The sequence below is a fragment of the Gordonia effusa NBRC 100432 genome (genome assembly GCF_000241305.1).
Lineage (GTDB): Bacteria > Actinomycetota > Actinomycetes > Mycobacteriales > Mycobacteriaceae > Gordonia > Gordonia effusa.
Window position 1 is genome coordinate 1 of record NZ_BAEH01000009.1, and the last position, 57,671, is coordinate 57,671.

At 62.9% G+C, this 57,671-nt stretch carries 53 protein-coding genes and 1 riboswitch (1 of these 54 running past the window's edge); of the genes, 31 read left to right on the forward strand and 22 right to left on the reverse strand.

The window, feature by feature from the left end:
- The 3 genes from GOEFS_RS00885 to GOEFS_RS00895 all read left to right on the forward strand — a co-directional run.
- Positions 1-1,483 (forward strand): bifunctional [glutamine synthetase] adenylyltransferase/[glutamine synthetase]-adenylyl-L-tyrosine phosphorylase (locus GOEFS_RS00885; RefSeq protein WP_007315972.1); only part of this gene is annotated, 1,483 nt, incomplete at its 5' end.
- Positions 1,484-1,514: 31 nt separating this feature from the next.
- Positions 1,515-2,462 carry an endonuclease/exonuclease/phosphatase family protein gene (locus GOEFS_RS00890; RefSeq protein ID WP_007315973.1) on the forward strand — a complete coding sequence of 316 codons (948 nt, stop codon included), beginning with the start codon at positions 1,515-1,517 and terminating at the stop codon, positions 2,460-2,462.
- Positions 2,459-3,079, forward strand: a complete 621-nt coding sequence (locus GOEFS_RS00895; protein ID WP_007315974.1) for a biliverdin-producing heme oxygenase — start codon at positions 2,459-2,461, stop codon at positions 3,077-3,079. The genes GOEFS_RS00890 and GOEFS_RS00895 overlap by 4 nt, the downstream gene beginning before the upstream one ends.
- Positions 3,080-3,316: 237 nt before the next feature.
- Here GOEFS_RS00895 and GOEFS_RS00900 read toward each other — a convergent pair whose 3' ends face one another.
- A complete protein-coding gene (locus GOEFS_RS00900) occupies positions 3,317-4,057 on the reverse strand; it encodes a TetR/AcrR family transcriptional regulator (protein WP_007315975.1) in 741 nt (246 codons plus the stop codon).
- A 101-nt stretch (positions 4,058-4,158) separates the two neighbouring features.
- Between GOEFS_RS00900 and GOEFS_RS00905 the strand changes: the two genes are divergently transcribed.
- Genes GOEFS_RS00905 through GOEFS_RS00915 form a run of 3 tightly spaced genes read left to right on the forward strand, consistent with a single transcriptional unit; the run spans position 4,159 to position 8,384 of the window.
- On the forward strand, positions 4,159-5,730 hold the full coding sequence (locus GOEFS_RS00905; RefSeq protein ID WP_007315976.1) for an MFS transporter: 1,572 nt from the start codon (positions 4,159-4,161) through the stop codon (positions 5,728-5,730).
- 27 nt (positions 5,731-5,757) lie between these two features.
- Positions 5,758-6,714, forward strand: a complete 957-nt coding sequence (locus GOEFS_RS00910) for a cyclase family protein (protein WP_007315977.1) — start codon at positions 5,758-5,760, stop codon at positions 6,712-6,714.
- A complete protein-coding gene (locus GOEFS_RS00915; protein WP_007315978.1) occupies positions 6,711-8,384 on the forward strand; it encodes a class I adenylate-forming enzyme family protein in 1,674 nt (557 codons plus the stop codon). The genes GOEFS_RS00910 and GOEFS_RS00915 overlap by 4 nt, the downstream gene beginning before the upstream one ends.
- Before the next feature lie 57 nt (positions 8,385-8,441).
- On the opposite strand, the gene GOEFS_RS00920 is transcribed toward GOEFS_RS00915, so the two are convergent.
- Entirely contained in the window at positions 8,442-9,323 is an 882-nt protein-coding gene (locus GOEFS_RS00920) for a TetR family transcriptional regulator (RefSeq protein WP_007315979.1), read from the reverse strand.
- Positions 9,324-9,452: 129 nt separating this feature from the next.
- Between GOEFS_RS00920 and GOEFS_RS00925 the strand changes: the two genes are divergently transcribed.
- Positions 9,453-11,051 (forward strand): class I adenylate-forming enzyme family protein, encoded by a 1,599-nt coding sequence (locus tag GOEFS_RS00925; RefSeq protein ID WP_040524206.1) that lies wholly within the window; start codon positions 9,453-9,455, stop codon positions 11,049-11,051.
- A 123-nt stretch (positions 11,052-11,174) separates the two neighbouring features.
- On the opposite strand, the gene GOEFS_RS00930 is transcribed toward GOEFS_RS00925, so the two are convergent.
- On the reverse strand, positions 11,175-11,732 hold the full coding sequence (locus GOEFS_RS00930; protein WP_170323117.1) for an FKBP-type peptidyl-prolyl cis-trans isomerase: 558 nt from the start codon (positions 11,730-11,732) through the stop codon (positions 11,175-11,177).
- A 212-nt stretch (positions 11,733-11,944) separates the two neighbouring features.
- Positions 11,945-13,378, reverse strand: a complete 1,434-nt coding sequence (gene glnA, locus GOEFS_RS00935) for a type I glutamate--ammonia ligase (protein WP_007315982.1) — start codon at positions 13,376-13,378, stop codon at positions 11,945-11,947.
- 319 nt (positions 13,379-13,697) lie between these two features.
- Between glnA and GOEFS_RS00940 the strand changes: the two genes are divergently transcribed.
- The gene (locus GOEFS_RS00940) at positions 13,698-14,207 is read left to right on the forward strand and encodes an RDD family protein (protein ID WP_007315983.1); all 510 of its coding nucleotides are present in this window, start codon (positions 13,698-13,700) and stop codon (positions 14,205-14,207) included.
- Between the two features lie 10 nt (positions 14,208-14,217).
- On the opposite strand, the gene GOEFS_RS00945 is transcribed toward GOEFS_RS00940, so the two are convergent.
- Positions 14,218-14,889, reverse strand: a complete 672-nt coding sequence (locus GOEFS_RS00945; RefSeq protein ID WP_007315984.1) for a TetR/AcrR family transcriptional regulator — start codon at positions 14,887-14,889, stop codon at positions 14,218-14,220.
- Between the two features lie 118 nt (positions 14,890-15,007).
- On the opposite strand from GOEFS_RS00945, the gene GOEFS_RS00950 reads away from it, so the two are divergent.
- The 5 genes from GOEFS_RS00950 to GOEFS_RS00970 all read left to right on the forward strand — a co-directional run bounded on the left by GOEFS_RS00950 (position 15,008) and on the right by GOEFS_RS00970 (position 19,548).
- The gene (locus GOEFS_RS00950) at positions 15,008-15,928 is read left to right on the forward strand and encodes an SDR family oxidoreductase (protein ID WP_007315985.1); all 921 of its coding nucleotides are present in this window, start codon (positions 15,008-15,010) and stop codon (positions 15,926-15,928) included.
- Positions 15,925-16,863, forward strand: coding sequence for a patatin-like phospholipase family protein (locus GOEFS_RS00955; protein ID WP_007315986.1), 939 nt, complete (start codon positions 15,925-15,927; stop codon positions 16,861-16,863). The genes GOEFS_RS00950 and GOEFS_RS00955 overlap by 4 nt, the downstream gene beginning before the upstream one ends.
- A complete protein-coding gene (locus GOEFS_RS00960; protein ID WP_007315987.1) occupies positions 16,860-18,374 on the forward strand; it encodes a flavin-containing monooxygenase in 1,515 nt (504 codons plus the stop codon). Before GOEFS_RS00955 ends, GOEFS_RS00960 begins: the two co-directional genes overlap by 4 nt.
- 66 nt (positions 18,375-18,440) lie before the next feature.
- Positions 18,441-18,791: a hypothetical protein gene (locus tag GOEFS_RS00965; protein WP_138917829.1), complete on the forward strand. Its 351-nt coding sequence runs from the start codon at positions 18,441-18,443 to the stop codon at positions 18,789-18,791.
- Between the two features lie 76 nt (positions 18,792-18,867).
- Positions 18,868-19,548, forward strand: coding sequence for a DNA alkylation repair protein (locus GOEFS_RS00970; RefSeq protein WP_040524190.1), 681 nt, complete (start codon positions 18,868-18,870; stop codon positions 19,546-19,548).
- A gap of 89 nt (positions 19,549-19,637) precedes the next feature.
- Here the strand turns inward: GOEFS_RS00970 and eccA are convergent, their stop codons facing one another.
- From eccA to GOEFS_RS01005, 7 genes are all read right to left on the reverse strand, one after another.
- Positions 19,638-21,356, reverse strand: coding sequence for a type VII secretion AAA-ATPase EccA (gene eccA / locus GOEFS_RS00975; protein WP_007315990.1), 1,719 nt, complete (start codon positions 21,354-21,356; stop codon positions 19,638-19,640).
- A gap of 211 nt (positions 21,357-21,567) precedes the next feature.
- Positions 21,568-22,311 (reverse strand): DUF4191 domain-containing protein, encoded by a 744-nt coding sequence (locus GOEFS_RS00980; RefSeq protein ID WP_007315991.1) that lies wholly within the window; start codon positions 22,309-22,311, stop codon positions 21,568-21,570.
- A gap of 63 nt (positions 22,312-22,374) precedes the next feature.
- Positions 22,375-23,355, reverse strand: coding sequence for a lipoyl synthase (gene lipA / locus GOEFS_RS00985; protein ID WP_085949499.1), 981 nt, complete (start codon positions 23,353-23,355; stop codon positions 22,375-22,377).
- A 92-nt stretch (positions 23,356-23,447) separates the two neighbouring features.
- Positions 23,448-24,182: a lipoyl(octanoyl) transferase LipB gene (gene lipB, locus GOEFS_RS00990; RefSeq protein ID WP_007315993.1), complete on the reverse strand. Its 735-nt coding sequence runs from the start codon at positions 24,180-24,182 to the stop codon at positions 23,448-23,450.
- On the reverse strand, positions 24,175-25,062 hold the full coding sequence (locus GOEFS_RS00995) for a TIGR01777 family oxidoreductase (RefSeq protein ID WP_007315994.1): 888 nt from the start codon (positions 25,060-25,062) through the stop codon (positions 24,175-24,177). Before GOEFS_RS00995 ends, lipB begins: the two co-directional genes overlap by 8 nt.
- A 5-nt stretch (positions 25,063-25,067) precedes the next feature.
- Positions 25,068-26,810: a 2-oxoglutarate dehydrogenase, E2 component, dihydrolipoamide succinyltransferase gene (gene sucB, locus GOEFS_RS01000; RefSeq protein ID WP_007315995.1), complete on the reverse strand. Its 1,743-nt coding sequence runs from the start codon at positions 26,808-26,810 to the stop codon at positions 25,068-25,070.
- Between the two features lie 328 nt (positions 26,811-27,138).
- On the reverse strand, positions 27,139-28,701 hold the full coding sequence (locus GOEFS_RS01005; protein WP_007315996.1) for a leucyl aminopeptidase: 1,563 nt from the start codon (positions 28,699-28,701) through the stop codon (positions 27,139-27,141).
- Between the two features lie 33 nt (positions 28,702-28,734).
- Between GOEFS_RS01005 and GOEFS_RS01010 the strand changes: the two genes are divergently transcribed.
- The 3 genes from GOEFS_RS01010 to GOEFS_RS01020 are packed head-to-tail and all read left to right on the forward strand — an operon-like array spanning position 28,735 to position 31,630.
- On the forward strand, positions 28,735-29,343 hold the full coding sequence (locus GOEFS_RS01010) for a CHAP domain-containing protein (protein WP_245549744.1): 609 nt from the start codon (positions 28,735-28,737) through the stop codon (positions 29,341-29,343).
- A gap of 31 nt (positions 29,344-29,374) precedes the next feature.
- On the forward strand, positions 29,375-30,487 hold the full coding sequence (gene gcvT / locus GOEFS_RS01015; RefSeq protein WP_040524191.1) for a glycine cleavage system aminomethyltransferase GcvT: 1,113 nt from the start codon (positions 29,375-29,377) through the stop codon (positions 30,485-30,487).
- A 42-nt stretch (positions 30,488-30,529) separates the two neighbouring features.
- Entirely contained in the window at positions 30,530-31,630 is a 1,101-nt protein-coding gene (locus tag GOEFS_RS01020) for a branched-chain amino acid aminotransferase (RefSeq protein WP_007315999.1), read from the forward strand.
- 18 nt (positions 31,631-31,648) lie between these two features.
- Here the strand turns inward: GOEFS_RS01020 and GOEFS_RS01025 are convergent, their stop codons facing one another.
- From GOEFS_RS01025 to GOEFS_RS01035, 3 genes are read right to left on the reverse strand one after another with little or no spacing between them, the layout of a single operon-like run.
- Positions 31,649-32,398 carry an adenosylcobinamide-GDP ribazoletransferase gene (locus GOEFS_RS01025; protein WP_007316000.1) on the reverse strand — a complete coding sequence of 250 codons (750 nt, stop codon included), beginning with the start codon at positions 32,396-32,398 and terminating at the stop codon, positions 31,649-31,651.
- Entirely contained in the window at positions 32,388-34,085 is a 1,698-nt protein-coding gene (gene cobT / locus GOEFS_RS01030; RefSeq protein ID WP_007316001.1) for a nicotinate-nucleotide--dimethylbenzimidazole phosphoribosyltransferase, read from the reverse strand. Before cobT ends, GOEFS_RS01025 begins: the two co-directional genes overlap by 11 nt.
- Before the next feature lie 5 nt (positions 34,086-34,090).
- On the reverse strand, positions 34,091-34,771 hold the full coding sequence (locus GOEFS_RS01035) for a DUF3043 domain-containing protein (RefSeq protein WP_007316002.1): 681 nt from the start codon (positions 34,769-34,771) through the stop codon (positions 34,091-34,093).
- Positions 34,772-35,008: 237 nt separating this feature from the next.
- On the opposite strand from GOEFS_RS01035, the gene GOEFS_RS01040 reads away from it, so the two are divergent.
- The 6 genes from GOEFS_RS01040 to GOEFS_RS01065 all read left to right on the forward strand — a co-directional run bounded on the left by GOEFS_RS01040 (position 35,009) and on the right by GOEFS_RS01065 (position 40,622).
- Positions 35,009-35,368, forward strand: a complete 360-nt coding sequence (locus GOEFS_RS01040; protein ID WP_007316003.1) for a HesB/IscA family protein — start codon at positions 35,009-35,011, stop codon at positions 35,366-35,368.
- Positions 35,369-35,508: 140 nt separating this feature from the next.
- Entirely contained in the window at positions 35,509-36,480 is a 972-nt protein-coding gene (locus GOEFS_RS01045; protein ID WP_211600633.1) for a carbohydrate kinase family protein, read from the forward strand.
- 137 nt (positions 36,481-36,617) lie between these two features.
- Positions 36,618-37,649 carry a FecCD family ABC transporter permease gene (locus GOEFS_RS01050; protein ID WP_007316005.1) on the forward strand — a complete coding sequence of 344 codons (1,032 nt, stop codon included), beginning with the start codon at positions 36,618-36,620 and terminating at the stop codon, positions 37,647-37,649.
- A complete protein-coding gene (locus GOEFS_RS01055) occupies positions 37,646-38,737 on the forward strand; it encodes a FecCD family ABC transporter permease (protein ID WP_007316006.1) in 1,092 nt (363 codons plus the stop codon). Before GOEFS_RS01050 ends, GOEFS_RS01055 begins: the two co-directional genes overlap by 4 nt.
- Entirely contained in the window at positions 38,734-39,588 is an 855-nt protein-coding gene (locus GOEFS_RS01060) for an ABC transporter ATP-binding protein (protein WP_007316007.1), read from the forward strand. Before GOEFS_RS01055 ends, GOEFS_RS01060 begins: the two co-directional genes overlap by 4 nt.
- Positions 39,589-39,623: 35 nt before the next feature.
- The gene (locus GOEFS_RS01065; protein ID WP_007316008.1) at positions 39,624-40,622 is read left to right on the forward strand and encodes an ABC transporter substrate-binding protein; all 999 of its coding nucleotides are present in this window, start codon (positions 39,624-39,626) and stop codon (positions 40,620-40,622) included.
- 172 nt (positions 40,623-40,794) lie between these two features.
- On the opposite strand, the gene asnB is transcribed toward GOEFS_RS01065, so the two are convergent.
- Positions 40,795-42,720, reverse strand: a complete 1,926-nt coding sequence (gene asnB / locus GOEFS_RS01070; protein WP_007316009.1) for an asparagine synthase (glutamine-hydrolyzing) — start codon at positions 42,718-42,720, stop codon at positions 40,795-40,797.
- A gap of 223 nt (positions 42,721-42,943) precedes the next feature.
- Between asnB and ctaC the strand changes: the two genes are divergently transcribed.
- The 3 genes from ctaC (at position 42,944) to GOEFS_RS01085 (ending at position 45,115) form a co-directional block, all read left to right on the forward strand.
- On the forward strand, positions 42,944-44,092 hold the full coding sequence (ctaC, locus tag GOEFS_RS01075; RefSeq protein WP_007316010.1) for an aa3-type cytochrome oxidase subunit II: 1,149 nt from the start codon (positions 42,944-42,946) through the stop codon (positions 44,090-44,092).
- Between the two features lie 3 nt (positions 44,093-44,095).
- Entirely contained in the window at positions 44,096-44,512 is a 417-nt protein-coding gene (locus GOEFS_RS01080) for a cytochrome c oxidase subunit 4 (protein WP_007316011.1), read from the forward strand.
- Between the two features lie 102 nt (positions 44,513-44,614).
- Positions 44,615-45,115 carry a GNAT family N-acetyltransferase gene (locus tag GOEFS_RS01085; protein WP_007316012.1) on the forward strand — a complete coding sequence of 167 codons (501 nt, stop codon included), beginning with the start codon at positions 44,615-44,617 and terminating at the stop codon, positions 45,113-45,115.
- Positions 45,116-45,200: 85 nt separating this feature from the next.
- Here the strand turns inward: GOEFS_RS01085 and qcrB are convergent, their stop codons facing one another.
- The 4 genes from qcrB to ctaE are packed head-to-tail and all read right to left on the reverse strand — an operon-like array spanning position 45,201 to position 49,538.
- Positions 45,201-46,814: a cytochrome bc1 complex cytochrome b subunit gene (gene qcrB, locus GOEFS_RS01090; RefSeq protein WP_007316013.1), complete on the reverse strand. Its 1,614-nt coding sequence runs from the start codon at positions 46,812-46,814 to the stop codon at positions 45,201-45,203.
- The gene (qcrA, locus tag GOEFS_RS01095; RefSeq protein WP_007316014.1) at positions 46,811-47,968 is read right to left on the reverse strand and encodes a cytochrome bc1 complex Rieske iron-sulfur subunit; all 1,158 of its coding nucleotides are present in this window, start codon (positions 47,966-47,968) and stop codon (positions 46,811-46,813) included. Before qcrA ends, qcrB begins: the two co-directional genes overlap by 4 nt.
- Positions 47,965-48,867, reverse strand: a complete 903-nt coding sequence (gene qcrC / locus GOEFS_RS01100; RefSeq protein WP_007316015.1) for a cytochrome bc1 complex diheme cytochrome c subunit — start codon at positions 48,865-48,867, stop codon at positions 47,965-47,967. Before qcrC ends, qcrA begins: the two co-directional genes overlap by 4 nt.
- A gap of 59 nt (positions 48,868-48,926) precedes the next feature.
- Positions 48,927-49,538: an aa3-type cytochrome oxidase subunit III gene (gene ctaE / locus GOEFS_RS01105; protein WP_083837196.1), complete on the reverse strand. Its 612-nt coding sequence runs from the start codon at positions 49,536-49,538 to the stop codon at positions 48,927-48,929.
- Positions 49,539-49,669: 131 nt separating this feature from the next.
- Between ctaE and trpD the strand changes: the two genes are divergently transcribed.
- Positions 49,670-50,728: an anthranilate phosphoribosyltransferase gene (gene trpD / locus GOEFS_RS01110; RefSeq protein ID WP_007316017.1), complete on the forward strand. Its 1,059-nt coding sequence runs from the start codon at positions 49,670-49,672 to the stop codon at positions 50,726-50,728.
- A 14-nt stretch (positions 50,729-50,742) separates the two neighbouring features.
- On the opposite strand, the gene GOEFS_RS01115 is transcribed toward trpD, so the two are convergent.
- Positions 50,743-51,018: an Lrp/AsnC family transcriptional regulator gene (locus tag GOEFS_RS01115; protein ID WP_007316018.1), complete on the reverse strand. Its 276-nt coding sequence runs from the start codon at positions 51,016-51,018 to the stop codon at positions 50,743-50,745.
- A gap of 5 nt (positions 51,019-51,023) precedes the next feature.
- On the reverse strand, positions 51,024-52,742 hold the full coding sequence (locus tag GOEFS_RS01120; protein WP_050949724.1) for a DEDD exonuclease domain-containing protein: 1,719 nt from the start codon (positions 52,740-52,742) through the stop codon (positions 51,024-51,026).
- Positions 52,743-53,107: 365 nt separating this feature from the next.
- Between GOEFS_RS01120 and GOEFS_RS23100 the strand changes: the two genes are divergently transcribed.
- The 5 genes from GOEFS_RS23100 to GOEFS_RS01145 form a co-directional block, all read left to right on the forward strand.
- The gene (locus GOEFS_RS23100; protein ID WP_138917831.1) at positions 53,108-53,392 is read left to right on the forward strand and encodes a hypothetical protein; all 285 of its coding nucleotides are present in this window, start codon (positions 53,108-53,110) and stop codon (positions 53,390-53,392) included.
- A 109-nt stretch (positions 53,393-53,501) separates the two neighbouring features.
- Positions 53,502-53,668: riboswitch (cyclic di-AMP (ydaO/yuaA leader) on the forward strand.
- Between the two features lie 13 nt (positions 53,669-53,681).
- Positions 53,682-54,362: a C40 family peptidase gene (locus tag GOEFS_RS01130; RefSeq protein ID WP_007316020.1), complete on the forward strand. Its 681-nt coding sequence runs from the start codon at positions 53,682-53,684 to the stop codon at positions 54,360-54,362.
- Positions 54,363-54,436: 74 nt separating this feature from the next.
- A complete protein-coding gene (locus GOEFS_RS01135; RefSeq protein ID WP_007316021.1) occupies positions 54,437-55,504 on the forward strand; it encodes a C40 family peptidase in 1,068 nt (355 codons plus the stop codon).
- An 81-nt stretch (positions 55,505-55,585) separates the two neighbouring features.
- The gene (locus GOEFS_RS01140; protein ID WP_040524198.1) at positions 55,586-56,944 is read left to right on the forward strand and encodes a hypothetical protein; all 1,359 of its coding nucleotides are present in this window, start codon (positions 55,586-55,588) and stop codon (positions 56,942-56,944) included.
- Between the two features lie 20 nt (positions 56,945-56,964).
- Positions 56,965-57,671, forward strand: partial view of a glycosyltransferase family 4 protein gene (locus GOEFS_RS01145; RefSeq protein ID WP_040524200.1) — the 5' portion only. It continues 418 nt past the right edge of the window; only the first 707 of its 1,125 coding nucleotides appear in the window; it begins with the start codon at positions 56,965-56,967; its stop codon lies beyond the right edge, outside the window.

A 57,671-nucleotide genomic window follows, 5' to 3' on the forward strand; every position in this document is an offset into this window, starting at 1 on the left:
GTCCGATGAGTCGGCCGAGCGACGACTGTCAGCACTCGGGTATGGGCAACCGCAACGGGCGCTGAGTCATATCCGCGCGCTCGCAAGTGCGCCGGGACGGCGGGGGCAGATCCAGTTACTGATCCTGCCGTCGCTGCTGGAATGGATCGGACGAACCCCCGACCCCGACGCTGGACTCCTCAACTACCGCAGGCTGTGTGACGAGCTGGTCGGCGCCGAATGGTTCCTGCGTCTGCTGCGTGACGACGGGGTAGTGGCCGAGCGGCTGATGAAAGTCCTTGGTACGTCTGCCTATATCGCGGAATTGCTGATGCGGTCGCCCGAGGCGATCCAGTTGTATTCGGACGGGTCGGATGGACCGAAACTCGTTTCCGTCGACATCAACGACGTGGCCAGCGGTCTTGTCGCATCGACGGTTCGCAGGCAGGATCTCAAACAGGCTGTGGCCGTTGCGCGTTCGCACCGTCGGGCGGAGCTGGCGCGGATCGCATCGGCGGATGTACTTGGCATGATGGATGTGCCGCAGGTGTGCGCGGCATTGTCGAGTGTGTGGGCCGCGGTCCTCAATGCCGCACTGACCGTTGTCATTTCCGAATCCGAACGGGAACGCGGTACTGCGGCACCCGCCCGCATCGCGGTTATCGGGATGGGGCGACTCGGCGGCGGTGAACTCGGATACGGCTCCGACGCCGACGTGCTCTTCGTCTGTGATCCAGTCGAGGGTGCCGACGAGGCCGACGCCGTCAAATGGTCTCAGGTCATCGCCGAACGCGTACGGACCATGCTCGGCTCGCCCAGTACTGACCCGCCGCTCGAGGTTGACACCGGCCTTCGCCCGGAAGGCCGCAACGGTCCAGTCGTGCGCACCCTCGCGGCCTACGCGGCCTACTACGACCAGTGGGCACAACCGTGGGAGATTCAAGCGCTCCTGCGTGCCCATCAAGTCGCCGGTGACAACGACCTGGGCATCGAATTTCTTCTGATGGCCGACCGCATTCGATATCCGAAGGGTGGCGTATCGAATGACGCGGTGAAGGAGATTCGTCGGATTAAGGCCCGCGTCGACGCTGAACGACTTCCGCGAGGCGCGGACCCCGCGTTGCACACCAAACTTGGGCGCGGTGGGCTTGCCGACGTCGAATGGACCGTCCAGCTCGTGCAATTGCGCTACGCGCACGAGTATCAGTCATTGCACAATACGTCGACGCTGCAGTCACTCGATGCCATCGCGGCCGAGGGGTTGTTGGCCGTCGACGATGTAGCCCTCCTCAAGGAAGCGTGGCTGACCGCGACTCAGGCCCGCAACGCGTTGGTTCTGGTGCGCGGCAAGCCGATTGACGAATTACCCGGACCGGGTGGCGCGCTGCGTCCGGTCGCGTATGCTGCGGGTTGGCCAGACGATGAGGCCGCGGAGTTCTTGGAGAATTATCTACGTGTCACCCGACGCGCCAAGGCCGTCGTCACCAAAGTATTCGGAGCGTAATTCCAGGCGCGTGGTGCGAGGAACGACACATATGCCTAAAGTGCTGCGTCTTGCGGCGATTCTCTGCGGGTGGGCGCTGGTTGCGGCGATGCTCGTTGCGATCTGGCTCCACTATTACCCGTCGCGTGGTGATCTGACGTTGTACCTGACCAGCTCGGTGCCGTTCATGGTGCTGCTGGGCGTGGTGGCGGTCGTCCTCTTCTGCTCGACGCGGGCTTGGCTCGCGCTTATCCCGACGGTCGCGGTGATCGGCGGACTGCTGTGGACGCAGCTTCCTCTGTGGCGAGCGCAGACCGCACCCACCGCGCACGAATTCACGGTAGCGTCGGCAAATCTACTGTTCGGGCAGGCGGATGTCGGCGACGTGCTGGAACAGGTGCGATCGCGTGACGTTGATCTGTTGAGCGTGCAGGAGATGACCCCGGAGTCGTTGCAGAGATTGCGGAGCGGTGGCATCGAAAAGGAGTTGCCGCATAGTTATGTGATGGCCGGGCCGGTTGCGGCAGGAACGGGCATTTTCAGTCGTCACCCGTTGAGTGAGATGCGCAAGGTCGATACCATGATTCTAGGCAATTTGATTGCGCGCGTTGAACTTCCAGGCGTCGGTCCGACATGGTTCGCGGCCGTGCACCCGGTTGCGCCGTTGCATGGCGTGACACCGACATGGAATTTCGAACTCGACGAATTGGCCAATGTTTTGCACGCACTGCCCGGTCCGCGGGCAATCGCCGCGGGCGACTTCAACGCGACGTGGGATCACGTCGCATTCCGCGACATCGTGTCCCAGGGCTACGCGGACGCGACTGAACAGGCCGGCGCCGGACTGGTACTGACCTATCCGACCGACAGATGGCAGAATCGGCCGTTCATCGCGATCGACCACGTCATTTCGCGCGGGTTCGTCGCGGATGACATTGTGAGTTTCGACATCAACGGATCTGATCACCGCGGGGTGGTCGCTAGGCTGGGAACATCATGACTACAGCAACCGCGGTTTCTGACCGACTGAGGCAGGCTACGTCGGAAGCTCACGAGAATGCAGAGCGGTCGGCGTTTGTCGAGGCGTTGATGACGGGCGAACTCGACGTCGACGCCTACGGGCGACTGGCGGCGCAGTTGTACTACGTGTACCAAGCGCTGGAACAGGCCGGCGACTGCCTGCGCGACGATCCGATCGCGGGCGTTGTCCACGACGAGAAGCTTCGTCGATTGCCTTCTCTCGCATCGGATTTGGTGGCACTCGGCGTCGACCACGCCGCGGTCGAGCCACTGCCCGCGACGGTTGCGTATGGCGACGCGATCACTGCCAGCGTCGAGGTTCCGGTGCACTACGTCGCACATCACTACACGCGGTATCTGGGTGATCTTTCCGGTGGCCAGGTCGTCGCGCACCGCCTGCGGGAGCACTATGCCGTCGGCGATGACGCACTGTCGTTCTACCGGTTCGCCGGCATCGACAAGCTCAAGCGGTACAAGGATGCCTACCGTGATCGGCTCGACGGTTTGTCATTGGACGAAGCGGATATGGAGCGTCTGACCACCGAGGCAGTGCGGGCATTCGAGTTCAATTCGGCGTTGTTCGCCGAGTTGCGATAGTTCATCTCGATCTGGCCGAGACCCTGCTGGTCGAGTGCCAGGTGATCACCGATGGCCGAGGTGGCTTTCACGTGCTGGTCGAGTGCCCGGCGAGGCGTTAGCCGAGTCGGGTGTATCGAGACCCTGCTGACCCGATCGCATTGTTAGGCAACGGCATTCGTCTTGCGTGGTCTCGATACGGGCGCGTCTCGCTGCGCTCGGCGGGCCCACTCGACCAGCCGAGGGCTGATGGTGTAGCTACCCCGCCTGCTCGATCCGAACGCCGATTCCGTCGAAGATCACCTCGAGCCCGAAGGCCAACTCCTCGCTGTAGAAATCGTCGGTATCGTCGTGAAGCACCTGACTCCGCACCGCCGAACACAGGCGAGGGAAGCGTTCTTCATCGATGACTTGCCCCAGCACGACGCCGTATTGGTCAGCGCCGGAAGCTGATTCGGTGTCGAGTGCACCCAGTTCACTCGACATGCGCACGTGGTTGCGAACGAATCCGTCGACCAGAAGTAGCGACGACAATTTCGCCTGGCTCGTTAGCGCGGTCTTGTCGAATGCGGTAATGCCGGCTTCGGTCCAGGACAACGTGTTTGGGCCAGCAGGAGGGCGGCGCATGGGAATCGCGGTGAGCCACGGTCGTTTTCGGAGTTGTGCCGCGATCGCATGTGCCCATGCGGCAAGCCGTTCGCGCCAGCTCCCATGCGCGGTAAGGTCAGCGGCGGGCCGTCCGTACGCCACGTCGAGCATGATCTCGTAGATATCCTCCTTGGCTTCGACGTAGCGGTAGAGCGACATTGTCGTCACCTCCAACCGCTGCGCGATCGCCTTCATCGATACCGCGTCGAATCCCTCGGCATCGGCGACCGCCACTGCCGCTTCTCCGATGTCGGTGATGGTCAGTTTGGGTTTGGGGCCGCGTCGCGCACCGTCGTCGAGACCCCACATCAGTTGCAGGTAGCGCGGCAGATTGCTGGGTTGGCCGGTCATCTCGTCATGCTATCTCAATTACTGCTTGTGTCGTACACAGTACCCGAGTAGCATCTGTGTTTGACATAAACAGTATGCGAGATAAACAGAATGGAAACCCGATGACACAGGCACGTTCCCCCTGGATTGCGATGGTGGCTTTATGTCTGCCGATGCTGATCGTCTCGATGGATGTCTCGGTCTTGTTCTTCGCGGCGCCGTTCATAGCCGACGACCTGCAGGCGACACCCGAGCAGCAGCTGTGGATCTTCGACGTCTACGGCTTTGTGCTCGCGGGCCTGCTGTTGACAATGGGGTCGCTGGCGGACCGCATTGGGCATCGTCGACTCCTGATGATCGGGGCGGTGGCGTTCAGTGCCGCATCGCTATGTGCGGCATTCGCCGTCTCCGCGGAGATGCTGATTGCGGCGCGGGCGTTGTTGGCCGTTGGCGGCGCCACGCTTATGCCCTCGACCCTCGCATTGATCAAGTTCGTCTTCGACGACCCCGCCGCCCGCGCGAAGGCTGTTGCGATCTGGAGTGCGGTTCTCACCGGCGGTGTTGCCCTCGGGCCAATAATCAGCGGTCTGCTGCTCGAACATTTCTGGTGGGGATCAGTGTTCTTGATCAATGTGCCGGTTATGGTCGCGCTCCTGGTTGTAGCGCCAATGCTGTTGCCGAACAACACTTCTGACTCGAATCGTCGAGTCGATGTGGTCAGTGCACTGCTCGCCCTCGGGGCGATCCTGCCGCTCATCGAAGGCATCAAGAAGCTCGCGGCCGACGGCTGGTCGGTCTCGTGGATCGGGCTAATTGTTGCAGGAATTGTCGTCGGTGCCGTATTCGTCTGGCGGCAGCGGCATCTCGCGCAGCCGCTGGTCGATTTGACGATGTTTCGCGATCGCCGATTCTCCGCATCGATCTGGATCAATGTCATTGGTATGTTCGCGATCTTGGGCAACGCGATCATCATGACGCAGTATCTGCAGTCGGTGCTTGGGTATACGCCGCTGGTCGCCGCACTGTGGAGTCTGGTTCCGTCGATTTTTGTCGGTGCTGCCGCGCCTGCCGCGGCGACGGCTGCTGTTCGCTTCGGACGACCCAGCGTGATTGTTATGGGATTGCTTTGTGCCGCTGCGGGTTTCGTGGTGTTGGCGACGCTGACGACCACGGACTCGCTGATATCGGTGCTGATCGGTGCGACGCTGCTCGCGGCTGGCACGGTCGCTCTAGCGTCGGTGATCGCGGACTACGTAGTTGGGGTTTCGCCAGCCGACCGGGCCGGCGCGACGTCGAGTCTGCTGGAGACGTCGAGCGAATTCGGTGGGGCGCTGGGTATCGCTGTCCTCGGCAGCGTAGTTAACGTGGTATTCCGCCTGTCCTTCGATGACCCGACGTTTTCGGGAACACCTGCGGGACAGAGCCTTTCGGGCGCCATCGGAGCGGCGCACGAACTTCCCGCGGGCCAGGCGCAAGCATTGATCGCCGCCGCGCGTGAGGCATTCGTCTCGGGGCTGTCTGCGGCGGCGTGGGTGGGTGCCGGAGTGCTGGTGGTGACGGCAGTGATTGCCGCATGGGCGTTGCGGAGCTCGACCACGGGCGTCGGTGTGGCATCGACGCGGAATGTGGGGGTTGACAAATTCCCGGGCGAGAGTGACCCTAGTCACGTTGAACAGACTGAACGCTCGTTCTGAGTGTTCAGAAATGAGAAAGGTTCCCCGATGACTGACGCTCCTGCGTTAACCGAACTACTCGCCGATTCCCCGACCAACTGGGGTAAATGGGGGCCCGACGACGAAGTCGGCAGTCTCAACTATCTCACCGCTGAACAGGTTTTGGCTGGAGCCGCACAAATTAAGAAGGGCGAATTATTCACCCTGCAACGTCTCATCGGCGACCCCAACGGCGACCCGGTCTGGCCGGGTCGCAGCCCGGCAACCCGCGAGATGATTCTCGACGAGTCCCACTGGGATGAGGGAGGGGACGGTCCCGCGTTCCCCGGCGGCTTGCACTACGCCGACGACAAGCTCTACGCATTCCTTCAGGGCTCAACGCAATACGACGCTCTCGGCCACGTGTGGTACGGCGGCAAGATCTGGAATGGCTTCGATGCTCGGACCACGGTCGGTGGGTTGTCGAAGGCGAGCGTCGCGCCCATCGCCGAGCGGGGCGTCGCCGGCCGTGCCGTCCTGCTGGATATGGCCCGCTACCGTGGCAAGGACTACCTCGATCCCTACGAGACCTATACGCACGATGACCTCGTCGCGTGTGCTGAGCAACAGGGGACGCCTATTCAGAAGCGCGACATCCTGGTGATCCGTACCAACCATCTCCAACTCTTCTTCGAGAAGGGTGACGGCTTCTACGAGGACTTCTGCGAGTCAGGCTTGGTCTACTCACCCGAACTCGTGCAATGGTTTCAGGAAATGGAGATACCGAATCTGGTCACCGACACCATCGCCAACGAAGTCACCTTCGATCCGCATAACGGTGTCGCGCTGGTGTTGCACAACGCACTGATGCGCAACCTCGGTATCGCATTCACGGAAATCTGCGACTTGGAGAAATTGGCCGCCGACTGCGCTGCCGACAGCACCTACAACTTCTTCTACGTCGCGGCGCCCCTGAAGATCAACGAGGCGACCGGATCGCCGGTCAATCCGGTGGCCATCAAGTGAGCGCATATGCCGACCGACCGTGGCTCGCGCGGTACGCGCAAGGTCGCCCGTCAGATCTCGTCGAAGAGTTCGGCAACGCTCTCGAACTCTTCCGGGCGGCGGTTTCAGCCAGTGCGGAAGAACCGGCCATCAAGTATTTCGACGGCGTGCTCACCTACGGCGCACTCGACGATGCTTCCGACGCCCTGGCGAATCACCTTGTCGCTGAAGGATTCTCGCCGGGCGATCGGCTCGCGATCTATGTTCAGAACAACCCGTCATTCGTCATCGGGCTAATTGGCGCGTGGAAGGCTGGCGGCGCGGCGGTCCTGGTCAACCCGATGAACAAGGCACGCGAACTGAGCTATCTGCTCGATGACTCCGGGGCGGTCGCGCTGCTCACCCTTGACTCGCTCTACGACGAGGTAGCGCGGGACGTGCTGGCGTCGGGTTCCGCGGTGCGGACGGTATTCACCACCTCCGCACTCGACGGCCAGACGCGCGATGACGCACGGTTGTTCAGCGACGTCGAACGCATCACGCCGATCGGTACTATCTCGCTCGCCGAAGTCATCGAAAACCATGACGGCACAAAGCCTTCGGTCGTCAAGCTGTCGCCCGACGATATCGCTGTGCTTACCTACACGTCGGGTACGACGGGGCAGCCGAAGGGAGCGATGAATACTCATCGCAACCTCACCTTCAACGCGCAGGCCTACCGCGACTGGATCGGTCTGAACTCCGACGACGTGGTGCTCGGTGTAGCCCCGCTGTTCCACATAACCGGGCTTGTGGGTCATGTGATGATCGCTCTGCTGTTGCACGCGCCTTTGGTGCTGGCGCACCGATTCCATCCCGAGGTCGTCGTGGAGGCGATCCGGGAACATCGGCCGACATTTACCGTGGGGGCGATCACCGCCTATATCGCGATGGCCGATTCCGGTGGCGCACAGGAGGATGACTTCAGTTCGCTCCGCGCGCTGTATTCCGGTGGCGCGCCGATCGCACCGGCCGTCGCCGATCGGCTCGAAGGTATCTTCGGCGCCTATATCCACAACATCTACGGTCTCACCGAAACCAACTCGCCGTCACATGCGGTCCCTTTCGGGGTCAGGGCACCAGTCGATGCCGCATCAGGCGCGCTGTCGGTTGGGGTGCCGGTGTTCAATACCGTGGTTCGGGTTATCGACGATAACGGCGACGAAGTACCGGTCGGTGACGTCGGCGAGTTCGCGACGTCGGGTCCGCAGGTGGTGTCGGGCTACTGGAATAAGCCGACAGCCACTGCGGAATCGATTCCCGGCGGCGAATTGCGTACGGGCGATGTGGGATTCATGGATTCCGACGGCTGGTTCTACCTGGTCGACCGCAAGAAGGACATGATTAACGCATCGGGTTATAAGGTGTGGCCACGTGAGGTTGAGGACGTACTTTACGGGCATCCGGCGATCGCCGAAGCAGCGGTGATCGGTGTCGCCGATGAGTATCGCGGGGAGACGGTGAAGGCATTCGTGTCGCTCCAACCAGGAAAGTCAGCGACCGCCGACGATTTGGTCGAGTTCTGCAAGACGCGGATGGCGGCATACAAGTATCCGCGCGTGATCGACATCATCGAATCCCTTCCGAAGACGGCGACCGGCAAGATTCTGCGCCGGACGCTGCGCGATCAAGAGGCGTCGCAGCGTGTGTGACGCGGAGTTCTTCGCCCAGTTCGCAGCGGGCCGCGACGGCACGCGATGGTGGAGACGTTAATTCTTCTCGCGCGCCAAGTTGATGGCGAACCGTGCGTACCGAGCTGCTACTCGTTCAGGATCGGTTGTCGGCGAATCCCATTGGCACACACTGAAACATAGCGACAGAATGGCGAGCGCCGCAGCGCCGGGGTCGTCGGCGGTCAATGATCCGTCGGCGACTCCGGCGTCAATCTCGTTCTGCAGCAACATGATCAGTTCAGTGGTGAACGTCTGCACGCGGCTGTCGTCGGGGGCTTCGACGTTGCGTGTCTCGTTAACTACGATGCGGGCCAGGTCGCGTCGTACCGTTGCGAACAATACGATCGCCGTGCACAGATTGCGCAGTCGCGCAACTGGATCGGTGCCGTCGATGCGAGCAGGTGGTAGGTGCGCGCCGAGTTCGGCGATGGCGAGGTCGAAGCCGGCGACGAGCAGACTTTGTTTGCTCGCGTAGTGGTGGTAGACGCCGGGCACGCTGATCCCGGCCTCGGCGGCGATGGTTCGCATCGTCGCACCGTGATAGCCGGTGCGTACGAAACATGCGATGGCGGCGGCTAGTACGGGATCGAGGTGTTTGTCGGGGTAGACGCGCCAATCGAATTCCGCGCGCTCGGGGGAGTGGGCCGGAGGTGCCGCGTTCGACAATAATTCGACGGTGGTGCCTAGTTCGGCGACGATGAGTTCCAGGCGTTGGGTCGACGCCGGGGTTTTTCCGGTCTCGATGGCGCTCATCGTGCCAGCGCTTACTCCGATGCGACGTGCCAACTCACGCAACGAAATTCCAGCCAATTCGCGCGCCGGTCGGATCATGTTCTGCGGGGCGATCGATGGATCGGCATCCGAGCGCACGGCGTCAGAACCCAACTGGGCCTGGTGTGCGGTGGACTGGTCCGACATGCACTCCACGCTAGGGCATATGTCCTCCGAAATCTGGTCTCGACACCGCGACGCTCACTGATTCGGGTGGTCAACACGCATCCAACGAGGGTGCCCAGACGTGGAGTGACGCAGACTACAATCGCGGTCATGGCTGGTGGATCGCCCGACGTTGACTTTCGACCCCCGACCGCGTTAGCGATGTTCGAGGCGGCACTGGCCAGCGGAGCCGACCGCCCGCTCATCAAGTACTTCGATGGTGTGCTAACGATGCGCGACGTGGACGAACGCGCCAACGCCTTGGCAAACTTGCTGACGGCCAACGGGTTTCGGTTCGGCGATCGCTTCGCGCTATTCACGCAGAATAATCCCGCGTTCGTTATCGGACTCGTGGCGGCGTGGAAAGTCGGCGGGGTCGCTGTGCCGATCAACCCGATGTACACCGCGCGAGAGCTGACCTTTGCCCTGATCGATACCGGAGCGCGGGCGTTGCTGTCGCTGGATACGTTGTACGACGACGTGGCTCGCGGCGTCGTCGAATCGGGGGAGTCTGACGTCGAAGTGGTGGTGACCACGTCGGCTGACGACTGGCGCGCCCCGCGAAACCGGCTGGCCGTAGGTCGTGCGGGCCACCGAATCGCCGAACTGCCCGTCGGGCCGCGCGTCGGCACCGGCCAGCTCACCCCAACCGATGCGGCGCTGCTGATGTATACCTCCGGTACCACCGGCATTCCGAAGGCGACTATTAATACTCACTCGAATGTGACCGCCGGGGCGGAGACCTATCGTCGGTGGATGGAGCTCACGGCCGACGATGTCGTGCTTGGGCTTACGCCTGTTTTCCATATCACCGGACTCATCGGACATGTTGCGGTCGCTCTTCGGCTCGGGGCGCCACTTGTGTTGGCGCACCGGTTCACCCCCGCGGGGATGCTCGACGCGATCCGAACGCACCGGCCGACTTTCGTCATCGGCACGATCAGCGCGTTGGTCTCACTGGTTGATGAATCTTCCTCTGCTGAGGATTTCGTTTCGATCCGCCGACTCGGTTCGGGCGGAGCTGCTATCTCGCCGGCACTCGCGGACAAGATCGAGAAGGCAATGGGTTTGCCACTCACAGTGGTCTACGGATTGACCGAGACGACATCGCCGGCGCTCGCCGCGCCAATGGATCGGCCAACGGCGGTCGACGTCGAGTCAGGTGCGCTGTCGATCGGAATGCCGGTGTACGACACCGTGGTTCGAGTGGTCGACGACGCGGGCGAAGATGTTCGTGCTGGCGAGGTCGGCGAGTTTGCGATCTCGGGGCCACAGGTAGCCGCCGGATACTGGGGACAGGATGACGCCACCGCACAATTCTTCCCGGGTGGCGAATTGCGTACCGGCGACATCGGATTCGTCGATGCCGACGGCTGGGCTTTTCTGCTCGACCGAAAGAAGGACATGATCACCTCGGCCGGCTACAAAGTGTGGCCGCGGGAGGTGGAGGATGTGCTCTATCGCCATCCCGACGTCGCCGAAGTAGCCGTCGTCGGTGTGCCCGACGAGGTTCGAGGCGAGTCGGTGACGGCGTTCGTCGCGTTGGAGCCCGGGCGCACAGCCGACGTGGACGCCCTGATGGCGTATGCGCGCGAGCAGTTGGCCGCTTACAAGCGTCCGCGCCGGATAGTGCTGACCGATGCGCTGCCCAAGACGACGTCGGGCAAAATCCTACGAAGGGCGTTGCGCGACAACGGGTCTGGTGACTAGCGCGACTGTGGCTGTGGCCCGCCTCGTCCGCAAACCCGACCTGAGCGGACAATCCCGACCCACAATGTGGGTCGGGATTGTCGCCGTGAATCGGGTTTGCGATGCGGGGAGTCGCCGCTGTGGCTACGACGCCGACAGGATCTTGATCGCGAAGATCAGGGTGTCGCCAGCTTCGATCCCGGCATCGGGCATGCCGGTGGTGTAACCGTCGGCCGGTGCGACCGCTACCGCAACCGTCGAGCCGACCTTTTGTCCCGCAATGGCTTTGGTGAATCCGGGGATGACACCGTCGAGTGGGAAGTCAGCCGGTTCGCCGCGCTGATACGCACTGTCGAAGACCTTGCCGTCACGCCCATTGACGCCTTCGTAGCAGACCTTGACGGTCGCGGTCGCCGGGACCACGGCACCACTGCCGGCGGTCAGCGTCTGAACCTGAGTGGTCGCGACCGAGAACGGTGAGGTAACGGTGACCTTGGGGGCGGCGGTATCGGTCGAGCCGGTGACCGCGACCTTTCCGCTGGTGCCGTCGAAGGTCCACTGCGGCGCTACGTCAGCGGCCGGAGCTGCGGTCGGGCAGGCGGTGGCCACCGCGTCGGTGGTGGTGGCGCCGGGCTCAGTTGGCGCGCTGTCGGTGGTGGACACCGCCGTCGAGTCGTCAGAACCGCACGCCGACAGCAGCAAAACGCCAGCGGCCAACGGGGCAGCGAACAGGAGGGGGAGTCGACGGGAGAAGGTCATGCAGCAAACCTACAGGGTGTGCGCCGACGGCCAGCAAGGTAGTCGGGGCAGAACAATCGCAGGTCGGCCCGCCGCGCACGGCAATCCGATGAGGCAAAGAAAATGCAACCGCCCGCCCACGGATCGTGGACGGGCGGTTGCCAAGTGCTGATCGATCAGCAGTCGTAGTACAGCGAGAACTCGTAGGGGTGCGGACGGATCTGCACCGGCTCGATCTCATTCTCACGCTTGTGCGCGATCCAGGTCTCGATGAGGTCTTCGGTGAACACGCCACCGGTGGTGAGGTAGTCGTGATCCTCTTCGAGCTTGTCGATGACGGCGGCCAGCGACGTCGGAGCCTGAGGAATGGACTTGGCCTCCTCCGGCGGGAGCTCGTAGAGATCCTTGTCGACGGGCTCGTGCGGCTCGATCTTGTTCTTGATGCCGTCCAGGCCAGCCATCATCATGGCGGCGAAGGCCAGGTACGGGTTACCCGAGCTATCCGGGCAACGGAACTCGAGGCGCTTGGCCTTCGGGTTGTTACCGGTGATCGGGATACGCACACATGCCGAGCGGTTGCGCTGGCTGTAGACCAGGTTGATCGGAGCCTCGTAGCCCGGCACCAGGCGCTTGTAGGAGTTGACGGTCGGGTTGGTGAACGCCAGCAGCGACGGCGCGTGGTGCAGAATGCCGCCGATGTAGTAGCGAGCCAGATCCGACAGACCCGCGTAGCCGGCCTCGTCGTGGAACAGCGGCTTGCCGTCTTTCCACAGCGACTGGTGGGCGTGCATACCCGAGCCGTTGTCCCCGAACAGCGGCTTCGGCATGAAGGTGACCGACTTGCCGTTCTGCCACGCGGTGTTCTTGATGATGTACTTGAACAGCATCACATCGTCGGCGGCGTGCAGCAGAGTGTTGAACTTGTAGTTGATCTCGGCCTGACCGGCGGTACCGACCTCGTGATGCCCGCGCTCAAGCGTGAAGCCTGCAGAGGTGAGGTTGGTCGACATCTCATCGCGCAGGTCGACGTAGTGGTCATAAGGCGCGACCGGGAAGTAGCCACCCTTGGGGCGAACCTTGTAACCCAGGTTGGGGCTGCCGTTGGGATCGGTCGGTGCGCCGGTGTTCCACCAGCCCGACTCGGACTCGACCTCGTAGTGCGTTCCGTTCATCTCTGAGCTGAACGACACCGAGTCGAAAATGTAAAACTCGGCTTCGGCGCCGAAGAAGCAGGTGTCGGCGATACCGGTGGAGGCCAGGTAGTCCTCGGCCTTGCGGGCGACGTTACGCGGGTCGCGGCTGTATGCCTCGCGCGTGAACGGGTCGTGGACGAAGAAGCTGACGTTCATCGTCTTCGCCTTGCGGAATGGGTCGATGCGCGCGGTTGCCGGATCGGGCAGGAGCATCATGTCCGACTCGTCGATCGACTGGAAGCCGCGGACCGACGAACCATCGAAGGCCAGGCCATCCTCGAAGACGCTCTCGTCGAACGCCTCGGCCGGGATGGAGAAGTGCTGCATTACACCGGGCAGGTCGCAGAATCGGATGTCGACGTACTCGACACCTTCCTTCTTGATGCCCTCGAGTAGTTCTTCCTTGCTGCTGTACACCGTTCGGTGACTCCTTAACTATCGGGTCGCCAGGTGATCCTGGCGCGCACACCCGCTACGGATCGTCGTGCAGCGGATCACAGCGAAAACCGTATGGAGGTGAGGTTGCCCAGGTGCTAAGCCTATGTTTCCCCTGTGTTACGCGATCCCTCGAAAACTCGGTCGTCGTGCACCTTCACTATTCCCGATGCGGCGTTTACCGTCACCTTGAGCCGGAATATGTCCGATTTTGATCGGTGCCTAACATGGACGCTATGACCGCACGTGCCCAGCTGAGAATCCGCGTCGCCGTTTCGGTGCTGACGTCGGGGGTGAAGTGATGGGTCGCACCATCGGATCGTGGTTGTCGGGAACGCAGATCGGCAACAATCCCAACAATGAGTTTCCCGGCCAGGACCTGGGCTTATCGCGTAACGGTGCGGGCTCGCTCGCCTCAGGCTGGACCCGTTGCTGGGGACTCCTGGTGGACTGGTTGATGGCGTACGGAATCGCGCTGATCTTCGTGCGTGAGGACACATTTGCCGAGACAATTCGACATGCAGGAACGCCGCAATTGGCGGTATGGTTCGTCGTTGGTGTGTTCACCATCACACTATTCGGTTTCACGCCGGGACAGTTTGTAGCGGGGTTGCGAGTGGTCCGGGTGGACTACGGTCCCGACCTCACGATGTCAATCGCATCGGGTGAGAAGGCCGTCGCGGTGGGGTTTGTGCGCGCACTCGCGCGCCAAGCGCTGATAGTCGCGATTGTTCCGGCTCTGTTGAACGACTACAACGGACGCGCATTGCACGACCGTGCCACCGGTACCGCGGTAGTAAAAAGTCGGTAGACCCAGCTACCTACTCGACCGACGACGGAGCCTCGGTCAACGCGTGCATTAATCGCATCGCCGCGCGCAGTGCGTCGACGGCGGGTTGAACCGACACCCTCGGATCCACCGCGCGCTGAATTCCGAGTCCGATGCCGGTGCTGAGTAGTAGATCGGCCAGATCCGGGAGCGTCGGCAACGCCGCATCGTCATCTACGAACTGAGTTTCGGCATCGGCGGGCGGTGCCAGCAATTCGTTGAACAGCGGCTCCAACATCTCCACAACCATCGCGTTCGCCCGTTCGCGCAGCCCGACGATCATCGCGTTGAGCTTTCGATCATGGCGAGAGAGCACCACGAACTCCAACTCAAGCATCGTCCAGCCGATGTCACCCGCAGTAGCTTCGACCCACGCGCCGATCGCGTCGACGCGTTCATCGACGTCGTCGAAGGTCATAGCGGCCGCGGTCAACGCGGCGAGTTCGCCGATCTTGTCCCGGTGGATCTCTTCCAAGACCGCGCCGCAGAGTGTCGGCTTGTCCTTGAAGTTGGAGTACACCGCTCCTTTGGAGTAGCCCGCGGTGGCTGCGATGCCATCGAGGCTGGTCGCGGCGTATCCGGCCGTCAAGAACTGCTCTCGGGCGACTGAGAGTAATTCAGTCCGGGTGCGGGCCTGCTGTTCGGCGCGGGTGAGGCGAACCATGGCCAGAGTGTACGACGAAATACCTCCGGTATTGACATACCCGCGGTATCTGAACCATGCTGGCCGGGTAACTGTCACTCAAAGTAGCGGCAAGGCCGCACGATCGGGAGGATATGCAATGGGGTTGTTCGGAAGGCGAGTGCCACGGATAGACGTGGCGAATGCGGTCGTCGTGATCACCGGAGGTGCCCGCGGCATCGGCGCCGCGACGGCGGCGGAGTTCGCGCGCCAGGGGGCAACGGTGTGGATCGGCGATGTCGACGGCGAGGTAGCTTCGACGACGGCTGCCGCGCTGCCCGGCGCATCGGCGGCACCGCTCGACGTCACGGACCCGCAGTCGTGGGCGACGTTCGTGGACAAGGTGATTGCCAACAATGGCCGCATCGACGTGCTCGTGAACAACGCGGGCGTAATGCCGGTCGGTCCGTTTGAGGCAGAGTCCACTTCGATTACCGAACTCATCCTCGATGTCAACGTCGCGGGAGTGCTCAACGGCATGCGCGCGGTGTTGCCGACAATGCTCGGCGCCAAGCGTGGACACATTGTCAATATCGCGTCGATGGCGGGAATGCTTCCGCTGCCGGGCATGGTCAGCTACAACGCGAGTAAGTATGCGGCACTGGGTGCTTCACTCGCCGCGCGCCTCGAGTATGGCGATGCCGGCGTCGCGGTATGCGCGATTCTGCCCGCCGCGGTACGCACTGAACTGTCGTCGGGTGCCGACCTCGGGGGCACCTTGCCAACTGTCGATCCGGAAGATGTAGCTCGCGCGGTCGTGAAAACCCTACGGACACAAGCCGCTCGGACTTCTGTGCCGGGCTGGGTCGCGCCGCTGTGGGCCTTGACCGATCTGTTCGTGCCCGAGTTCCTCGAGCGAATCGGTCGTCGATTCGCCAACGATCGACAGGCACTTGCTCTCGACGCCGCGGAGCGACGCGACTACCTGGAGCGGGTCGATCGACAGGCGGCCCAGCATGGCGAAGAAACGGCAAAGTCGGTGAAGGCGAAGGGGACTCGTCGAAAGGTGACAGCTAAGTGAGCAGGACCGCCCTGGCAATCGGCTGTGGTGGCACCATCGGAGGTGCATGGATCATCGCCGCGCTGCACGCCCTGGCCGAGCAAACCGATTGGGACCCAACCCAAGCCGACGTCTTGCAGGGGACCTCGGCGGGCGCCGAGATCGTCACCATGCTGGCCGGCGGCTACGGAGTTAACGACCTGGTCGAGATGCAAGCCGGGCGGTCCGCCGACCCGGTGCTCGCCGCACATCTGGCGGCGACCCCCTCGGGTGTTCCGCCAATTCCGCGACCCGGCCGGTTGCGTCCGTCGACACTATGGACGCGGCGAAGCGGCCACGAATCGCTGGTGGGTATCGCCCCTCGGGGACGAGGGGATGCGTCGTGGCTTGAACGGCTCGCGCACGCCGTTGTCCCCGAAGGTAATTCATGGCTGCCGCATGCCGGGGCTCGACTGGTCGCGTACCGAGTTGACGACGGAGCGCGAGTGGCCTTCGGGGCACCGGGTGCGCCCACAGTGTCCGCGGCCCAAGGGTTGCGCGCATCGTGGGCGATCCCGGCGTGGATGCCGCCGGTCGAGATCGACGGACACACGTATGTCGACGGCGGAGCGGCGTCGACGGCGTCGGTCGATCTGATCGGTCCCGATGAGGCCGATCTGGTCTATGTTGTCGCTCCGATGGCATCGGAGACGGGAGTGCGGGCCCCCGGCCCCGGTGGACTGATAGAGCGAGCGGCGCTGCGCAATCCGATGTCGAAAGTGCTGCGGCGAGAGGTCGCGCAGGTCCGGGCACGAGGGACGCGGGTCGTGGTGATCACGCCGTCGGCGCAAGACATGGCTGGTCTCGGCGCGAATTTCATGAAACGTGGACATCGCCAGCGCGCATTCGACGCCGCACTCACGAGTGTCGGCGAAACGGTCGCCAGAGCCCTTGCCGCACAGGAGGTTTCCCAGTGAGTCGACGTCGTGAGCCGCGGATCGTGGTGATCGGTGCAGGGGTGGCTGGAATCGCCACGGCCCATGCGTTGGAGCAGGCAGGATTCTCTGATTACCTGATCGTGGAGAAGGGCACCGACGTCGGCGGTGTCTGGTATTGGAATCACTATCCGGGTCTGACGTGTGATGTGCCGTCGCAGATCTATCAGTTTTCCTTTGCGCCCAAGGCGGATTGGAAGCGAATCTGGGCAACCGGGCCGGAGATTCAGCAGTATCACCGCGACGTGGTCGAAGAGCTCGGCATCGTCGATCGGATTCGATTCGGCACCGAGGTAGTCGCGTCGGTATTCAACGACGAGACGGGCGAATGGACGGTCACAACTCGACCGACCGGAGCGTCGGGCACCGAGTCGGAAGAGGAACTCACCGTCGATTTCGTCATCTGCGCGACCGGTGTACTCCATAACCCGGCTATCCCCGACATCCCCGGGCTCGGCGACTTCTCGGGGCCGGTCGTACACACTGCCCGATGGGATGACGATCTGGTCACCGACGGTCGGCGGGTCGCCGTGTTGGGAACGGGTTCGACTGGCGTGCAGGTGGTTTCGGCATTGCAGAAGCAAGCCTCATCGGTGACACATTTCGTGCGGGCACCACAGTGGGTGCTGTGGGCTCCGATGTGGTTGCCGCAGCTATCGGTGGTATCCAAACTGTTGGGCGCGAGCCGGAACGTGCAGGATCGGGTGTACCAGTTGCTCTTACGAGGTTCTGGAATACTCGCCGACGTCGTGCTCAAGCCGACGTGGCGGCGTCGGGCGGTGCAAGCTTACGCGCGAATATCGTTGCGGGGTCAGGTATTTGACGAGGAACTGCGCACCGAGCTAACACCGGACTACCAGCCGTTGTGCAAGCGGCAGGTGATCTCAGGGACCTACTATCGCGCGCTGCGCGCGCCGAATACCGAATTGGTGACCGCTGGCATCGAGAAGATCAACGAGACCGGGATCGTCACGGTCGACGGTCGCCAGCACGACGTCGACATCATCGTGTTGGCTACCGGATTTCGCGCACACGACTATATGCGGCCGATGCGAGTTGTCGGCCGTGACGGTCTGACGCTGGACGACGCGTGGGCCGGCGGGCCTAGGGCATACCGGATGACCGCGATTCCGGGCTTCCCCAACCTGTTCACCGTTCTCGGGCCGAATTCGCCGACCGGCTCGATCTCGCTGCAATTCTCCGCCGAGTTAACGGCCAAGTACATCGTGAAGTGGTTGGAGCGTTTCGCCGCGGGCAACCTCGACTCGGTCGAGGTGACCGAGGACGCGACCGCTCAGTTCAATTCCGAAGTGGCACAAGCGATGGGACCGACGGTCTGGAATACCGGATGCAACTCGTGGTACCTGACCGAGTCGGGATCGGTCGACCTGTGGCCGTTCGATCGGGCGACGATGCGCCGAATGCTGGGTACGCCGCAGGATGAGCATTTCGTGGTCACCCAATCACGACGAGTCGCGGGCGAGCAAGTGTGACGAATCCCGGCAAAATGCACATACCGTCTTGACGAATTAGGTGACCCTAAGGAACTATCGGTTGCCGTGAAGAGAATATGTGCGAGTTTGATCGTCGGCGGCGCTGCGGTAGTGGCAACGGCAGTGGCGCCGGGAATCGCGTCCGCAAAGGTGGCAGACGGTAGGTACAACCTCTGTATCGAGACGCGTTATGGCAGCTCGGTCGAGCAGAAATGCGCGGAGTACCGCGTGGCCGGAACTGATTTGATTGGCCCCAACGGCACCCCGCTGAAACTCGTGCACACTCCGACCGGCGGATACGCTGAAATACCGCCGGTCAGCCGTCTCACCCTGCTCAAGACCGCTAACGGCTACAAGGCGATCAATTCGGTGCTGGGTGTTCCGGTAGCGACGTCGAGTTTCCTGCCGGTCAGCTGAATCATCGCGGCGTCTGATCACGCGGGCTCTGCCCGTATGGTGATGAGATCAGCCGAATGACAGGGAGTTGGTCGTAGTGCCGGGGACAACCGATAGTGCGGTGGACGAACTGCTGGCCGAGCTCGCGAGCCTCGACGACCCCAAGGTTCGCGCCGTCAATGAGCGTCACGGCGACGATCATGGCGTTAACCTCACCAAGCTACGCGCGGTGGCGAAGCGGCTCAAAACCCAGCAGGATCTGGCCATCGCCCTGTGGGCGACGGGCGATAGCGCTGCACGTCTACTCTCACTATTGATCTGTCGCCCAAAGGCTTTCGAACAAGATCAGCTCGACACCATGTTGAGACATGCCGCGACTCCGAAGGTGCAGGACTGGCTGGTCAACTACGTGGTGAAGAAGAATCCGGCGGCTGAGAACCTGCGCGTGCTGTGGTTCTCCGACCCCGATCCGGTCGTCGCCAGTGCGGGTTGGGCACTTACGGTCGACCGAATCGCTAAGCAACCCGATGGCCTTGACCTGCCGGGACTACTGAACGTGATCGAGTCCGATATGAAGGACGCGCCGGAACGACTGCAGTGGGCGATGAATCACTGCCTCGCGCAGATAGGCATCGAGCACAGTGAGTATCGCGAGCGGGCCGTCACTATTGGGGAGCGACTGGAGGTGCTGAAGGATTACCCGACGGCGCCGAACTGTACGTCACCCTATGCGCCGACGTGGATCGCTGAAATGGTGCGGCGTCGAGATATGGTTTGATCGGCTGGGTTTGAAGTCGGGTTGCGGCGTCTCGATACACCGACGATCGCAGGGGTTTGTTGGCACTCAACGATCGGCGGGGGCGACGGCTACCGTGCGGTCATGCGCACCACGTTGTCTAATGCTGATTCGAGATCGGTCACTTCGATCCGCATCAGCACATCGTGGTCGAGTGTCGTCAGGTCGGCGCTGCCTCGGCTCAGTCGATACTCCCGTTCCTCTTCAGCCGCTTCCACGACGTTGCGGATGAAACGACCATTGCCGGCAAGGTCGATGGCGCGGCGTCGGCGCCCAGTTGAATCGACGACAGTCGACAGGCACAACTCTTCACAGCGCGCGGTGAGGGATTCGAGCGCGGCCGGCGTCAATACTGAATCATTTTCGCGCGCAATCACTTCACCAATACGAGCAAGCTCGGTAGGAGAGTAGGAGTCGAATCGGATTCGTCGAGAGAATCGCGACGCTAGGCCATCGTTCGATGCTAGGAAGCGGTCGATCTCAGCGTCGTATCCGGCGATGATGACCACCAGCCGATCACGGTCGTTCTCCATCCGCGCCAGCAGCGTATCCACTGCCTCGCGGCCGAACGCGTCACCGCCGGAAAGACCCGCTTGAACTAATGTGTATGCCTCGTCGATGAATAAGACGCCATCGAGTGCCCGGTCGATGAGTGTGCCGGTCTTCATTGCCGTCGACCCCAGATGCTCGCCGACGAAGTCGCGTCGACTGGCTTCGATCACCGTGTCGGTGTTCAAAATGCCCAGCCCGCAATAGATCTTGGCGATGATACGTGCAATGGTGGTCTTTCCGGTCCCGGGTGGACCGGTGAAGACTAAATGTTGACCTCGTAATGCGCTCGACAATCCCTTCTCTGCACGGACTTTCGCTAGTGTCGCCGACGACTTGAGCTTGTCGACCTTCGTCTTGACCGTCTCAAGACCGATCTGCGCATCAAGTTCTCGCTGGGCCTGTTCGACCAGGTCGGTGTTGATCTGTTGATCGGCGGTGGAGTTGGGGACCGACTGCGGATTCCACCGATCAGTGCGGGATTCGATCGCCTCCTTAGAAGTGATGACGAGCCTGAAACTGCTGTCTGCCAACGCTTTCACGTTGTCGGCGAAATGTGGCTCGCGTGCGTACAGCTCCTCGAAGATGGCGCGCGCCTGCGCCTCTTTGTCCAACTCTCGAAGGCACATCCCCCGGGTGAACATCGCTCCGGATGCTGCGGTCGGGATGGGACCTGACTCGGCTAGTTCGAGTCGCTTGAGCGCTTCGCTGAACAAACCGAGCTGGGCACATGCTGTCCCGACCATTACATGCGCCGCAACACGCATGTATTCATCGGACCACTGCGACGAATTGGTAAGAGCGGTAAGAACATCCGGCCAACGTTGAGTCCGGAAATTCAGCAGTGCCCGACTGAATTCGACGATGGGTGTCAGCTCGGCGGTATCGACGGATTCGAGGGTGTCGTCGGCGCCGTCGTAGTCCCCGTCGGCGATCATCGCGCATGCGTACGCCGCGGCAGCCTCGACATGATCAGAGACCGGATAGTCGACGTAGAGCCCAGTTGCGAACCGGCCGAACAGAGTTCGGGGCGCCAGGCCCAATCGGCGTTGTTCGTGGGAGATATTCTGCCGGTACTTGTAGAGATTGAAATAGCACTCGGCACTGGTATCGCCCGCGGCGATACGCCCTAGCCACGCATCCGCCATCTCTGGCGCCAATTCGGTCGCGCGCATGAATGCCCGTGCCGCGTAGTCGTCGTCGGCACTCTGAAGATGTGCCGAAATCGCGACGTCGAACATAGCGCGGGCTCGCATCATGCGCGCGCCGGCCGTTTGCTGAATTGCTGTCACCGATGTCTCCCCCCAAGGCAGTGGCGTCAGGGTACCCCCAGTGAGCCGGTCGATATCACCGTTTCAGGTAGACGACCGTGGCGAAAATATGCCCCGTGGCGCGAGCAGACGCCATATGCGCGTCTGCCCCAGCCTCGGGGCATATTTCAGCTGGTATCTGCTACTTACGCCGTGCCGCTCGCTGCACATTGCGGACTTTGGCGCCCTGCGGCATCGGTCCTTTTGGCATGCCGGGGCCAGGCTGACGGCCGGTGAGTGCCGCGAGTCGCCCTTCCAGCGCGTCGATGCGTTTGCGGTCGATGTTGGTGGGCAGCTTGTTCAGGTGCCGCTCAAGCTTGCGCAGCGGGACCTGACCGTCCTCGTTCCCGACGACGACGAGATAGATCGGGGTGTCGCCGACGACCCGCGCGGCCTTCTTCTTCTCCTGATCGAGCAGCCCCTTCACCCGCGTCGGCGCACCTTCGCCAACCAGAATCACACCGGGTTTGCCGATGACGCGATGCACAGCGTCGAGGTGGGTGGTTCCGGCCACCGCTTGTTTCACGCGCCACTGGCCGCGCATATTGTCCAGCGCCCAGCCGGCCGCGCCCTTCTGCCCCTCAGCCTTGGTGAAGACCGAACGCTGCACCCGGCGGCCGAACAGAATGAACGCCGCCAGCAGGCCGAGAAGCACTCCGATCGGAGTGAGGAACAGAACCTGGTCGAAGGCGAAACCCAGGCCGACGAAGATGGCCACGACGAGGACGAATACGCCGAGCATGTAGGGGATAAGACGCTTATCCTCTTTGCGCTGCATTTGGAACGCCTGCCACAACTGCGACCGTCGCTCGCGCGATGCCTGCTTGCGGGTGGCTTTTGCCGCGGCTTTCGCCTCTTTGCTCGTGTTGGACTGCGCCTTTGCCATGATGTTCAGTCTACGTCGGAGCAGATTGAGCTCGGCGCGGTGGATAGGCGACGCGGGCGGCGGCTATCCCAGACGTGCCAGCAGGCTCGAGGCCTCCTGGTTCGCCGAACTCTCCTGTGCCAGGTGAGCCATCGCTGCGGGCAGCTCGCGACCGTGCTTCGCCATCGCCTGCGCGTACAGGCGACCCGCTCGATACGACGAGCGGACCAGCGGTCCGGCCATCACACCGGCGAAGCCCAGTTCGTCGGCGAATTCGGAGTGGTCGACGAACTCCTCGGGTTTCACCCAGCGCTCCACCGGATGGTGCCGGGGCGACGGGCGCAGGTACTGCGTGATGGTGACGATGTCGCAGCCCGCCTCGTAAAGGTCCACCAACGCTTCCCGGACTTCGTCGACAGTCTCGCCCATCCCCAGGATCAGATTCGACTTGGTGACCAGACCGAACTCACGCGCCTGGGTGATGACATCGAGCGACCGTTCGTAGCGAAATGCCGGACGAATCCGTTTGAAAATCCGGGGCACCGTTTCGAGATTGTGGGCCAGCACTTCGGGCCGTGCGCCGAACACCTCGGCGAGCAGATCAGGGTTGGCGTGGAAATCAGGGATCAGGTTCTCCACGCCGGTGCCGGGATTGAGTTCGTGGATCTTGCGCACAGTTTCCGCGTACAGCCACGCGCCCTCGTCGGGCAGATCGTCGCGCGCGACGCCGGTGATCGTCGAATAGCGCAAACCCATCGCCTGCACGCTCTCGGCGACGCGCCGCGGCTCGTCACGATCGAGGGGTTCGGGCTTGCCGGTGTCGATCTGGCAGAAGTCGCAACGTCGAGTGCATTGACTGCCGCCGATGAGGAAGGTCGCCTCCCGGTCCTCCCAGCATTCGTAGATGTTGGGGCAGCCAGCTTCCTCGCAAACCGTATGCAGCCCTTCACGTTTCACGAGGCCCTTGAGTTCGCTGTACTCGGGGCCCATCGTGGCGCGGGTCTTGATCCACTTGGGTTTGCGCTCGATGGGGGTCTGCGCGTTGCGTACTTCCAGGCGCAGCAGTTTTCGGCCGCTGGGAACCGATTCGGCAGCCGATGCCGATCCGCACGACGAAGTGGAAGACGAAGAGGAATCAGAAGGATTAGGCGCGCACGTCACTGAACAGATCCTACGCTCGTGGGTTGCTGGGCTGATTGCGCCGAAGCGGTGACCGGCACTCGACGCGGGGCATCGAGCGCGAGCGTGACCTGGTCAGCGACCGTGCTGTAGAGGTCGGCGACGGCGATCGTGCGACCGGTCTCTCGAGTAAGCGATGTCACCCCGGCGTCGGCGATGCCGCAGGGGACGATGGCATCGAAGGCACTCATATCGGGGTCGATGTTGAGCGCGAAGCCATGCAGCGTGACACCACGTGCCACGCGGATTCCGATCTGACCGAGTTTGCGTTGCCCGGCGGCGTCGGAGATCCACACGCCCGACCGCCCCTCGATCCGGCCGGTCTCTACTCCGACGCCGGCACACACCGTGATCAGGGCGTCTTCGAGTCGCCGGACGTAATCGACGACGTCGAGCGGCTCGGACAATTTCACGATGGGATAGCCGACCAACTGACCGGGACCGTGCCAAGTGATACGTCCACCGCGGTCGACGTCGATCACCTCGGCGCCATTGGTCGGCAGGTCCGTGTCCTCGGTGCGTTTGCCCGCGGTGTAGGTCGACGGATGCTCGAGGAGCAGCAGAACGTCGTGATCGAGAGTGCCCTGCGCGCGTGCGCCGGCCAGCCGGTGCTGGAGTTCGTACGTCTCGCGATACTCGACCGTGCCCAGCCAGCGCGTCTCGATCGCCGACGCGCTTGCGCGTGCGCCCGATACGCGAGTCGGCTCAGCCATGCGCATAGTCCAATGCCTGGTCGAGGGTGGGATGGTCGAAGACGAAACCGTGATCGGTAAGCACAGCGGGTATAACGCGTTGGGAGTACAGAATCATTTCCCGGGCCATTTCACCTGCGACTGCAGTGGCCGCGACACCCGGGATCCGCAGAAATGCCGGGCGGTGCAACGACTGCGCGAAGGTCCGGGTGAACTCGTTGAACCGAACCGGGTCGGGTGCGGTCAGATTGACCGGGCCGGCGATGTCGTTGGTGAGCAAATATTCGATTGCCCGCACTTCGTCGACCAGGGAAATCCACGAAAAGTACTGGCGCCCATCGCCTATCGGCGCACCTAAGCCCAACTTGAACGGCACGCGCAGTTTGCCGAGAATCCCGCCCCTCGGGGATAACACCGGCGCCGTGCGTAGCAACGTGACACGCGTGTCGTATCCCTCAGTCGCCGCCGTAGCCGATGCTTCCCAGTCGGTGACCAGATCGGCGAGGAAGCCATCACCGGCGGCGCTCTTCTCGGTCGCGATGTGGTCGCCGGTATTCCCATAAAAGCCGGTCGCGCTGGCGTTGATCAGGATCGGTACGCCCGCCATCGCGGTTGCCTCGGCGAGGACCTCGGTCGGTGTGATTCGAGAATCGCGCAGTTCCTGTTTGAATCGGCCGGTCCACCGCCATCCGCTGACCGAGACGCCACCCAGGTTGACGACCGCGTCGGCCCCTGCGAGCGAATCCGGTGGGACCCCGAAAGATTCTGGGTCCCAACCGAATTCGTCGTCGTGATAAGGCTCGTGACGCACCAGTCGGGCCACCGAGTGACCATGTGCGCGAAGTGAGTCCACCAGGGCCGAACCGATCAGCCCCGAGGAACCCGCTACGACGATTCGCACCGTGACTACAGCCCGAGATCGGCAGCGAATTCTGCTGCTTCCAAACGCTTTTTGACGGTCGTCAAGAAGCGTCCGGCGTCGGCACCGTCGACGAGACGGTGATCGTAGGTGAGCGGTAGGTACGACATCGACCGCACCGCGATCGACTCGGTGCCGTCGCCATCGGTGATGACTACCGGTCGCTTCACGATGGCGCCGGTGCCGATCATGGCTGCCTGCGGCGGAACCAGGATGGGAGTATCGAACAGTGCGCCCTGGCTGCCGATATTGGTGATGGTGAACGTGCCGCCGGAGATCTCGTTCGGCTTGAGTCCGTTGGTCCGGGCGCGGTTGGCGATATCGGCGATGGCGCGGGCCAAGCCGGCGATCGATAGGTCGTCGGCGTTGTGGATCACCGGGGACAGCAGTCCCTGTTCGGTGTCGACGGCGATACCAAGGTTCACCGAGCCGTGATAGGTGATCTCCTTGGCGGCCTCGTCGATGCTGGCGTTGATATTCGGGTGAACCTTCAACGCCTCGATGACGGCCTTGGCGATGAACGGCAGGTAGGTGAGATTGACACCCTCGTTGGCCTTGAACGATGCCTTGGCCGCGGCACGCAATGCCACGATCTTGGTCAGATCCACTTCGAAGACCTGCGTGAGCTGAGCGCTGGTCTGCAACGATTCGCGAGTCTTGGCCGCGGTGATTTGCCGAATCCGGTTGATCTTCTGCGTGGTACCGCGCAGCGCCGCGAGTTCGGGCTTGATCTCCGGGCTGGCGGTCGGGGCGGTAGGAGCGGCAGCCGGTGTCGCGGTGGGCGCGGCAGCCGGAGCGGTACTCGGCGCCGCGGCGGCCAGCACGTCTTGCTTGCGGATACGACCGCCGACGCCGGTGCCTTTGACGCTGTTCAGGTCGACGTTGTTCTCGGCCGCGAGTTTGCGGACCAGCGGAGTCACATACGGGGTGGACTCCAGCGACTCGGTCGGTGCAGAGGCGGTGGCGGGAGCAGGCTTGGACGCGGGTTCAGGTTTCGGCTCGGGAGCGGGCGCGGCCTTGGGTTCGGCCTCGGGTTCGGGTTCGGGCGCCGGCTCAGGCTCGGGAGTTGGCTCGGGTTCCGGCGACGGTGCCGCCGGTGCCGCATCAGGAGCTCCGATGACGGCGAGCTTGCCACCAACTTCAACGACATCGTCGGTATTCGCGGTGATCTCCAGCAGTACGCCTTCGGCGGGCGACGGGATTTCTGTGTCGACCTTGTCGGTCGAGACTTCGAGTAGTGGTTCGTCGACCGCGACATTGTCGCCCACATTCTTGAGCCAGTTGGTTACCGTTCCTTCGGTAACAGACTCGCCGAGCGCGGGCATTACGACGTCGGTGCCGGTCGCACCGCCAGCAGAGGGCGCCGAGGAGTTCTCGGGCTTCGGAGCCGCTGCTGGCTCGGGCGAACTGGCAGGTTCGGGCGCAGCCTCAGGCTCTGGCGCGGCTTCTGGCTGGGCCGGTTCGTCGGAGGACTCATCGGAACCGGACTCGCCAGCATCGCCGATGACGGCGAGTTCCCCGCCCACCTCGACGACATCGTCTTCTTTGGCGACGATCTTGGTCAGCACTCCCGCTGCCGGGGAAGGGATTTCGGTGTCGACCTTGTCGGTCGAGACTTCGAGCAAGGGCTCGTCGACGTCAACTGTGTCCCCCTCCTCCTTTAGCCACCGGGTAACGGTTCCTTCGGTGACACTTTCACCCAGTGCAGGCATCTGGACGGAGAAGGCCATTTCTGTTGACTCCTCAAACTCGGGTCTGAACATGCTCGGTTGTGTACGCCTTGGCAACTGATGGCGCCAAGACGCCGTGACGTGTGATGGATGAATCACGTGTCCTCGATAAACCCTACAGCCCATCGAAGACGTCGACCCGGCGTGTACCACTAATGCCGATGCTACTGGGAAGTAGGGTCGTTGGCAGGACATCGTTCACGCGTCGCATTGACGGACGGTCCCCCCGAGTCGGATGGATGCGATAGGGGCATCTGGTCGGCTCAGGGGGACCGTTTGGTGCTGTCAATGGTCGGGAGATGCTGGGCGAGTGTGGCTTTCGGTCCAGCTATCCGTTGGCGGCGATGTCTTCGAGGACGCGTATCAGCGTCCGAACCGGCACACCCGTTCCGCCTTTTGGCGTGTAGCCCCACGGCCCGCCGGTGTTGAAGGCCGGGCCGGCGATATCGACATGTGCCCACTGAACCGACTCCGGGACGAACTCCCGCAGGAAGATCGCCGCCGACAACATGCCGCCCCAGCGGTGATTGGTTACATTCGCCAGATCGGCGACGCGTGATTTGAGGTCATCACGCAATTCGTCGGGTAACGGCATGGCCCAGGCGTTCTCGCCGACCTCGGCTGACAAACGGGCGATTCGGTCCCGGAAGTCGTCGGTGCCCATCACACCGGGCGTACGGGTGCCAAGTGCCACCATTTGTGCGCCGGTAAGGGTGGCGGTATCGATGATGTAGTCCGGATCATCTTGTGCCGCACGGACTATCGCGTCGGCCAAGATGAGACGACCCTCGGCGTCGGTATTGAGCACCTCGACGGTGATGCCGCCGAACTGAGTAAGTACGTCGCCGGGACGTTGCGCGGTTGCCGACGGCATATTCTCCGCCATCGGCACGGTTGCGGTGACGTTGACGTTGAGGTCGAGCCGCGCGGCGAGGATCGTCGTCGCGATCACCGCCGCGGCGCCACCCATATCCGAGGTCATGTGGTCCATGCCGGCAGCCGGCTTGATGGAGATGCCGCCGGTGTCGAAGGTGATGCCCTTACCGACCAAGCCGACCGATTTGGTGTCCTTCTTGCCGCCGTGGGTCAATCGGACCAGCCGTGGCAGTCGTGACGATCCCTTGCCGACCCCGACGATACCGCCGTATCCCTCGCGTTCCAGGGTGGTGTCGTCGAGGATTTCGACCGTCAGTCCGGCTTTGCGAGCAAGCTCGGCCGCGGCATCGGCGAACGCTTCCGGGAATAGGTGGCTCGGCGGGGTATTAACGAAATCGCGAGCGAGCGCGACCGAGTCGGCCACGGTAATGGCATGTGTCAGTTCGGCTTTCGCTTCCTTGCTCTTTTGTTCCACAAGCAAGGTGATGCGCTGCGGCGGATTCTTGGTCGGTGCGGTCTTATCCGAGCGGAAACTTGTGAACCGGTAGCTGCCCAAAAACAGGCCCTCGGCGATCGCCGACAGGTCGGTCGCGGCGAGCGTGGTGATCACCGAGCCATAACCGTCGAGCTCACGCGCGACGATGCCAGCGGCCTGCCGCAGTTTGTCAGCATCGTCGAGATCGTCAGCGCGGCCGAGTCCCACCGCGATGACGACCGGCACGGGGACCGAGGTCGGCGCGGGAAGGCGGGTGATTTCACCATGCGAGCCCGTGGCGCGGACAGCGGTAACCGCATCGGAGATGGCACTCGCGGCCTCGTCGTCGAGGATGCCGTCACCGATGACGAGCGTTGGCTCGGTCGACGCGGCGTCATCGGACTTGCCGGTCGCCGAGTCTTTCGCTGGTGCGTCGGCTTGGACGAGGCCGATCACCAGGGCGTCATCGCGGCCGAACGTGGTGGACAGGTCGAATTCTGGACCGCGCGCGCGGTCGACTGTCTGACTGATGGTCACCATGACAACTGTGCCACAGTTGGTAGCTTGGGTTCGGTGAGCACACGTCGTAGACGCTTCGCGTGGCAGGGGGCCGTCCTGGTGGTGATCCTGGTCGTCGGGCTGGGGATCATCGGGTGGCGGGCAGTTGGTCGCAATACCGGCTTGGCCGACCGAGCGCTGGCCGGGCTGGGCATAGAGGAGTCGTTTCCCGATGTCGATCTGACCGGATTGTCGTCGGTGCGTAAGAACATCGTCGAGGTGACTCGACACGAATACGAACACAAACAGTCCGGCGAGTATTACGCCGAAGGGAATACCGAAGCATGGTGCGCGGATTTCGTCAGCTGGACAATGCGCAAAGCCGGTGCGCCGCTCAATAATCCGAACTCGGGGTCATGGCGCATTCCCGGCGTGGCGACACTCACCGAGTACTACGAATCGGTTGGACGGTTCCGCGGGCCGTCGTATCGGCCGCGCACCGGCGATGTCGTTTTATACGAGGCGCCGAACCGGTTCCGGCAACACACCAACATCGTGTTGCGAGTCGACGGCAGCACGGTTACCACTGTCGGCGGCAACGAGCCACCGTCGAGTATCAGCATCAACACCTTCGATATGACGACAGTCGACGGGATTGTCGGTTACGGAGTGGCGGGGCAGTAGGGGAAAATCGCGCACCGATATCCTGATCGGCATGACTGACGTATTGCTCGATGGTCCGATTGCCGCGCGGCACGCCGAATTGGGCGCCACCTTCGCCGAATTCGGCGGATGGAATATGCCGGTGTCGTACTCGGGGACCGTCGCCGAACATAAAGCGGTACGCGAATCCGTCGGCATCTTCGACGTCAGTCATCTCGGCAAGGCGCTCGTGAAAGGGCCGGGCGCGGCGGCGCTCATCAACTCGACGCTGAGCAACGACTTAGGCAAGATCACGCCGGGCAAGGCGCAGTACACGTTGTGCTGCAACGATTCCGGTGGCGTCGTCGACGATCTGATCACCTATCTGGTCGCCGATGACGAAGTCTTCCTCGTGCCCAATGCGGCGAATACCGCGAATGTGGTTGCGGCACTGGCCGCCGCCGCTCCCGCCGACGTCGAGGTGACCGATCTGCACCGCGACTACGGTGTGCTCGCCGTGCAGGGGCCGAATGCGGTGGACGTGCTCGCTGCGGTTGGCTTGCCGACCGAGATGGAGTACATGGCGTTCGCCGACGCAGAGTTGACCGTTGGCGATGCGCTGTACCCGGTTCGGGTCTGTCGTACCGGATATACCGGCGAAAAGGGTTACGAAATCCTGCCTCGGTGGGCCGATACGGCAGCGGTATTCGATGCTCTCCTCGCCGAAGTCATTGCGGCGGGCGGACTTCCGGCCGGCCTGGGCGCTCGGGACACGCTCCGGACCGAAATGGGGTACGCCCTGCACGGACACGAGTTGAGTCCGGAGATCTCGCCGGTTCAGGCGCGTAGTTCGTGGGCCGTCGGGTGGGATAAGCCTGCCTTCTTCGGCCGCGACGCGCTCCTCGCGGAGAAGGAGGCCGGCCCCGCGCGACGCCTCTATGGATTGCGGGCGCTGGGGCGCGGGGTACCGCGAGCGGAGTTGTCGGTTCTGGCCGAAGCGGGCGGCGAGCGGATCGGTGTCACGACGTCGGGTACCTTTTCGCCCACATTGGCCGCCGGCATCGCATTGGCACTGATCGATACGACGTCGGGTATTCGCAAAGGCGATCAGGTCGTCATCGATGTGCGCGGACGAGCACTTGAATGCGAGGTCGTGCTGCCTCCATTCGTAGATTCGCACGTCTAGTGCAGTGCTAAACCATTTGTGGCCCGGCGGTACCATGAGCCTATGACCTTGCAGTTCAGTCGCACCGAGCATCCACACCCGGTGTCGGAGTCGCGTCGTGCCGAGATTTTGAGCGCGCCCGGTTTCGGCAAGTACTTCACCGACAATATGGTGATCGTCGACTTCGACCGCGAACGCGGTTGGCATAACGCGCAAGTAAAGCCCTACGGACCGATCGCGCTTGATCCGTCCGCGATGGTGCTGCATTACGGTCAGGAAGTCTTCGAGGGGCTCAAGGCATACCGCCAGCCCGACGGAACGATTGCCGCCTTCCGACCCGAGGCCAACGGTGCTCGTCTGCAGCGGTCCGCCGGTCGGTTGGCGATGCCGCCGCTGCCGGTTGACGACTTCATCGCGTCGCTGCGCGAACTACTCGCGGCCGATAACGCCTGGGTGCCTGAAGCGGGCGGGGAGGCCGCGCTCTATCTACGACCGTTCATGTTCGCCTCGCAAGCCGGTCTCGGTGTCAACGCGCCGTCGAACGAATATCGGTACTCCGTCATCGCGTCGCCGGCGGGGCCTTACTTCTCCGGCGGTCTCACCCCGGTCAGCGTGTGGCTGTCGACCGAGTTCGTCCGTGCCGCGCCCGGCGGAACCGGTGCGGCGAAATGCGGCGGCAACTACGCCGCGGCCTTCCTCGCGCAGGCGCAGGCCACCGAACAGGGCTGTGACCAGGTTGTGTGGCTCGACGCCGTCGAACGCCGTTACATCGAAGAGATGGGCGGCATGAACCTGTTTTTCGTGTTCGGGTCAGGCGCCGACGCCAGGCTGGTCACGCCGGAACTGAGCGGTTCGCTTTTGCCGGGCATCACGCGAGATTCGTTGTTGCAGTTGGCAACCGACGCGGGATTCGGGGTGGAGGAACGTCGCATCACCATCGAAGAATTGCGCAAGGGTGTCGCCGACGGTGCGATTACCGAAGTCTTTGCCTGTGGCACCGCCGCGGTGATCACCCCCGTCGGACGGGTCAAGGGCGAGGGTGAGGATTACACCATCGGCGATGGCACCACCGGTGAAGTGACCCAGGCGTTGCGAGATACGTTGACCGGAATCCAGCGGGGTACGTTCGCGGATACGCACGGCTGGATGACGCGGCTTTTCTAGGGTGAGGCTGCGGCTCGTCTAGCCGCACACGAAGATCACCAGCGTTAGCGCGAGTGTCAGTTCGATGCTGGCGCCGAGGACGTCGCCGTTGATTCCGCCCATCCGGCGCGCGCAGTGCGCGCTGAAGGCCCAGACGGTCAGTGCCACAACGGGTACGGCGACCAGACCGATCACGCCCAACGGGTAGGCGGCGACCAGCGCGAGTGCCACCCACACGACGATCGCACTGCGCTGAGTTCCGGCGACCAATGCGCCGAACCCGTCGGGCGAACTCGGCGACAGTGTCCAGCGGCAGGCGACGACAGCGGCCACCCGGCTCAACCCGACAGTGAAAACTATTGCGTACCAATGACCTTCGTCGGCGAGTGCGCCGAGGCAGACGGCCTGGAGCCCGAGTATCAGCGTCAGTGTCGCGATTGCGAACGGGCCAGCGGATCCGCCGCGCATCACCTCGCGCACCCGATCCGGCGGCCCGTAGCACCCGAGCCCGTCGGCGGTGTCTGCCAGCCCGTCTACGTGCATGCCACGAGTCGCGGCAGCCAGGAATGCGACGATCAGCAGCCCGATGAGCAACGGCGGCGCAGACGTGTGGGCCAGTCCGAAACCCGCACCTGCGACCGCGGCGCCCAGCGCGGTACCGACGACCGGGACAGCGCCGATAATCGCCCCGCCGATGCGACGGTCGGGTGCTTCGCGCGGCGACGGCGCGGGGAGCACCGTCAGCCAGGAGAACGCGGTCAGCGTCGCGCGCAGCGGATTAGCCGCCACTGACACCGGCTTCGTCGAAGGTTGCCATCGACGTGAGCAGGTCGATCGATGCCGCGACCACGGGTAATACCGTCAATGCGCCGCTGCCTTCGCCGAGGCGCATGGACAGGTCTACGACCGGAGTTAAATCAAGACGGTCGAGGGCGAACGCATGCGCCGGTTCGGTCGATCTATGACCGGCGAGCCACCAATCCACCGCGCCCGGAGCGAGCAGGTTCGCCACCAGCGCGGCGGCTGTTACCACCACGCCATCGAGGATGACCGGCGTGCGCCGCACCGCGGCCTGGGCGAGAAAGCCGGCCATCGCGGTGAGGTCGGCACCGGCGACCGTGGCCAGTAGCGACAGCGGGTCGCTGAAATGCGGCCGAGCCCGCCACATGCCGTCGCGAATCGCCGCGGTCTTGCGGTTCCACGCGGCGTCGTCCACGCCGGTGCCTCGACCAACCACGACCACCGGTTCCTGTCCGGTGATGGTGCCGATCAAAACCGCTGCAGGAGTGGTGTTTCCGATGCCCATGTCGCCGGCGATCAGGAGATCGGCACCGGCGTCGACCAACTCGTCGACTATCTGCTTGCCGGCGGCCAGGGCCGCCCGTGCCTCCGCGAGACTCAGCGAGTCTTCGATGGCGAGGTTGCCGCTGCCACGCCGCACCTTGAAACGCGATACCTCGGGAGAGGTATCGGCATCGACGGACAAGTCGAAGACGCAGACACTGGCTCCGCTGCGAGCGGCCAAAACGTTGACCGCCGCGCCGCCGCCAGCGATATTGGCGACCATCTGCGCGGTGACTTCGGGTGGATACGCGGAGACGCCGGTCTGCGCGACCCCGTGATCACCCGCGAAGACAACGACACGCGGCTGCGAAAACTGTTGGGGCGGAGAGGTTCCCTGGCATGCGGCAATCCAGTTGCCAAGATCCTCCAGGCGCCCGAGTGAGCCGGCCGGCTTGGTCAGGGTCAGTTGTCGCGCACGTGCTTGATCGAGGATCGTAGCGTCGGGGGCGACGATCTTCGTGAAGATCTCGGCATCAGTCGGGTCTGGAATCCCGGTGCCGGATACCGCCGGTGGTGCCGCGGCGGGGGGTGGCACAGGTATCGGCATCGGCTTGGCGGGCTGTGGTACGGCTCTTGCCGATGTCGAATCCGATTGTGCGGCAGCAGAATCGGAAGACTGGGGGAGGGGGAGTATTCGACCGGCGACGACCAGCTCGACGCGGTCGCAGACGCGCGCGACGGCGGCGTTCAGCGCGCCTAACTCATCTTGGAAGCGTCGGCCCGCCGGTGTCGGCGGGACTACCGAGAGGCCTACTTCGGGGCTGATGATCACCAGGTCGCCAGTGAAAGCGGCAATGGCAGAACATAATTGGTCGTATATCCCGGACAGGTCGACGTCGCCGGTCCAAGCGTCCCGAGAATCGAGTTGGGCGGCAAGCCAATTGCCAAGATCATCGACCAGCGTAGGCGCTGCCGGGTGGTCCTCGAGCTGACCGACAAGATCGGTCGACTCCACCGTCACATACCGATCGGAACGTCGGGCGCGATGCGCGTCGACACGGGCCTGCCAATCGGCGTCGGTCGACAGGGCCGGTCCCGTTGCGAGATAACGGATTTGCGATGACTTGCTCAGCAGCGACTCGCCATGCGCGGACTTACCCGAACGCACGCCGCCAAGGATCAGTGCGCGCATCTCACCTATACCTTTTCGCCGACGACGGCCTTAGGCTTGGGCGCCCGCATCTTGCGCAGCTGCATAGCGCGGGTCAGTGCGTACCAGCCGAGGCGGAACCCAGTGTCGGTGGCGTCGGGAAAGCGTTCGCGCACACGCTTATTCACCAGACGTCCCAGAACTACGCCGTCGATGGCCATGAACAACACGAAGACCAGCATCACCGGAGTCGCGAAGGGGGTGAGCGTCGGAATGAACATCACCAGGATAAGGACAATCGCGAACGGCATGAAAAGTCCGGCGAAGTTACGCCGGGAGTCGACGATGTCACGGACGTAACGCCGGACCGGGCCCTTGTCACGGGGCATCAAAAACTTCTCGTCGCCTTCCATCATGCGTTCACGCTGTTCAATACGCTGGGCGCGACGGTTTGCGTTGGCCTCGCGTTTTTGTTCTTTGGTCTGCGTGGATCTGAGTTCCTTGCGTCGAGCGCGAGCCTCGGCGCGAGTAGTCGGCGGTGGTGCCAACGGGCCGGATCGCTTGTTCTGAGCGTCGCGGCGCTTAGGGGTTGGCCGTCCTTTGGCTGCCGTGTAGGCCGAGCCCTTCGCCGTCGAATCGTCAGAATCGGGCGTCGATTCCTTTTCGAGTGAGACGTCTGAGGTGCTCGACGCCGCATCGTCGGCGTCCTTCTGCCATGGCAACTTCACATCCTTCAGCCTAAGCGATCAACTCCGACGGACCCGCTACGGCCTGGTATCGCCGCGGCAGTGCCTGCCCGCGGTGCGGCGTCGAGACCGCTGGGAATAGGACCCGATGGAGTACGGTTGTAGTTGCAGACGTGAGAAGACAACGTCGTCAGCACGTTATGTCGAGCTGGCGCCAAGCCGGTACGCCTCCCCGACATCGGCGAGGACATTGGGCGAGAAGGAAAACGAGGAGCATCCATGACCGTTTCGAATGAAACCGGAGCGACCACCGACACCGGCGTGTTGCTGACCGATTCCGCCGCTGCCAAGGCGAAAACCCTGCTTGACCAGGAGGGCCGCGACGACCTGGCACTGCGCATCGCTGTGCAGCCCGGTGGTTGTGCGGGACTGCGCTACCAGCTGTTCTTTGATGATCGCTCGCTCGACGGTGATATCACCAGCGATTTCGCGGGCGTGACGCTTGCCGTCGACCGGATGAGCGCGCCGTATGTGCAGGGTGCCACCATCGACTTCGTCGACACCATCGAGAAGCAGGGTTTCACCATCGATAACCCGAACGCCACCGGCAGCTGCGCCTGCGGTGACTCGTTCAACTGAGGTTTCTCACCTCGTAGGCTTCACTTTCGGCCGCACACTCGTACCGGGTGTGCGGCCGAAATCGTGAATACGGAGTATCGAAGCAGCGCTCGTCCGAGGTGGCCTAGGCCTCGATGGGGGCGATCGGTAGCGTAACGCGCATGACTATTGCGGTATGTGGGTCGATAGCGACCGACCATCTGATGAAATTCCCCGGCAAGTTCTCCGAACAACTGCTCGGCGATCACCTCGAGCACTTGTCTCTGAGCTTTCTTGTCGACGACCTCGTGGTGCGACGCGGCGGCGTGGGCGGCAATATCGCGTATGCGATGGGTGAGCTCGGCGGTTCGCCGGTGCTGATCGGCGCGGCCGGGCCCGACTTCGCCGAGTACCGGGCCTGGCTCGACGAGCACGGCGTAGACACCCGAGGGGTGCATGAGTCGACGACCGCGCACACCGCGCGGTTCACCTGCGCGACCGACGAAGCGATGGCGCAGTTGGCGATGTTCTATCCGGGGGCGATGAGTGAAGCCCGCGACATCTCACTGGCCGCGGTATTCGAGAAGGTCGGGGCGCCCGAGCTGGTATTGATCGGAGCCGACGATCCAGCGGCGATGGTGGCGCACACCGAGGAATGTCGTTCCGCGGGAATCGATTTCGCTGCCGACCCATCGCAGCAGCTTGCCCGCCTCGACGGCGAGCAGGCGCGAACCCTCATCGAGGGCGCCAAATATCTGTTCACCAACGAATACGAATGGGGCTTGCTGCGCGAGAAGACCGGGCTGTCGGCCGAGCAGGTCGCGGGCATGGTCGGGGTGCGGATCACCACGCTGGGCGGCGGCGGTGCCGAAATCATCGAGGCCGACGGCACTCGGACACATGTTGCCGTAGTTCCCGAGACCGAGAAAGTTGACCCGACCGGCGTCGGCGATGGTTTCCGTGCGGGATTCCTCACCGCGCTGTCCAAAGGTCTCAATTTCGAGCGCGCGGCTCAACTCGGGTCGATGGTCGCGGTGCTGGTGCTCGAGACCGAGTCGACCCAGGATTGGTCGTGGGATCGTGAGTCGGCACTGCAGCGCATCTCCGGCGCCTATGGCGCCGACGCGGCAGCCGAAATCGACGCCGCGATCTAGAGCCGCCGGCTCCTGCGTTCCTCGCATTCTTAGCGATACTTTGGTTTTCGGCTAAGGCATGCCTTACATTAGGCGGACTGGTCCCAGTCGCATGACAAAGTCGTGCGACTGGGATATCGCCGATGTGAAAGGACGTGATGACGGTCGCTACCGCACCCGTGTCGGGGGCGCGGTTGAGTTTGGTGACACGATCAGGTGTCGCGACTATCCTGCTGGTTCTCCTGGCAGTACTGATCGTCAGCGGTTTCTTCGTCGGTTCCGGTGATTACTCGATCACCGATGCGTGGCATGCGCTCTTCGGCGGCGGGGATGCGACCACGGTTGAAGTGATCCGCAACAATCGGGTGCCGCGGACGCTACTCGCCGTCATCGCGGGGATCGCGCTGGGCGTGGCCGGTGCTGCGATGCAGGGATTAACTCGAAACCCATTGGCCGATCCCGGCATTCTGGGAGTTAATTCGGGTGCCTACTTCGCGATGGTGGTTGGCGCTGTAGGTCTCGGCATCGGCTCGACCGTCGGGTTCGTTCTCTGTGCGATGATGGGTGCGTTTCTCGCCGCGACCATCGTCTACTTCGTCGGCTCACGGGGCGTCGGCGGTGCCAGTCCGGCAAAGTTGGTTCTCACCGGTGTCGCGGTCGGATCGATCTTTGCCGGCACCGGATTCGGCCTGACCATGATTGACCCGAAGGCTTTCGACACCATCCGGAGCTGGCAGGTCGGCACGCTCGACGGTCGGAATTGGACCGAGTTATCGGTGGTCTGGCCGCCGATCGTCCTTGGCGTGGTGGCCGCGCTGATCTTGATTCCGTACCTCAACGGACTCGCGCTGGGCGATGATCGTGCCCGCGCCCTGGGCGTTCCGGTGACCTCCGTGCGGATAGGCGGATTCCTGGCCATCACCCTGCTCTGCGGTGCCGCGACAGCCGCGTTGGGGCCGGTGACGTTCCTAGGTCTGATGGTTCCGCATGTCGTGCGGATCCTGTTCGGTCCCGATAACAAATGGGTCATCCCGATGTGTCTGCTGGTCGGGCCGGTGGTGCTTGTCGGAGCTGATCTGGTCGCGCGGGTCGCGACTCCGGGGGAACTGCCGGTCGGTATGGTTACCGCGTTCATCGGCGCACCCGTCCTCATCGCGCTCGCTCGCCGGCATGGTGGGGCCGACCTGTGAGCGACGAATCGATGCCGTTGCCAAGGTCGGCGCAGTGGCCACGTCGAATCCGTTTCCTGCGTAATCGGCGACTTGGAATAAGTGTCAAGGTCGATATCTACAGTGCCGCAATCACTTTCGTACTGTTGCTCGTCGCGGTGGTAGTGGGGACCTGGTCGCTGGGGGTATCTACCACCTATAGCCCGAATCTGAGTCTTGGTGAGATCTTCCGCGTGCTGACCGGTCAGTTGGCCGGCGACCCGGCGAATCAGGTGGCGGCCGCGCTGCCGGCGGTGGTCATCGCGGCCATCGGCGGTGCCTCACTTGCCTTGTCGGGAGCCATCTTTCAGACGATCACCCGGAATCCACTGGGCTCCCCGGACATTATCGGTTTCACCACAGGAGCGAATACCGGTGCGTTGATCACGTTGCTCGTGCTGAATCTCGGCACGTCGGCGGCGACCGTCGGCGCATTGCTCGGCTCGCTCGCGACCGGAGTGGTGATCTACTTCCTCGGGATGCGTGGGGGCACTGGCGGCTACCGACTGATCATCGTCGGCATCGGCGTGAGTGCGATGCTGTTGGCGTTCAACGGATATCTCATCGCGAGCTCGAACCTGCCGAACGCGGCATCGGCCGCGGCCTGGGGAATGGGCAACCTGCGCAATATGCAGATGGCCGACGTGCTTCCCGTTGCGGTCACCCTCGCCATCCTGGTGCCGTTGTTGATCAAACTCGCGCCGCGGATGCGGATGTTCGAATTGGGTCCGGACTCGGCACGCAGCAAGGGTGTGGATATTGAGCGCACACAGTTGCTGCTATTGCTGCTTGGCGTTGGATTAGCCGGCGCCACAACGGCAATCGCCGGCCCGATCGCGTTCGTCGCACTGGTCGCCCCACAATTGGCGGCGCGTATCACCCCCAGCCCGGGTATTCCCCTGGTCACCTCGGCGGCTGTCGGCGCGGCGCTCTTGGTGTCATGCGACACGATCGCTCGGACGATTCTCGCGCCTGAAGTGCAACTTCCCGTCGGCGTGGTGACCACCGCGATCGGCGGTGTCTATCTCCTCGGGCTTCTGCTCGCGCAATCCAGAAAGGTGCGACCATGACGTCACCGTCCACAGCATCGAATCGACTGTCCGCCTCGGGTATTCGTGTCGGATATGGTGAACGCACTGTCATCGCCGATCTCGGGGTCGAGGTCCCGGACGGCTCATTCACGGTGATCGTCGGACCGAATGCCTGTGGCAAGTCAACACTGCTTCGGGCGTTGTCTCGCCTACTCGCACCTCAGGACGGTCGAGTCTTGCTGGACGGGCGAAACGTCAAAGACTTCGCGGGTAAGGAATTTGCCCGCGAAGTTGGCCTGTTGCCGCAGCAATCAATTGCGCCCGAGGGGATTTCGATCATCGACCTGGTCTCACGCGGCCGATTCCCGTATCAGAAGATGTTCCGGCAGTGGACCGATGCCGACCAACGCGCTGTCGACTTCGCGCTACAGGTCACTCGGTTGACCGATCTGGCGCAGCGGCCGGTCGAAGCGCTGTCGGGTGGCCAGCGGCAACGTGTCTGGATCGCGATGGCGCTCGCGCAACAGACTCCTATTCTGCTGCTCGACGAACCGACGACTTACCTTGATCTGGCTCACCAGATCGAGGTGTTGGAACTGTGCACCGAGCTACATCGGGGCGGCACGACGCTGGTGGCCGTGCTGCACGACCTCAACCAGGCGGCTCGCTATGCCACTCACATCATCGCGATGCGTAGCGGTGAGATCGTCGCGCAGGGGTCGCCGGCCGACGTCATAACTGCCGAGCTGGTGGAGCGGACATTCGGTGTCCGTGCCCGCATCATCAACGATCCCGAGACCGACACGCCACTGGTAATTCCGTTGGGGCAGGGGGCAATTGACGTTGACGCGGTGCCCGGCGATACCGCCAACCTGCGGTCGTCGTCGTAACCGGCGCACCATTCATCCATCTGAGAGGAACGAATATGACGACAACACGTCGAATAGCAGTGATCGTCGCGATGCTGTGCGCAGTCGCGATGTCGGTAGCCGGGTGCATCAAATCCGATGACTCGCACCAGGATCTGTACAACGACCCGTCGGCGACACAAGTCGATCTGGGGCTGGGTGACAACCCTCGGGTCGTCGCGCTCGGCTGGTCGGACGGTGAGATCGCGCTGAGTCTCGGGGTTAAACCCGTCGCCATCTACGACTGGATGAAGTTCGGCGAGACCAACAAGGGCGTCGGGCCTTGGGCGACAAGCCAATTCGGCAGCGACTCACCTCAACTCATCTCGGCGGCGAGTGCCGGCGAGTTCAACTACCAGCAGATTAAGGAACTCAGACCGGATCTGATCCTCGACGTTCGCGGCAAGGCCGACAGCAAGGTCACCGACGCGTTGCGCAAGATCGCACCGGTCGTGGCGGCACCAGCGGGCGCCCCCGATTTCGCAGTCAGCTGGAAGGTGCAGACCCAATTGATCGGCACGGCGTTGGGTAAGCGATCCGAGGCCGACGAACTGATCGCACAGACGGTCGACCTTCAGAACAAGATCCGGTCCGAAAACCCTGCCTTCGCGGGAAAGACATTCGTGTGGGGTGCGAAATTCGGCTCAGCCTATGGCGCCTACCTGCCGGGTGACGCGCGTTTCGATACGTTCGCCGAATTGGGTTTCGTGCAGAATCCGCCGGTGAAAGATCTTCAGGCGCAAGGATTCTTCGCGTCGGTGCCCACTGAAAAGGTGAAGAGCCTCGATGCCCAGGTTGCGATCTTGAGCACGATCAGTCTCCCGCTTTCCGCGCTGACAAGCGATCGGTTGATCAACTCGCTGCCGGTGGTGCGAGATGGCCGGGCCATCGAATTGGCCGAGGAGGACCCGATTGCGCAGGCGATGTCGGCGGGAACCCCGCAGTCGCTGAAATTCGCGCTGGAGAAGTTGACGCCACGGTTGGCCGAAGCGGTGGGAAAGGTCGGGGCGTCGTAGCCGCGGGCTCGGCGGGGCTGGTGCCTGCGATCTGACGTCGGGCGGGGGAGTATTTCCCTCGCCAAGGTTGACAGCGCAGGTTTCGGTCAGGCTGGTGCCTGCCGTCTGGCGTCGGGCAAGGGAGTATCTCCCTCGCCAAGGTTGACAGTGCAGGTTTCAGTCGGCCCGAACCCTACAGCCGAACCGGGTACTGGTGGTCCTCGATATTCGGGACAATCGACTTCTCGACGAAGATGCCGTGCCACACCATGTAGATCAGCACCGTCCAGAGGCGGCGGCTGTTGTCGACGACGCCAGCGCGGTGCTCGTCGAGCATGGCGATCACGGCCGCCTTGTCGAAGATGTGGTCGGTCTGCGACGTCGTGATGGTCTGATGTGCCCAGTCATACATCTCGGTCTCAGCGAGCCAATGCCGGATCGGAACGGGAAAGCCCAGCTTCTTGCGATGGAGGACGTGTGCCGGGACGATCTGCTCCAGCGCCTTGCGCAACGCGTATTTCGTTGTGCCGTGGGCGATCTTCTCGTCGACGGGAAGTCGTTCGGCGACCTTGAACACCTCGGCGTCGAGGAATGGGACTCGTAGTTCCAGTGAGTTCGCCATCGTCATCTTGTCGGCCTTGACGAGAATGTCGCCGCGCAACCAGGTGAACAGGTCGATATGCTGCATCCGCGCGACGGGATCCCAGCCGGTGCTTTCCGCGTAGATCGGCGCGGTGACGTCGGTGTGCGTCCACTCTGGCCGGTAGTCACGCAGCACCGCGCGCAGCCGCGCATCATCGAAGCTACGGGCGTTGCCGTAGTAGCGTTCCTCCAGGCTCAGCGACCCGCGATGCAGCAGACTCTTGCCGCGGGTGCCTTCGGGGATCTTGTCCGATACGCGACCGGCCATGCGCCGCAACGACTTCGGCAGCTTGTCGAAGGCTCCGAGCGACAGCGGCTCCTTATAGATGGTGTAGCCGCCGAACAGCTCGTCGGCTCCTTCACCGGACAGCACGACCTTGACGTGTTTACGTGCTTCCTTGGCGAGGAAGTACAGCGGTACCAACGCGGGGTCAGCGACCGGATCGTCGAGGTACCAGACGATCTCGGGAATGGCTTGGATGAACTCGGAGGGTGACACGACCTTCACCACATGCCGCGCTCCGATGGCCTCGGCCGACTCGGCCGCCACGTCGACCTCCGAGTAGCCGTCTCGTTCAAAACCCGTGGTGATGGTGATGAGATCGGGATTGATCTGCTTGGCCAATGCCGCGACGGCGGTCGAGTCGATGCCGCCAGATAAGAACGATGCGACCGTCACATCGGCGCGCATATGTTTGGCAACGGAGTCGCGTAGGGCATTGGCGATCTCGTCATACCGCTTCTGTCGTGTGGCGTCGGTGAACGGCACCACCGGGAATTGAGGCGTGAAGTAGCGAGTCACCTTCGGCTCTTCGCCGGCGCGCAGCGTTGCGTAGCAGCCGGATTCGAGGCGGCGGATGGACTTGTGCAGAGTCTCCGGCTCGGGCACATATTGCAGCACGGTGTAGTGCTCGGTCGCTCGTGGATCGAGCGCGTCATCGAGCCCTATGACGTCGAGCAGCTCCAACAGACTCTTCTTCTCACTGCCGAAAGCAGTGCCGCCGGGGCCGGTCGAGATAAATAGCGGCTTGATGCCGAATGGGTCGCGGGCGATGAACAGCGTCGACGACTGCGTATCCCAAATCGCGAACGCGAACATGCCGCGCAGGCGCCGCACGGCGTCGGGGCCCCAATGATGGAAAGAAGCCAGTATCGCTTCGCCGTCACCTTCGGTATGGAACTGGGCGTCGACGGTGGTCTTGAGCTCTTCGCGGATCTCCAGATAGTTGTAGATCTCGCCGTTGAACACCATCGCGTAGCGATCGGGGGATTCGGGCGGCCCCCACCTCAGGGGCTGATGAGAATGCTCGATGTCAATGATCGAGAGACGGTTGAAGCCGAAGACGATGTCGTCGTCATGCCAGGTGCCGGGCTCGTCCGGGCCGCGATGGCGCATGCACACCGATGCCGCGGCCACTCGCTCGGCCGCGCTTGCCGCGCTGCCGTCCGCAGTCAATAGACCGAGCAATCCGCACACGTTCACACCCTCTTTTCCACAAAATCCCAGCAAACCTTGCCCCGACGAGTATGCCGTACCGGACTCGCGACCCACGACTTCAACCCCAATCACGAATTGCCTCAGCGTTTGGTCTACGCTGCGTAGTAATGGGTTCGGAGTTTCCGGACCCGTGCAGTCGTTATGCGTGGGGATTCGGTCGGTACGACGAGTCGCAAAATACCGTCCGAGCAGGCAGGAAGGCATGAAATTGACTCACGGTGGAAAGACACCGGTGCGTGGCGTCGCCAAGAGGTCGCGCGCGGTCAAGCGGATCGGGGCAGTAGCCGCGCTTGGTCTTGGCGCCCTGTTGATGTCCGGATGTGACGCTCGTGACGCTATGCGTTTCGGATGGCCGGAGGGCATCACGCCGCAGGCTCGCGACATGGGCAATCTGTGGACGTGGTCGGTTATCGCCTGCCTCGTGGTCGGCATTCTGGTGTGGGCCGCGATTTTCTGGACCATCACTTTCCACCGCGCCAAGGCCGGACAAGAAACCTTCCCACGCCAGACCGCCTATAACGTGCCGATCGAACTGACGCTGACCGCGATTCCGTTCCTGGTCATCGCGGTGCTGTTCTACTACACGGTCATCGTGCAGAACAATGTCGAGGCCAAGCAAGACAACCCGTCCGTTGTCGTGGATGTGACTGCCTTCCAATGGAATTGGAAGTTCGGTTACCGCGAGGTGCGTGGTGCCGACGGCCAGCCGGTCAAGGTGTCCGTCGACGGCAAAGAACGCACGATCGCATCGAAGACCGGTGGCCCGTTCCAGCTGCAGCAGCAGGTGCAGACCAATGCGCACGGCCATGAGATTCCATTGCCCGCTGGTGGTCGTTCCGACGATGTGCGTAATTACCTGCACTTCAGCAACATCGAGACGGTCGGAACGTCGGCAGAGATCCCGGTCCTGGTCCTGCCGACCGGTAAGCGCATCGAATTCGATATCGCCTCGGGCGACGTCATCCACTCCTTCTGGGTGCCGGAATTCCTGTTCAAGCGCGACGTCATGCCGTTCCCGAAGCAGAACCACAGCGACCCGAGTTTCCAAATCTCCTCGATCGACACCGAGGGCGCGTTTGTCGGGCGTTGCGCGGAGATGTGCGGTACCTACCACTCGATGATGAACTTCGAAGTACGTGCGGTCAGCCCGCAGGAATTCGAACGCTATGTCGCCTACCGGTTGAAGAACCCGGGCGCCACCAACGCACAGTCGCTTGCCGCGATCTGCCAGCAGCCGGTTTCGGTAACCACCGTGCCGTTCGACACACGTCGCGGCACCAACGGGTCGACTCCCAAGGACATCGGCGACCCGACCAATACCAAGCTCGCCAACTGCACACCCGAGGTGTAACCGATGAAAATCGAAGCACGGCTCTTTGAGCTTCTGACCGGATTCTTCTTCCTCTGCGCGATCATCTACGCGATCGCGACGACGCTGGCGAGTAAGGGCACCGAGTGGGCCGGCGTCACCGGGCTGTTCTTCACCGGTGGCCTCACGCTGATCGCCGGGACGTATTTCCGGTTCGTCGCGCGCCGCGTTGAGATTCGCCCGGAAGACTACGAAGAGGCCGAAATCGAGGACGGCGCAGGCGAACTGGGATTCTTCAGCCCGGGTAGCTGGTGGCCGTTGCTAGTAGCCGCCTCGGCCGCGATGTTCGCGATCGGCTTCGCCATGGGTAACTTCTGGTTCGCGATTTTCGCAGCGGTCTGCATCATCGGCACCGCCGCCGGACTGGTCTTCGAGTACCACGTGGGACCCGAGAAGCACTGACATGACACACTGACACCCGTGTCAGAACAGCAGACAGCAGCCGCTCCCCTTCAGGGGGAGCGGCTGTTTCGTTGTGGTGAGCCGGAGTTGAGTCATACGGCCATGCTCGGCGACGACGATCGCCGCGCTATTCGCGCGCTGATGGATCTCGCCTTCCCCGACGATTTCGATGACGACGATTTTGACCACGCACTCGGCGGCATACATGCCATCGTGCGTTCTGCCGGCACCGTGGTGGGACATGCGTCGGTAGTGCAGCGGTCGGTGCTCATCGATGACCGGCCACTGCGCTGCGGGTATGTGGAAGCTGTTGCCGTGCACGCGGATTGGGGACGTCGAGGCCTCGGCGGGGCGCTGATGGCCTCCATGGAGTCGGTAATCATCGGCGCCTACGACCTCGGCGCACTCGGCGCGTCGGAGCAGGGGAGGGGACTATACCGGCGTCGCGGATGGCGGGACTGGGCCGGCGAATTGGGGGTCCTGACACCCGATGGCTACCGCCCGACGCCCGAAGACGTCGGGTCGGTGATGGTCTGGGGCGGCGACGATCTGGATATCAGCCGCCGCCTGGCGTGTGATTGGCGGGCCGGAGACGTCTGGTGATGTGCGCCTGAGGTAACCCAAAAACGAAGGGCCGCGACGCTTTTCGCGCCGCGGCCCTCGTCGTCTTTGGAAGAAACAGTCGAACTCAATCCTCGAGTGGATTGCCGCCCTTTTCCTGCAACTCACGCAAGACTTCACCCTCTTCGCGAGCGTGTTCCTTAGCGAGTTTCGCGTTGAGTTCCTGCTGATCCGCCGGATCGGCGGCCATGAGCGAACCGGTACCGGGTGCACCCGCGGAGCCAAGCTTGTTCATTCGCTTCGGCAGTGCCGCGCCCTGGTAGGGGAGCGGGATCGGGTGACCGTGGTCGTCGACCGGGCCAAGCGGCTGATGGATCTCGATGTACTCGCCCTGCGGGAGACGCTTGATGATGCCGGTCTCGATGCCGTGTTCGAGCACCGCGCGGTCGCTGCGCTGCAACGACAGTGCCCAGCGATAGGCGATGAAGTAGGCGAGCGGCGGGATGACGATCAGCCCGATTCGGCCCATCCACGTCGTCGCGTTCAGTGATATGTGGAACTTGAGCGCGATGATGTCGTTCATACACGACAGCGTGAGGATGACGTAGAACGAGACAGCCATCGCACCGATGGCAGTCCGCACCGGGACGTCACGCGGACGCTGCAGCAGGTTGTGATGCGCGTTGTCGCCGGTCAGGCGTTTCTCGATACTGGGGTAGCCGAACATCAGGCCGAACATGATGCTGATGATCACCACCACCCAGAAGATGGCAGGGACGGTGTAATTGCCCAGATAGAGCTCCCAGGCGGGCATGAGCCGTGCCAGGCCGTCGGTCCACATCATGTAAATGTCGGGCTGAGAACCAGCCGAGACGTGTGCCGGGTTGTACGGACCGATCACCCACACCGGGTTGATCTGGAAGATGCCGGCCATGATGGCGATGACGCCGAAAACAATGGCGAAGAACGCGCCGCCCTTGGTGGCGAAGACCGGCATAATCCGAACGCCCACAACGTTTTTCTCGGTGCGGCCGGGGCCGGGGAACTGCGTGTGCTTCTGGTACCACACCAGCGCGAGGTGCGCGCCGATCAGGGCCAGAATGATCGCCGGGAACAACAGGATATGCAGCACGTAGAGGCGCGGGATGATGATTTCGCCAGGGAAGTCACCACCGAAGAGCGCCCAGTGCACCCACGTGCCGACAACGGGGATACCAAGGACAATTCCACTCATCGCGGCGCGGACGCCGGTACCCGAGAGCAAGTCGTCGGGGAGCGAGTATCCGAAGAAGCCCTCGAACATGGCGAGCAGCAGAAGCACGCAGCCGATGACCCAGTTGGCTTCACGTGGGCGGCGGAATGCGCCGGTGAAGAAGATGCGCATCATGTGCACGATGATCGAGGCTGCGAAGAGCAGTGCGGCCCAGTGGTGTACCTGGCGGACGAACAGGCCGCCGCGCACCTCGAAGGAGATGTTCAGCGTGGTTTCGTAGGCCTTGGTCATCATCACACCGTTGAGCGGCTGATAATCACCGTGATAGATGACCTCCGACATCGACGGGTCGAAGAAGAAGGTCAGGTAGGTGCCCGAAAGCAGCAGGATGACGAACGAGTAGAGCGCGATCTCACCGAGAAGGAATGACCAATGGGTCGGGAAGACCTTATTGATCTGGCGCCGCATACCCGCGGCATAGTGATACCGCGAATCGAGTTCTTCACTCTTAGTGGCAGCTTGGCTCATGACTTGCGCTCCCAGAATGCCGGTCCGACGGGCTCGATGAAGTCGCCGGCAGCGACCAGATACCCCTGATTGTTCACCGTGAGCGGCAGTTGGGCCAGCGCGCGTGCGGCCGGACCGAAGACCGGCTTGGCGTAGTGCAACGCGTCGAACTGCGACTGGTGGCACGGGCACAGAATGCGGTTGGTCTGCTGCTCATACAGCGAGGTCGGGCAGCCGAGGTGGCTGCAGACCTTCGTATAGGCGAAGTAGTCGCCGTAGTTGAAGCTTTCCTGGCCCTTGCGCTTGATCGCGCGGGCCGCGTCCTCGGGACGCAGGCGGATGAGCATCACCGGGTTGCGCACCAGACGCAGCCCCTCGATCAGCTTGTGGCGGGACTCCTCGGTCTCGCCGTGACCGTCGGAAACGCGCCACGGGAAAACAGTCTCCATACCGCCGGCGTCGAGATCTTCCGGACGCACCAATGCGACCTGCAATGGGTTTCCGGTGTCGCGACGCAGGAAAATCGTTTCGTTAGGCGCTTCTGGCGGGTTGTAGATCGGGGACCAGCCGGTGTGCCACAGATCCGATTTGTCGCCCTTTGCCCATGGATTCTTCACCATGCCGCCGAACATGGCGACGATTCCGGTGAAGGTCAGCGCACCGAGTCCGAAGGCGGCCGAGCCCATGATCAACTTGCGGCGCGGAAGCGTGGAAGTCTCCAGCGAGTTCTCCAGCAGCGCAGCGGTCGTCTTCTTGTCAACCTCTGCGGAGCCACCGTCGTGACGGTCCTGGACCGCGATCTCGGCGGGGATGAATCGCTTGGTGAACTGAACCGCTCCGATGCCGATCGATAGGACCGACAGGCCGAAGGTCACACCCAACAGTGGGGTGTTGAGTGTGTAGCGCCAGTAATTGTCATCGCCGGGGAGAGCGAACTCCCAGTGGTTCCAGATGAAGATGATGAAACAGGCGACAGCCGAGATTCCGGCGAGTGCGAACCAGAATGCGACAGTTCGTTCGGCGCGCTTTTCCGCTTTGGTGCCTGGCTCCGGGAAACGCGGCTCGCGATGCAGGATTTCGACGCCGTCGAGGTTGGTGCCGAGTTTGACCAACTCGTCATTCGACATCTGCTCGAGTTCTTCGTTGGACGGAGTGTCCTTGTCATTTGCGCTCATGAACGTGATCCCATCCACATTGCGAAGGCGACGATCGCGCCGACGCCGACGACCCACATGACCATGCCCTCGGAGACCGGTCCAAAACCGCCGAGCGACAGGCCACCCTGGGGCTTCGACTCGGTGACATATTTGACGAACCCGATGATGTCGCGCTTCTCTTCCAGCGAGAGCTGGCGGTTGGAGAACTTCGGCATATTCTGCGGGCCGGTGAGCATCGCGGTGTAGAGCTGCTGCTCACTCGGTGCGTCGAGCGGGGGAGCGTACTTACCCGACGACAGCGCGCCGCCACGACCGGTGAAGTTGTGGCATGAGGCGCAGTTCAGCCGGAACAACTCGCTGCCTCGGCCGAGGTTTTCACCACGCAGGCTTTCCTGAGCAAGAACGGTCACACCGTTCTTGTCCTTCTTCACCGAGCCGTCGGGGTTGCGCTCGGGAATGACCTTGGGGCCGCCACCCTGCGACTGGATATACGCGCCGAGCTGCTCGATCTGAGCGGGGGTGAACTTCTCGGGCTTGCGAGCGGCCTGGGCCTCTCCGCGCGCGGCTGGCATACGTCCGGACGACACCTGGAAGTACACCGCCGCGTCGCCGACGCCGATGAGCGTCGGACCGCGGTCGGTGACGCCCTGCAGGTTTGCTCCGTGGCAGGTGATGCACGAGGTGTCGTAGAGCTGCTTGCCGTCACTGATCAACGATGCGTTGGTCGGATCGGCGGTGGCGACCTGTGGCTTGGGGGTGAGCACCGAAGCGATGACGCCTGCGGCGACCAGGCCAAGCATCAGCAGGATCGCGCCGCTGGCACGACGACGCAACTTGCGTCGAGAGCGGGCGGTGCGTGCTCCCTTAACGTCGGTGTCGGTCGCGTCATCCGACTGTCGCGGTGGAGATGAGCTCATCTGTGTCTCTCTATGCGGACGGATTTGGAAATATGGGCTGTAAGTCTTTGGGGTGTGCGTCAGCGAATGAAGTAGATCGTGACGAATAGGCCGATCCAGACGATGTCGACGAAGTGCCAGTAGTAGGACACGACGATGGCCGCGGTGGCCTGGGCCGGGGTGAACTTCGACAATTTGGTGCGGACCAGCAGGAAGATGAAGGCCACGAGTCCGCCGATGACGTGCATGCCGTGGAAGCCGGTCGCCATGTAGAAGGTCGACCCGTACGCACTCGACGAGAGGGTCGTGCCCTCATGGACCAGGTGGTAGTACTCGTAAGCCTGACCGGCGACAAAGAAGGCGCCCATAAGGAAGGTGAGGATGTACCACCGGCGCAACCCGAAAACGTCGCCGCGCTCAGCTGCGAAAACGCCCATCTGGCAGGTCACCGACGACAGAATCAACACTGTCGTGACCGGGATGGCCAATCCGAGGTTCAACTCGGTCGGCTCGGGTGGCCAACCGACATTGGAATTCGCTCGGGCGACGAAGTACATCGCGAAAAGTCCGGCGAAGAACATCAACTCACTGGAGAGCCACACGATTGTGCCGACGCTGACCATATTTGGGCGGTTCAGCGAGTGCACCCGCGCCGTGATGGCCGTTCCTTGGGTACCTGCAGCGCTAGTCACAGATGAAAGTATGACGGTTCGTAGTAAGCGGTGACCACCGGGGTCGGGAAATTGGTCGAAGAAAATGACTCGACCCTGGTAGACGGGGTGCCGAGCAGGGGGTTCGGCGTGTCACGACTAGTCTCTGTGGGGTGACCGCCTCTGCATCCGAACAGTTCACCTGGCCGCAGATCCTCGGATCGGTGGCCGACGGCCACGATCTCGATGTCGAGCAGGCGCGTTGGGCGATGAACGAGATTATGACCGACTCGGCCACCAGCGCTCAGATCGCGGCATTTGCCGTCGCGGTGAAGATGAAGGGGGCGGCGCCGGCCGAGTTACGGGGTCTGGCCGAGGCGATGCTGTCGCACGCGACGCTGGTCGACGTGTCGCGTCCGGCCGTCGATATCGTCGGCACTGGGGGTGACCGGTCGCATACGGTGAATATCTCGACGATGTCGTCGCTGGTCGTCGCCGCGAGTGGGTTGGCGGTGGTGAAACACGGCAACCGCGCGTCGTCGTCCAAGAGCGGCGGCGCCGACGTCTTAGAGGCACTTGGCGTGAAGATTGATCAGTCGGCCGCGCAGGTCGAGCAGTCGGTAAACGAGCTGGGTATCGGCTTCTGTTTTGCCGCGGCGTTTCATCCCGCGTACCGTTTCACCGGCCCGCCGCGGAAGGAAATTGGTATCCCGACCGTCTTCAATGTCCTTGGGCCACTTACCAATCCAGCCTCACCACAGGCTGGACTGATCGGCTGCGCTTTTGGCGATTTGGCTCCGGTGCTGGCGCAGACCTTCGCCGATCGCGGGAACTCGGTGCTGGTGGTACGCGGCGATGACGGGCTGGACGAACTGACGACGACCGGCACCTCCACCGTGTGGCAGGTCGTGGACGGACGTGTGACCGTCTCGACCGTCGATCCGCGCGACCTCGACATCGACATCGTCGAACTCTCCGCGCTGCGGGGCGGCGACGCCACCGTGAATGCCGGGGTCGCCCGGGATCTCTTCGCCGGCGCGCGCGGTCCAGTGCGCGATGCTGTGTTGCTGAATTCGGCTGGAGCAATTGTCGCCGCCGAACAGACCGGTCCGTTGGCCGGTCCCGCGTTGAACGATGCGCTGCGGGCGGGGATGAAGCGTGCGGCCGCAGCGATCGATTCGGGCGCGGTTACCGCACTGCTCGATGATTGGATCGTGCTGACCAATCGTTGAAACGCTTTGGCGACCTATTCGCCGAGCGAGAAGGTGGCCTCGGTATCGGCGCTGGAGTAGCTGCGGAAGGCGATATGAGTCGCGGTATGCGTGACGCCGGGAATTCGGTTGATCTGATTGGTGACGACCTCGGCGATCTGCTCGTGGTCCCGTACCCGAACCTTGGCGATCAGATCGACGTCACCCGCGCATGAGTACACCTCGGCGACGCCGGGGACGTCGGCGACCGCTTGTGCGGTCTCGGGAATCTGGTGGACGTCGGCCGAAATGAGCACGATGGCGGTGATCATGCGGTTCAGCGTATCCGGTGAGGCCGAGCAGTTGGGCTGGCACGGGCGCCACGAGCAGTCAGCAGCCAGTCCTCCCAGCGGCATGCGGTCCGGGTTGGCAGACTCAGCGCGTCACTGGCCGCCACGATTCGCGCACCCGGCTCGGTGATCCAGCGGTAGATGAGCGCGGCTTCTTCCGCTGGGGCGCCGCGTAGCGGGCCGCACTCGGCGCTTACCGTCTGGGCGGAGCTGACGAGCGCGTCGACGACGGCCATCGGTGCGGTACCGCGTCGAGCGACGCCAGCGTTTGCCAGGCGACCGTGCCGGATGACCGCGAACTCCCAGCCGCCGCTGCCGTCCGGGCGTGCGACGACCAATTCGGCTATGGCGCATAGGGAATGCAAACGCTGACACCGCGCCAACGCGTCGATCGTCGCTGTGAGGCGGTCTCGGTGCCGTGTTGCTGTCTCGAACATCTCGGCGTTCGCGTAGGTGGTCATCTGATCGCGGAGGGAGACCAGAAGCTCGTCGGATGCTCCGGTGAACAGGGCGTGTATCGCGGTGACGCGCGGTAGGTAGTCGGGGAGGGTTTGCGGAACCGAACTCGCCGCGCGGCATCCGCCAACGGCGCGGGTCGCGGCCGGATCGGTCCGGCACCAGTGATGTTTACTCGTCGAACCCAAACGCGTTGTGCACGTGCGTAATTGGGCCGCCGACGACAGATGATCGGCAACGGTCTGTGCGACGGTTCGATTGGCGATCGGGCCGATACAGTTCTCCTCGGGTGAGCGGCTGACGCGCAAACGAGAGAATCGCTCACTGGTCAGGACGATCCACCACCCCTTGTGTGGATGTTTGGACCGTCGGTTGTAGGCGGGGGCGTGTGCGGCCAGCAGCCGAAGCTCGCGGACCCCGGCTTCTAGTCCGTGCGCGCACTCGACGTGGTCGACATGGGTGGCGAGCGCGACCATCTCCGACATCCGGGGTCGTGTTTCCGCGCCGGTGAAATACGACGAAACGCGGCGTCGGAGATCGACGGCGGTGCCAACGTAGAGGACTTCCGCGCCGGGCCCGCGGAATAGATATACGCCGGGCCGGCGCGGCAGTCCGGTCGCGAGATGACGTTTGGCGCGCTGGGCCGGCGTAGCGCGCGGTAGAAATTCGAGTAGTTCCCGATAGGTGTGCACGCCCTTGTTGCCGATGCGTTCTAGTAACCGGTAGAAGACCTCGACTGTTGCTCGCGCGTCGTCGAGCGCGCGGTGCGTCGGGCGGGTGGCGACATCGAAGAGATCGGCTAGCGCGGCGAGTTTTACGGTCGGGGCTTCATCGCGGCTCAGGATGCGCCGGGCCATCGCCACCGTGCACAGGGTCGCCGCGAATGGCCAGTCGAGGTGAAGTGAGCTCGCGCCGCGGCGAAGGAAGCCGGTGTCGAATCGGGCGTTGTGGGCGACCAGAACCGCGCCGCGAGCGAATTCGAAGAAGGCCGGCAGCACCGAGTCGACTGTTGGGGCCGCGGTAACCATCGCCGTGGTGATTCCGGTCAGCGTGACGATTTGTGGCGGAATCTCGCGTCCGGGATCGACCAGAGTGGCGAATTCTCCGACGACTTCGCCGCGTTGAATGCGGACCGCGCCGATCTCGGTGATCGCGTCGGTGGCCGCACCGCCGGTTGTTTCCAAGTCGACGACGACGATCGGCGTCTCGAACAAGGGCTGGTCGATACCGCCGTAGACCGCGGCGATCAACTCGGCCTCGGTGGGAGCCGACCGACCGCCTCGACGCGTACCGCGGGATGTCTGCGGCGGTAATCCCACGTCCGGTAGGCCGCTGTCGGCGAAGGTCAGCTGTTCCACGTTGCGAACATTAGTTCGACCTACCGACAACCCGCGGGAGGTCGCTCCCGGAGAGGTCGGCGGAACGTTCTTCCGGGCCTCAGGCGACCCGGGTGTGTCTGGTGTGACTGGTGTGAGATCGGAGAGTTGTCAGGGGTCGGCCCTAGTCTCCAGTTCAGGTTCACCCTCGAGTGTCGATTGCGAATACGTACCGGGGCGTGAACACCGAATTGCCAGGAAACTAACCGTTCACCTGAGTGGTGAGATGGAGATCACAGATGAAGATTGATTGCGAGACCTGCCCGGCCCGTCGCGTTGCTTGTGACGGCTGCATGATGCAGGTGCTTTTTGAGCCGTTGAGCAGCGATGATGTAACGCCCGACGAGCAGATGGCGATAGTGAGTTCAGAAACAATCGATGACCGTGAGTTGCTCGCGGCGATCGATGTCTTTAGCGCTGCTTCGATGGTGTCGAGGCAGGATGCGACATCGGCAAGAAATGCCATCGCGGCACGTCAGGACGGTGCCGGCCGGGGCCATCTGCGAATTCTTCGCGCGAGCTGATGTGACACGCCGAAAATCGGTTGCGTCCGTCGTTGGACAGCGCCCGGAAAGTTTCGTAACCTTTCTGAGACATTTGCGGAACGTCCCGCTTCGAACTCGAAGTGGTCCGCGAATATCACCGCTTAATCACCCGCGAGGGTGAGCCGGGGAACCACTTTGTTCGGCACAGTCCGATTGGGGTGAGTCGCGGCGCGACGACAAGGTCGGCGCGGCGCGTAGGGCGATCTTCCAGCCCGAACCCGACAGCTAACTCGGTAGGCGGTAGGGAGAACAAAGGAGAACACTCTTCGTGGCCAAACATCGTTTGGAACAGCCTGGCCGTAGCGCCAAGGTAGCCAAAGGTGCTGTGATCGCTGGGTCGATTGCCGTCGGCTCGCTCGCGGCTTCCGCAGGTTCCGCGTTTGCGGCCCCAGTGCCTGCGCCGATGCCGAACAACACAATCGACTTCCCGGCTCTGGGCAAGGCGCTCCTGGCGCCACATGCCAAGCCGGCCGCCAAGAAGCAGGCGCCCGCGCCCGCCAAGGTGGCGATCCCCAACGTTGGCACATTCAACGTGCCCGGCCTGAATCAGAATCAGGTTCCGGCTCAGTTCCGTCCGGGCCAGCGGATCGCGCCGCTGCTCCGACAGGACACCGGCGTTCGCGTCCTCGCGACGGCCGAGTCCAAGATCGGTTCGCCGTACGTCTACGGTTCGGCCGGACCGAATGCCTTCGACTGCTCGGGTCTGGTCTACTACTCGTACAAGCAGGCCGGTAAGACCATCCCGCGCGACTCGTACGGTCAGCTTGGCGGTGGACGCCCAGTGGCCTACAAAGATGCCAAGCCCGGCGACGTGCTGATCTTCAACGGCGGTAGCCACGCCGGTATCTACGCCGGCAACGGTATGTTCGTTCATTCTTCGACCGAAGGTGTGCCGGTTCGTAAGGCGCCTGTCAAGGAATGGGCATTGACCGGCGTTCGCCGTTACTGAGCGTACCGCGACGTAGACAGTTGCGATCTTGACGAAACATTGGGCGGACCGGCCGGTACTCGGCGGTTCGCCCGATGTCGTCATATGAATGGGCAGAGGAGTATCGCGCGGTGCGCACGCTGAGAACTATCCTGGTGGCGTTTCTCGTCATCATCGCCGGTCTGGCATCGAGTGGACTGGCCGCGACGGTGCCCGCTGCGCCCGTACAGACTGCCGATCAACTGCTGGTCAACTATCGCAAACTGAGCGTCGACGCTGAGAAGTCCGCGGAGTCGATGCACAACGCGCAACTCGAATACACCAAACAGCGCACGGCGCTGACCACCGCTCGTAAGGCGTCGCTGACTGCTCAACGCTCGCTAGATGATTCGCAAAAGAACTTGACCACCGTGCGTAAGCGAGTGAACAAGATCGTGCGCGCCAGCTACCGGGGCGCCAAGATCAACCGGCTCTACGCCGTGCTGGTCAGCGACTCTCCGCAGAATCTTCTCGACCAAATGTCCGGACTCGAATTGGTCTCCCGTCAGTCGGCATCGGATCTACGGAATCTGAAGTCCTTGCGGCAGAAGACTTTCGCCGCGAAGAAGGCCGCGGATGATTCGGCGGAGCAGGCCACGACGGCGATCGCCGCCGTCGAGAAGACACGTAGTCAGCTGCAAGCGCAACGTGCGAATCTCAGCCTGCAAGCGGTGCGGATTCGGGCGATCTACGAATCGATGACCGGCCAGCAGCTCGCCGAACTGCGTGGACCTAAGTTCGACTTCGACCCGCGACTGGTGCCCAAGGGCACGTCGGCTTCGCTAATCGCCGTGCAGGCCGCGTTGACTCGCATTGGCGACCCGTACGTGTGGGGTGCGACCGGGCCGAGTTCCTTCGACTGCTCTGGCCTGATGGTGTGGGCGTACAAGCAGGCTGGGCGGACGCTTCCGCGTTCAAGCGAGGCTCAGCAGGGTGGCGGTACCTCGGTTAGCCGGGACCAGCTGTTACCCGGCGACCTGATCATCTATTACTCCGACGCCCATCACGTCGGAATGTATGTGGGAGACGGATATGTCATCCACGCCTCGACGTTCGGAGTGCCGGTCAAGGTCGTTCCGATCGACAAGGCCGGACCATATCAATCAGCGCGCCGGTACGCTTAGCGCTCGATGACCCCTCCTTCGACAGATCGCCATGGTTCGTCCAGGCGACTCAAGTCACAGCGTTCGCCTAAACAACTGTTGATGCGGGTAATACCCGGTGTGGTCGTCGCCTCGGTGCTGGTTGTGACAGGTTGCTCGTCGTCGGGCGATTCGGCTTCCACCTCGTCGAGTTCTGCCACGACGACACCTCCGAATGTTTACGAAGCGACACGTCTCGAAGGCGTCAACAGGTTGCTGGTCAAGCTCAACGAGGCGATCACGACCGGCGACCAGACGAAGCTAGGTGCGCTGATCGACCCGTCGGCGACGCCTCGGTTCCGTGCCGCGTTCGAGACCGAAGCGGCGAATATCGGGGCAAAAGTGGCCGCCTCCAAACGTGGAAATCTGCTGCGCTACAAGACATTCCGCTATTGGCTCGGCAGTGCCGACGCCGAGTTCGTGGTACCGCAAGAGCTGCAGCAGCGCCTGGAAGACCAGGGGAGTTCCGATACCTGGTTCGCTCCGATCAAGCTGGACTACGCGCTCGGCGGTGAATCATTGCCAGGTCTTGCCGAAGACGACATCACGGTGAGCACTCCGTTCGCCCTCGCCCGGTACGACGACGATTGGAAGATTGTCGGCGACTCGACGGTTTTGCAAGACGTGCAGGCGCCGGCTCCGATGATCTGGAGTTACCCGGAGTTGCGAGCGCGCGACGTCACGACGTCGGGTGGCGATTCGGTTGTGCTGTCCTATCCGGGGACGGATGCGGCGGTCGCGACTATCGCTCGTGAGTTGCCCGACGCCGTTGTGGCGGTGACGAATTTCTGGGGGCAATCGTGGGCACGACGTGCGGCGGTGGTCGCGACCGGTACCGCCGCCCAGTTCAGCGGGTTAGCCTCGGCCGACAGTCCGGTCGGCGCGGCTGCGGCCGCGACCATCTACGCGAGTCTGGATAGCGCGGAGAAAACCGCGTCCGGACAGCGTGTGGTCCTGACGCCGACGGCTCGTACGCTGCCCGCGCCCGCCCTCGCCGTGGTACTGCGGCATGAACTTACCCACGTGGCGGTGCGGGGCGTTACCGTGTCCGGTGCGCCGCTCTGGATCACCGAGGGTATGCCAGAGTATGTGGGGCGCAAGGGAACCTATCAACGATTCGACGACGTCGCGCCTAATCTGGCCGCTGTCCTGCGATCGGGCGATATCCCGGCGCGACTGCCGGACGACCGTGACTTCGCCGTCGATCAGAACACGGCGCTGGTGGCCTATCAGTCGGCATGGTCACTGGCCGCATATGTCGCGGAGAAATACGGTCCGGATCGCCTCAAGGCGTTGTATCTCGGTGTGGCGGGCGCCGATAAGGTCCCGGCGCAAGATCTCGCGATCGTCAATACGCTCCGCGTGTCACGCGCTCAGTTCGTCGCGCAGTGGCAGGACTGGCTCCGCAAGCAGGTTCGATGACGTCGTCGTCGGGGCACCGAATGCCCCGAACGCTATTGGTTACCAACGACTTTCCGCCCAGGCCCGGTGGTATCCAGTCGTATCTGGAAAATCTCGTCGACCTGCTGCCGCCGGAGAGTGTCGTGGTCTACGCCCCACGGTGGCGTGGCACGAGTCATCGAGAATTCGATGCGCGAGCGCCGTATACCGTTGTGCGGCACCGGACAACGCTGATGTTGCCGACGCCGTTCGTCGCCCGGCGTGCGGCACGGCTGATACGCGATTATGACATCGACACGGTCTGGTTCGGTGCGTCGGCGCCGCTGGCAGTGCTGGCGCCGGCGATGCGTCGCGCTGGCGCGCGTCGGGTCATCGCATCGACGCATGGACATGAGGTCGGCTGGTCGATGTTGCCGATCGCACGACAAGTGCTGCGAGTGATCGGCAAGAGTACCGACGTCGTCACCTTCGTCAGCAAGTACACCCGTGGCCGTTTCGCGTCCGCCTTCGGTGCCGGCGCAGCGCTGGAGTATCTGCCACCAGGTGTTGACGTCGACCGTTTCGCGCCGGATCCTATTGCACGACAATGGCTTCGGGATCGTCACGATCTCGGCGACAAGCCGACGATACTCTGCCTCTCGCGGCTAGTGCCACGCAAAGGGCAGGACGTATTGATCGAGGCGCTGCCGATAATCCGCGAGTCCATACCCGACGCGACGCTCGTCATCGTGGGCGGTGGTCCGTATGC

Bases quoted from the DNA above. Each gene is read 5' to 3' on its own strand.
- GOEFS_RS00910 (WP_007315977.1), top strand. From the start codon at position 5,758: ATGACTGACGCTCCTGCGTTAACCGAACTACTCGCCGATTCCCCGACC.
- GOEFS_RS01045 (WP_211600633.1), top strand. From the start codon at position 35,509: ATGACTATTGCGGTATGTGGGTCGATAGCGACCGACCATCTGATGAAA.
- eccA (WP_007315990.1), bottom strand. From the start codon at position 21,356: ATGTTCGACGTCGCGATTTCGGCACATCTTCAGAGTGCCGACGACGAC.
- lipB (WP_007315993.1), bottom strand. From the start codon at position 24,182: ATGGCTGAGCCGACTCGCGTATCGGGCGCACGCGCAAGCGCGTCGGCG.
- GOEFS_RS01085 (WP_007316012.1), top strand. From the start codon at position 44,615: ATGCTCGGCGACGACGATCGCCGCGCTATTCGCGCGCTGATGGATCTC.
- GOEFS_RS01115 (WP_007316018.1), bottom strand. From the start codon at position 51,018: ATGATCACCGCCATCGTGCTCATTTCGGCCGACGTCCACCAGATTCCC.
- qcrB (WP_007316013.1), bottom strand. From the start codon at position 46,814: ATGAGCCAAGCTGCCACTAAGAGTGAAGAACTCGATTCGCGGTATCAC.
- GOEFS_RS00905 (WP_007315976.1), top strand. From the start codon at position 4,159: ATGACACAGGCACGTTCCCCCTGGATTGCGATGGTGGCTTTATGTCTG.
- GOEFS_RS01005 (WP_007315996.1), bottom strand. From the start codon at position 28,701: ATGGTGACCATCAGTCAGACAGTCGACCGCGCGCGCGGTCCAGAATTC.
- cobT (WP_007316001.1), bottom strand. From the start codon at position 34,085: ATGCGCGCACTGATCCTTGGCGGCGTGCGTTCGGGTAAGTCCGCGCAT.
- GOEFS_RS00980 (WP_007315991.1), bottom strand. From the start codon at position 22,311: ATGGCAAAGGCGCAGTCCAACACGAGCAAAGAGGCGAAAGCCGCGGCA.
- GOEFS_RS00925 (WP_040524206.1), top strand. From the start codon at position 9,453: ATGGCTGGTGGATCGCCCGACGTTGACTTTCGACCCCCGACCGCGTTA.
- GOEFS_RS00900 (WP_007315975.1), bottom strand. From the start codon at position 4,057: ATGACCGGCCAACCCAGCAATCTGCCGCGCTACCTGCAACTGATGTGG.
- GOEFS_RS00895 (WP_007315974.1), top strand. From the start codon at position 2,459: ATGACTACAGCAACCGCGGTTTCTGACCGACTGAGGCAGGCTACGTCG.
- qcrC (WP_007316015.1), bottom strand. From the start codon at position 48,867: ATGAGCTCATCTCCACCGCGACAGTCGGATGACGCGACCGACACCGAC.
- GOEFS_RS01080 (WP_007316011.1), top strand. From the start codon at position 44,096: ATGAAAATCGAAGCACGGCTCTTTGAGCTTCTGACCGGATTCTTCTTC.
- GOEFS_RS01060 (WP_007316007.1), top strand. From the start codon at position 38,734: ATGACGTCACCGTCCACAGCATCGAATCGACTGTCCGCCTCGGGTATT.
- GOEFS_RS00890 (WP_007315973.1), top strand. From the start codon at position 1,515: ATGCCTAAAGTGCTGCGTCTTGCGGCGATTCTCTGCGGGTGGGCGCTG.
- gcvT (WP_040524191.1), top strand. From the start codon at position 29,375: ATGACTGACGTATTGCTCGATGGTCCGATTGCCGCGCGGCACGCCGAA.
- GOEFS_RS00920 (WP_007315979.1), bottom strand. From the start codon at position 9,323: ATGTCGGACCAGTCCACCGCACACCAGGCCCAGTTGGGTTCTGACGCC.
- sucB (WP_007315995.1), bottom strand. From the start codon at position 26,810: ATGGCCTTCTCCGTCCAGATGCCTGCACTGGGTGAAAGTGTCACCGAA.
- GOEFS_RS00950 (WP_007315985.1), top strand. From the start codon at position 15,008: ATGGGGTTGTTCGGAAGGCGAGTGCCACGGATAGACGTGGCGAATGCG.
- GOEFS_RS01020 (WP_007315999.1), top strand. From the start codon at position 30,530: ATGACCTTGCAGTTCAGTCGCACCGAGCATCCACACCCGGTGTCGGAG.
- GOEFS_RS23100 (WP_138917831.1), top strand. From the start codon at position 53,108: ATGAAGATTGATTGCGAGACCTGCCCGGCCCGTCGCGTTGCTTGTGAC.
- GOEFS_RS00940 (WP_007315983.1), top strand. From the start codon at position 13,698: ATGGGTCGCACCATCGGATCGTGGTTGTCGGGAACGCAGATCGGCAAC.
- GOEFS_RS01050 (WP_007316005.1), top strand. From the start codon at position 36,618: ATGACGGTCGCTACCGCACCCGTGTCGGGGGCGCGGTTGAGTTTGGTG.
- GOEFS_RS01135 (WP_007316021.1), top strand. From the start codon at position 54,437: ATGTCGTCATATGAATGGGCAGAGGAGTATCGCGCGGTGCGCACGCTG.
- qcrA (WP_007316014.1), bottom strand. From the start codon at position 47,968: ATGAGCGCAAATGACAAGGACACTCCGTCCAACGAAGAACTCGAGCAG.
- GOEFS_RS01065 (WP_007316008.1), top strand. From the start codon at position 39,624: ATGACGACAACACGTCGAATAGCAGTGATCGTCGCGATGCTGTGCGCA.
- ctaC (WP_007316010.1), top strand. From the start codon at position 42,944: ATGAAATTGACTCACGGTGGAAAGACACCGGTGCGTGGCGTCGCCAAG.
- GOEFS_RS01040 (WP_007316003.1), top strand. From the start codon at position 35,009: ATGACCGTTTCGAATGAAACCGGAGCGACCACCGACACCGGCGTGTTG.
- GOEFS_RS01140 (WP_040524198.1), top strand. From the start codon at position 55,586: ATGCGGGTAATACCCGGTGTGGTCGTCGCCTCGGTGCTGGTTGTGACA.
- GOEFS_RS00945 (WP_007315984.1), bottom strand. From the start codon at position 14,889: ATGGTTCGCCTCACCCGCGCCGAACAGCAGGCCCGCACCCGGACTGAA.